Annotated in this window: 51 protein-coding genes (1 of these 51 cut by a window edge); 26 read left to right on the plus strand and 25 right to left on the minus strand. The window is 53.4% G+C overall.

Going from position 1 to position 57,671, the window contains the following annotated elements; translation table 11 throughout:
* Nucleotides 1-206: the end of an NADPH-dependent F420 reductase gene (locus JEM67_RS18005; RefSeq protein ID WP_199634707.1), read on the plus strand. Its footprint begins 415 nt before the window's first position; 206 of the gene's 621 nt are visible here — the last part of the coding sequence; the start codon falls outside the window, past its left edge; the stop codon is at nucleotides 204-206.
* 417 nt (nucleotides 207-623) lie between these two features.
* Here JEM67_RS18005 and JEM67_RS18010 read toward each other — a convergent pair whose 3' ends face one another.
* Both JEM67_RS18010 and JEM67_RS18015 read right to left on the minus strand, forming a co-directional pair.
* Entirely contained in the window at nucleotides 624-1,754 is a 1,131-nt protein-coding gene (locus tag JEM67_RS18010; RefSeq protein ID WP_199634706.1) for a trans-sulfuration enzyme family protein, read from the minus strand.
* Entirely contained in the window at nucleotides 1,747-2,967 is a 1,221-nt protein-coding gene (locus tag JEM67_RS18015) for an ATP-grasp domain-containing protein (protein WP_199634705.1), read from the minus strand. Before JEM67_RS18015 ends, JEM67_RS18010 begins: the two co-directional genes overlap by 8 nt.
* Before the next feature lie 357 nt (nucleotides 2,968-3,324).
* On the opposite strand from JEM67_RS18015, the gene JEM67_RS18020 reads away from it, so the two are divergent.
* The 7 genes from JEM67_RS18020 to JEM67_RS18050 all read left to right on the plus strand — a co-directional run bounded on the left by JEM67_RS18020 (nucleotide 3,325) and on the right by JEM67_RS18050 (nucleotide 10,514).
* Entirely contained in the window at nucleotides 3,325-4,563 is a 1,239-nt protein-coding gene (locus JEM67_RS18020; protein WP_199634704.1) for a radical SAM protein, read from the plus strand.
* 46 nt (nucleotides 4,564-4,609) lie between these two features.
* The gene (locus JEM67_RS18025; protein WP_199634703.1) at nucleotides 4,610-5,440 is read left to right on the plus strand and encodes a sulfurtransferase; all 831 of its coding nucleotides are present in this window, start codon (nucleotides 4,610-4,612) and stop codon (nucleotides 5,438-5,440) included.
* A gap of 8 nt (nucleotides 5,441-5,448) precedes the next feature.
* The gene (locus JEM67_RS18030) at nucleotides 5,449-6,663 is read left to right on the plus strand and encodes an MFS transporter (protein WP_233527533.1); all 1,215 of its coding nucleotides are present in this window, start codon (nucleotides 5,449-5,451) and stop codon (nucleotides 6,661-6,663) included.
* A 479-nt stretch (nucleotides 6,664-7,142) separates the two neighbouring features.
* A protein-coding gene (locus tag JEM67_RS18035; RefSeq protein WP_199639703.1) for an IS3 family transposase occupies nucleotides 7,143-8,242 on the plus strand; the annotation gives its coding sequence in 2 pieces (ribosomal slippage) (nucleotides 7,143-7,404 and nucleotides 7,404-8,242; 1,101 coding nt in all).
* 211 nt (nucleotides 8,243-8,453) lie between these two features.
* Nucleotides 8,454-8,897 (plus strand): Lrp/AsnC family transcriptional regulator, encoded by a 444-nt coding sequence (locus JEM67_RS18040; protein ID WP_013813658.1) that lies wholly within the window; start codon nucleotides 8,454-8,456, stop codon nucleotides 8,895-8,897.
* A 212-nt stretch (nucleotides 8,898-9,109) separates the two neighbouring features.
* On the plus strand, nucleotides 9,110-9,520 hold the full coding sequence (locus tag JEM67_RS18045) for a tautomerase family protein (protein WP_013813659.1): 411 nt from the start codon (nucleotides 9,110-9,112) through the stop codon (nucleotides 9,518-9,520).
* A gap of 361 nt (nucleotides 9,521-9,881) precedes the next feature.
* The gene (locus JEM67_RS18050) at nucleotides 9,882-10,514 is read left to right on the plus strand and encodes a LysE family translocator (protein WP_199636344.1); all 633 of its coding nucleotides are present in this window, start codon (nucleotides 9,882-9,884) and stop codon (nucleotides 10,512-10,514) included.
* A gap of 314 nt (nucleotides 10,515-10,828) precedes the next feature.
* Here the strand turns inward: JEM67_RS18050 and JEM67_RS18055 are convergent, their stop codons facing one another.
* Together JEM67_RS18055 and JEM67_RS18060 are read right to left on the minus strand one after the other, a co-directional pair.
* Complete coding sequence (locus JEM67_RS18055) at nucleotides 10,829-11,419, minus strand: hypothetical protein (RefSeq protein WP_199636343.1); 591 nt, start codon at nucleotides 11,417-11,419, stop codon at nucleotides 10,829-10,831.
* A gap of 302 nt (nucleotides 11,420-11,721) precedes the next feature.
* Nucleotides 11,722-12,612 carry an oxidoreductase gene (locus JEM67_RS18060; RefSeq protein WP_199636342.1) on the minus strand — a complete coding sequence of 297 codons (891 nt, stop codon included), beginning with the start codon at nucleotides 12,610-12,612 and terminating at the stop codon, nucleotides 11,722-11,724.
* 495 nt (nucleotides 12,613-13,107) lie between these two features.
* Here JEM67_RS18060 and JEM67_RS18065 point away from each other — a divergent pair, with 495 nt between their 5' ends.
* The 7 genes from JEM67_RS18065 to JEM67_RS18095 all read left to right on the plus strand — a co-directional run bounded on the left by JEM67_RS18065 (nucleotide 13,108) and on the right by JEM67_RS18095 (nucleotide 20,585).
* The gene (locus JEM67_RS18065) at nucleotides 13,108-14,085 is read left to right on the plus strand and encodes a DUF1852 domain-containing protein (protein ID WP_199636341.1); all 978 of its coding nucleotides are present in this window, start codon (nucleotides 13,108-13,110) and stop codon (nucleotides 14,083-14,085) included.
* A gap of 26 nt (nucleotides 14,086-14,111) precedes the next feature.
* Nucleotides 14,112-15,143 (plus strand): methionine synthase, encoded by a 1,032-nt coding sequence (locus JEM67_RS18070; RefSeq protein ID WP_004946619.1) that lies wholly within the window; start codon nucleotides 14,112-14,114, stop codon nucleotides 15,141-15,143.
* Between the two features lie 342 nt (nucleotides 15,144-15,485).
* Complete coding sequence (locus JEM67_RS18075) at nucleotides 15,486-16,139, plus strand: hypothetical protein (protein WP_013813664.1); 654 nt, start codon at nucleotides 15,486-15,488, stop codon at nucleotides 16,137-16,139.
* 285 nt (nucleotides 16,140-16,424) lie between these two features.
* Entirely contained in the window at nucleotides 16,425-17,057 is a 633-nt protein-coding gene (locus tag JEM67_RS18080; protein WP_199636340.1) for a YbhB/YbcL family Raf kinase inhibitor-like protein, read from the plus strand.
* 28 nt (nucleotides 17,058-17,085) lie between these two features.
* On the plus strand, nucleotides 17,086-17,970 hold the full coding sequence (locus tag JEM67_RS18085; RefSeq protein WP_013813666.1) for a helix-turn-helix transcriptional regulator: 885 nt from the start codon (nucleotides 17,086-17,088) through the stop codon (nucleotides 17,968-17,970).
* A 497-nt stretch (nucleotides 17,971-18,467) separates the two neighbouring features.
* On the plus strand, nucleotides 18,468-19,763 hold the full coding sequence (locus JEM67_RS18090) for an MFS transporter (RefSeq protein ID WP_199636339.1): 1,296 nt from the start codon (nucleotides 18,468-18,470) through the stop codon (nucleotides 19,761-19,763).
* A gap of 15 nt (nucleotides 19,764-19,778) precedes the next feature.
* Entirely contained in the window at nucleotides 19,779-20,585 is an 807-nt protein-coding gene (locus tag JEM67_RS18095) for a substrate-binding domain-containing protein (protein ID WP_199636338.1), read from the plus strand.
* Here JEM67_RS18095 and JEM67_RS18100 read toward each other — a convergent pair.
* From JEM67_RS18100 to JEM67_RS18110, 3 genes are all read right to left on the minus strand, one after another.
* Nucleotides 20,560-21,459 carry a LysR family transcriptional regulator gene (locus JEM67_RS18100; protein ID WP_199636337.1) on the minus strand — a complete coding sequence of 300 codons (900 nt, stop codon included), beginning with the start codon at nucleotides 21,457-21,459 and terminating at the stop codon, nucleotides 20,560-20,562. The two genes, JEM67_RS18095 and JEM67_RS18100, sit on opposite strands and share 26 nt — an antisense overlap.
* A gap of 263 nt (nucleotides 21,460-21,722) precedes the next feature.
* Nucleotides 21,723-22,829 carry an ABC transporter substrate-binding protein gene (locus JEM67_RS18105; protein WP_199636354.1) on the minus strand — a complete coding sequence of 369 codons (1,107 nt, stop codon included), beginning with the start codon at nucleotides 22,827-22,829 and terminating at the stop codon, nucleotides 21,723-21,725.
* Nucleotides 22,830-23,128: 299 nt separating this feature from the next.
* Nucleotides 23,129-23,620 carry a nuclear transport factor 2 family protein gene (locus JEM67_RS18110; RefSeq protein ID WP_233527709.1) on the minus strand — a complete coding sequence of 164 codons (492 nt, stop codon included), beginning with the start codon at nucleotides 23,618-23,620 and terminating at the stop codon, nucleotides 23,129-23,131.
* 329 nt (nucleotides 23,621-23,949) lie between these two features.
* Here JEM67_RS18110 and JEM67_RS18115 point away from each other — a divergent pair, with 329 nt between their 5' ends.
* From JEM67_RS18115 to JEM67_RS18125, 3 genes are all read left to right on the plus strand, one after another.
* On the plus strand, nucleotides 23,950-24,858 hold the full coding sequence (locus JEM67_RS18115) for a LysR family transcriptional regulator (RefSeq protein ID WP_199636336.1): 909 nt from the start codon (nucleotides 23,950-23,952) through the stop codon (nucleotides 24,856-24,858).
* Nucleotides 24,859-25,215: 357 nt separating this feature from the next.
* Nucleotides 25,216-25,878 carry a hypothetical protein gene (locus JEM67_RS18120; RefSeq protein ID WP_199636335.1) on the plus strand — a complete coding sequence of 221 codons (663 nt, stop codon included), beginning with the start codon at nucleotides 25,216-25,218 and terminating at the stop codon, nucleotides 25,876-25,878.
* Nucleotides 25,832-26,389, plus strand: coding sequence for a hypothetical protein (locus tag JEM67_RS18125; protein ID WP_199636334.1), 558 nt, complete (start codon nucleotides 25,832-25,834; stop codon nucleotides 26,387-26,389). The genes JEM67_RS18120 and JEM67_RS18125 overlap by 47 nt, the downstream gene beginning before the upstream one ends.
* A gap of 243 nt (nucleotides 26,390-26,632) precedes the next feature.
* On the opposite strand, the gene JEM67_RS18130 is transcribed toward JEM67_RS18125, so the two are convergent.
* Nucleotides 26,633-27,520: a MurR/RpiR family transcriptional regulator gene (locus tag JEM67_RS18130; RefSeq protein WP_199636333.1), complete on the minus strand. Its 888-nt coding sequence runs from the start codon at nucleotides 27,518-27,520 to the stop codon at nucleotides 26,633-26,635.
* 408 nt (nucleotides 27,521-27,928) lie between these two features.
* Here JEM67_RS18130 and JEM67_RS18135 point away from each other — a divergent pair, with 408 nt between their 5' ends.
* The gene (locus JEM67_RS18135) at nucleotides 27,929-30,058 is read left to right on the plus strand and encodes a TonB-dependent siderophore receptor (protein ID WP_199636332.1); all 2,130 of its coding nucleotides are present in this window, start codon (nucleotides 27,929-27,931) and stop codon (nucleotides 30,056-30,058) included.
* A gap of 109 nt (nucleotides 30,059-30,167) precedes the next feature.
* Here JEM67_RS18135 and JEM67_RS18140 read toward each other — a convergent pair whose 3' ends face one another.
* Entirely contained in the window at nucleotides 30,168-31,433 is a 1,266-nt protein-coding gene (locus JEM67_RS18140) for an MFS transporter (RefSeq protein WP_199636331.1), read from the minus strand.
* Nucleotides 31,434-31,609: 176 nt separating this feature from the next.
* Nucleotides 31,610-34,729, minus strand: a complete 3,120-nt coding sequence (locus JEM67_RS18145) for a beta-galactosidase (RefSeq protein WP_199636330.1) — start codon at nucleotides 34,727-34,729, stop codon at nucleotides 31,610-31,612.
* A gap of 391 nt (nucleotides 34,730-35,120) precedes the next feature.
* Here JEM67_RS18145 and JEM67_RS18150 point away from each other — a divergent pair, with 391 nt between their 5' ends.
* Nucleotides 35,121-36,185: a LacI family DNA-binding transcriptional regulator gene (locus tag JEM67_RS18150; RefSeq protein WP_199636329.1), complete on the plus strand. Its 1,065-nt coding sequence runs from the start codon at nucleotides 35,121-35,123 to the stop codon at nucleotides 36,183-36,185.
* A gap of 33 nt (nucleotides 36,186-36,218) precedes the next feature.
* Here JEM67_RS18150 and JEM67_RS18155 read toward each other — a convergent pair whose 3' ends face one another.
* A complete protein-coding gene (locus tag JEM67_RS18155) occupies nucleotides 36,219-37,151 on the minus strand; it encodes a LysR family transcriptional regulator (protein ID WP_199636328.1) in 933 nt (310 codons plus the stop codon).
* 141 nt (nucleotides 37,152-37,292) lie between these two features.
* Between JEM67_RS18155 and JEM67_RS18160 the strand changes: the two genes are divergently transcribed.
* Nucleotides 37,293-38,183, plus strand: a complete 891-nt coding sequence (locus tag JEM67_RS18160; protein ID WP_199636327.1) for an SDR family oxidoreductase — start codon at nucleotides 37,293-37,295, stop codon at nucleotides 38,181-38,183.
* 63 nt (nucleotides 38,184-38,246) lie between these two features.
* Here the strand turns inward: JEM67_RS18160 and JEM67_RS18165 are convergent, their stop codons facing one another.
* Both JEM67_RS18165 and JEM67_RS18170 read right to left on the minus strand, forming a co-directional pair.
* Nucleotides 38,247-38,690 (minus strand): DMT family transporter, encoded by a 444-nt coding sequence (locus JEM67_RS18165; RefSeq protein ID WP_199636326.1) that lies wholly within the window; start codon nucleotides 38,688-38,690, stop codon nucleotides 38,247-38,249.
* A 4-nt stretch (nucleotides 38,691-38,694) separates the two neighbouring features.
* Entirely contained in the window at nucleotides 38,695-39,213 is a 519-nt protein-coding gene (locus JEM67_RS18170) for a GNAT family N-acetyltransferase (RefSeq protein ID WP_013813685.1), read from the minus strand.
* Between the two features lie 39 nt (nucleotides 39,214-39,252).
* Here JEM67_RS18170 and JEM67_RS18175 point away from each other — a divergent pair, with 39 nt between their 5' ends.
* Nucleotides 39,253-39,822, plus strand: a complete 570-nt coding sequence (locus JEM67_RS18175; RefSeq protein WP_013813686.1) for a helix-turn-helix domain-containing protein — start codon at nucleotides 39,253-39,255, stop codon at nucleotides 39,820-39,822.
* A gap of 59 nt (nucleotides 39,823-39,881) precedes the next feature.
* On the opposite strand, the gene JEM67_RS18180 is transcribed toward JEM67_RS18175, so the two are convergent.
* Nucleotides 39,882-40,469 carry a nitroreductase family protein gene (locus JEM67_RS18180; protein WP_197930564.1) on the minus strand — a complete coding sequence of 196 codons (588 nt, stop codon included), beginning with the start codon at nucleotides 40,467-40,469 and terminating at the stop codon, nucleotides 39,882-39,884.
* Nucleotides 40,470-40,558: 89 nt separating this feature from the next.
* The gene (locus JEM67_RS18185; RefSeq protein WP_199636325.1) at nucleotides 40,559-41,437 is read right to left on the minus strand and encodes a LysR substrate-binding domain-containing protein; all 879 of its coding nucleotides are present in this window, start codon (nucleotides 41,435-41,437) and stop codon (nucleotides 40,559-40,561) included.
* Nucleotides 41,438-41,557: 120 nt separating this feature from the next.
* Between JEM67_RS18185 and JEM67_RS18190 the strand changes: the two genes are divergently transcribed.
* Nucleotides 41,558-42,193, plus strand: a complete 636-nt coding sequence (locus JEM67_RS18190) for a flavodoxin family protein (protein ID WP_013815091.1) — start codon at nucleotides 41,558-41,560, stop codon at nucleotides 42,191-42,193.
* Nucleotides 42,194-42,337: 144 nt separating this feature from the next.
* The gene (locus JEM67_RS18195; protein WP_199636324.1) at nucleotides 42,338-43,444 is read left to right on the plus strand and encodes a glycosyltransferase family 9 protein; all 1,107 of its coding nucleotides are present in this window, start codon (nucleotides 42,338-42,340) and stop codon (nucleotides 43,442-43,444) included.
* Here the strand turns inward: JEM67_RS18195 and JEM67_RS18200 are convergent, their stop codons facing one another.
* From JEM67_RS18200 to ssuD, 3 genes are all read right to left on the minus strand, one after another.
* On the minus strand, nucleotides 43,445-44,611 hold the full coding sequence (locus JEM67_RS18200) for an O-antigen ligase family protein (protein WP_199636323.1): 1,167 nt from the start codon (nucleotides 44,609-44,611) through the stop codon (nucleotides 43,445-43,447).
* Complete coding sequence (locus JEM67_RS18205) at nucleotides 44,589-45,497, minus strand: sugar glycosyltransferase (protein ID WP_199636322.1); 909 nt, start codon at nucleotides 45,495-45,497, stop codon at nucleotides 44,589-44,591. Before JEM67_RS18205 ends, JEM67_RS18200 begins: the two co-directional genes overlap by 23 nt.
* 310 nt (nucleotides 45,498-45,807) lie before the next feature.
* Nucleotides 45,808-46,962, minus strand: a complete 1,155-nt coding sequence (ssuD, locus tag JEM67_RS18210; RefSeq protein ID WP_199636321.1) for an FMNH2-dependent alkanesulfonate monooxygenase — start codon at nucleotides 46,960-46,962, stop codon at nucleotides 45,808-45,810.
* 283 nt (nucleotides 46,963-47,245) lie between these two features.
* Here ssuD and JEM67_RS18215 point away from each other — a divergent pair, with 283 nt between their 5' ends.
* Nucleotides 47,246-49,165: a sigma-54-dependent Fis family transcriptional regulator gene (locus tag JEM67_RS18215; protein ID WP_199636320.1), complete on the plus strand. Its 1,920-nt coding sequence runs from the start codon at nucleotides 47,246-47,248 to the stop codon at nucleotides 49,163-49,165.
* Between the two features lie 14 nt (nucleotides 49,166-49,179).
* Here the strand turns inward: JEM67_RS18215 and JEM67_RS18220 are convergent, their stop codons facing one another.
* Genes JEM67_RS18220 through JEM67_RS18245 form a run of 6 tightly spaced genes read right to left on the minus strand, consistent with a single transcriptional unit; the run spans nucleotide 49,180 to nucleotide 56,465 of the window.
* On the minus strand, nucleotides 49,180-50,292 hold the full coding sequence (locus JEM67_RS18220; RefSeq protein WP_199636319.1) for an alkylhydroperoxidase domain protein: 1,113 nt from the start codon (nucleotides 50,290-50,292) through the stop codon (nucleotides 49,180-49,182).
* On the minus strand, nucleotides 50,289-51,335 hold the full coding sequence (locus tag JEM67_RS18225) for a putative FMN-dependent luciferase-like monooxygenase (protein WP_199636318.1): 1,047 nt from the start codon (nucleotides 51,333-51,335) through the stop codon (nucleotides 50,289-50,291). The genes JEM67_RS18220 and JEM67_RS18225 overlap by 4 nt, the downstream gene beginning before the upstream one ends.
* Nucleotides 51,325-52,998 (minus strand): dipeptide ABC transporter ATP-binding protein, encoded by a 1,674-nt coding sequence (locus JEM67_RS18230; RefSeq protein ID WP_199636317.1) that lies wholly within the window; start codon nucleotides 52,996-52,998, stop codon nucleotides 51,325-51,327. The genes JEM67_RS18225 and JEM67_RS18230 overlap by 11 nt, the downstream gene beginning before the upstream one ends.
* Complete coding sequence (locus JEM67_RS18235) at nucleotides 52,998-53,888, minus strand: ABC transporter permease (RefSeq protein WP_199636316.1); 891 nt, start codon at nucleotides 53,886-53,888, stop codon at nucleotides 52,998-53,000. Before JEM67_RS18235 ends, JEM67_RS18230 begins: the two co-directional genes overlap by 1 nt.
* Entirely contained in the window at nucleotides 53,885-54,829 is a 945-nt protein-coding gene (locus tag JEM67_RS18240) for an ABC transporter permease (RefSeq protein ID WP_199636315.1), read from the minus strand. The genes JEM67_RS18235 and JEM67_RS18240 overlap by 4 nt, the downstream gene beginning before the upstream one ends.
* A 10-nt stretch (nucleotides 54,830-54,839) precedes the next feature.
* Complete coding sequence (locus JEM67_RS18245; protein ID WP_199636314.1) at nucleotides 54,840-56,465, minus strand: TIGR04028 family ABC transporter substrate-binding protein; 1,626 nt, start codon at nucleotides 56,463-56,465, stop codon at nucleotides 54,840-54,842.
* Nucleotides 56,466-56,765: 300 nt separating this feature from the next.
* Here JEM67_RS18245 and JEM67_RS18250 point away from each other — a divergent pair, with 300 nt between their 5' ends.
* Nucleotides 56,766-57,014, plus strand: coding sequence for a hypothetical protein (locus JEM67_RS18250; RefSeq protein WP_199636313.1), 249 nt, complete (start codon nucleotides 56,766-56,768; stop codon nucleotides 57,012-57,014).
* 17 nt (nucleotides 57,015-57,031) lie between these two features.
* Here JEM67_RS18250 and JEM67_RS18255 read toward each other — a convergent pair whose 3' ends face one another.
* A complete protein-coding gene (locus JEM67_RS18255) occupies nucleotides 57,032-57,661 on the minus strand; it encodes an alanyl-tRNA editing protein (protein WP_199636312.1) in 630 nt (209 codons plus the stop codon).
* Between the last annotated feature and the right edge of the window lie 10 nt (nucleotides 57,662-57,671).

The following is a 57,671-nucleotide window of genomic DNA, read 5'->3' on the forward strand; positions in this document are numbered from 1 at the left end:
GACGCCTTGACGCGTTCATCGCAGCCGACGATGCGCAGGCGAAGGCACGCGTCTCGACCTTCATCGAAAGTCTCGGGTTGCGTCCGTTCGATGTCGGCGGCCTACAAATGGCCCAGACGCTAGAGTCGCTCGGCCTGATGATGATCGGCCTGGCCAAGAATGGCGCCGGCAGCTGGGACATCGCCATGAAAGTCGATATCGGCTGAATCAGACACCACATGTTCACCGGCTGGACTGGCGCGGGCCTCACGATGACGCGAGGCCAATGGCGGCCATTTCGGTGATCTTGACAGGAGGGGTGTTTTTCTTAGTTATTAGCCACTTAATGGCAATGGCGTTCCCGGTCAGAGGAGCCCTATTAGATAAGCCCACTTAGGGAAACTTAAGTGGGCTTTTTGGTTTTTTGACCGGCGGTTATGAGCGAGAAGCGGAAGTTCGTAATTGCTCTCACCATTAATGGATGCCTCAATAATATTACAGAATGTTAATCACCGGAAAGCGGGTCAGAAAAACGAATTTCTAACGAAAGAGGTTTAATTCTTCTGAAGGACCAGGCTGTTATTATATTTAAGATGGTCGCCAGGACCTGAATGATACAACTGCATGTTTTTATAGAAAATAAATTAAAGTTTAGACAATGCTGATGATAGCTCTGCTGCTAACATGTCTGCGTCTTCAATGCCGACGCTTACCCTTAAAAACAACTGTTCTTCATCCTGTGTCATCCAGTCTGGAGACCTAAATGGAATCATGCAGCTATCGACTCCTCCCCAGCCATACGCTAACTTGAATGTTTTCAATTCTCTTAAAAAATCATCGCGCTTTTGATCTGTAGGCTTTTTAACTGAAAAACTAAAAAGACCATTACTTTGCCGATAATATTTACAAAAAATTTCATGACCAGAATGAGAGGGAAGATCTGGTGAAATCACTGTACTAATTGCAGGATGAGTTAGCAGCATCCTGATCAGTTTTTGAGCAGAGTCCTGTTGTATTTTAAGCCTGACAGCCAATGTTTTAAGTCCTTTATAAAGGCTGAAGGACTCTTCTCCGCCCGCACATACTCCTGACTTAATAAGGTAGCGACGAACCGGTTCATAATACTGCTCTGTAGTGGTTATGATGCCCATTACAGCATCGGAATGACCAGCTAGATATTTTGATGCTGAATGAATAACCACATCAAAACCATGATGAAGCGGATTAAGCAACAGGGGCGTAGACCACGTATTGTCTATGATGGTGGCAATTCCCCTTAGCCTGGCCAGCTTAGCGACAGCATCAATGTCTGTTACTTCAAATATGTTTGATGATGGAGACTCAACATATATCAGCTTTGTTTTATCAGTGACATAGTCCTCTAAGTGGCCGAACTCATCAGCACTCAAGAAGGTAGCGCTTATACCAAGCTCAAACAAATATGTCATGACAAAACATCTGACTGGTTCATAGACTGAACGAGTCATAAGTATATGATCGCCGGGGCGAAGGAAAGACATGAGAACGGAGGTGATCGCAGCAAGACCGGAACATGTGCTGAGCGAACGGTAGCCGCCCTCCAGGCGCGTAATCTCACACTCGACAGTATCCGTCATCGGCGTGCCAAATCGTGAATAACGCGGATACCGACTCTTTAGAGAATCCTGTGATGCATACACCAAAGATTCAAAATCCGGATATATTCCGGAAGTAAATCGATGGATTGGAGGATGGGGGAAATAGCTGTCCTCTTCGCTGTAAACTTTATCAACCATTATTGACCGTTTCCCAGCGTTCAGCCTCATGAATTTGTTGGTAGCATGAGCTAAATAGTCTTAACACGGATTTCGGATCGTCTGCTTCTACTACGTGCCCTATAAGATAAAGACCAGATTTTTCTCCACCGTCATAAATTTCATCAACTTTACCTGTTAGATGTGTTTTGCGCACCTCAACTGGAAACTCGGTAGGTAGGGACACAAGTCTCCCGTTTGAAGGGGGGATACAAACGCAGCCAAACCTTAGAAAACGTTCTTGATACTGAGGATAGGACTGTTGATGAATATGACATTCTGCCAATAACCATGCCTTATCGATATTAAACCCCGCCATCTCTTCAATCAGAAAACTTATCATTCCTCCGCCGGTTCTACTCGCTATCTCGCAGAAAATAATATCGCCCTCTCCGGTAACCCACATTTCACAATGAAAAGCAAAATGCGGAGTTTCTGGCATGATATGAAGTATATCCTTAACAGAACTTACCAAACGAGAATACAGTTTATCGTTTCGATCGAGTGGAATGTTACCAATGTATAAGTTATCTCGATAGGAAAGACAGTTATTTACATATCTGAAGGGTTGGATGAATGTAAGTTCACCTTCAACAACTAACCCATCAATGTGAAACATTTCACCGTCAACATAATCCTCTGCTAACATACTAACAATTTGATTGTTATATTTTTGAAGATATGAATGAAGTTCAACCTGTGACTTAATTATTACTACACCAGAAGAACCTGAAGCAAGGCGGGGTTTTATAACAAATGGCATTCCATTATCTGAAGCAAATGCCAAGAGTTCTTCCTGGGAATCTATTCTCCGGTAGTCTGCCATCATTACCTGAGAAAGAGATAATTGCTCTTTCATGAAGAATTTATCTCTATAACATAGAGCACTGGTTACATCTTGCCCAGGGATGCTGTAGCGTTTTCTTATATTAGCAGCACGAAGTATATCTACTTCTGCTCGGCAAAATATATAGTCAAATGGCGTCTTTTGATAAATTGACTCTGTTAAATCATAGAGGGATTCATCATCATGATCATAATTTTCCAAGCAGAAACAGTGTTTAATGTGTCTGGCATAATCTTGGTAAAATTTTGGAGAAGTAATCAAGACAGGTTCGACACCCGAGTCTTTAAGCCATAAGTCATAAGGGGTGCGTGTATATTCCGTTTTTGCCAAGATGAGAACTTTTTTCATTTTCTTATGTTAATCCCTGTTTTTTATATGACAATATCAACAGTAAAGAATTAGTAAACAATGAATTGTTGTCTAATTGTTACTTTTTATTTAATTTGTTTTAATTCAATTAGTTATAATTAAAACATTAAAATCCATAGTAGATAAATTATTTTAAAACTTAACTGTTACCAATGGTTATTATATTTTTACAATCGATAATCAGTTGGTTATGCTGACTTCATTAACTTTAATGGAATAAAAATCTACAAATTAAATTTAAAAAACATTTGTATATATTAAGTATTTATCTGGTTGACAAAACTAATTTAATTTACGTAAATCATTTCGCGATAAATATAAAATGAGGCAATGTCGATGCAAGGCAATATGGATATGTCATACGATTATCATGGGGACATTGATTTTCGAGTTCCTTTTACATCAATCAAAAATGAAGACATCCATTTTTATCTGGATGTTGATACATTTGTGGGCAAGGACACATGTGGTCAGAATTGTAATCATTGCTGGTTCGTGAACTATGAAAAGGTATTCTCTAAATCTTTTGGCATTAATGAAGGTCATGAAATTTATCGAAAGTTAACGGATCAGAATTTTAATATTTATCCTCGCTATGTGGATAGCTTTGCTCACAATGGTGAGTTTATGGATATCTATGGCCCGGCCCACAATCGCGAGTTTCGTTCCGGAGAGGACAAAAACGAGACGGACACCATGATAGCGGGTGATGCATGGACAAGTGGTAAGCCATTATTGCAGAAAAACTATAAGGAATTGTTGGATAAAGCAGTGAAAAATGGATACGGCACTATATCCATTACATTTCACGGACTGGTTAACGATGCGGAAGAGTGCTCTTTGCATTCCCATGCAGATTATCCCATTAAAGGGGTGTTTCCTGGAGCGAAATGTATCGACGTGATTTCCAGGATTAAAAGTTATAGCCGGGAAAGTGGCGACAATAACCTCATTCGGGTTAATATTGGTATTACAGTTGGAACGCACAATCATACCAAAAATGATCTTGTGAATTATTGTAAGCTTTTTAACAAGCTTGGCGTGCAGACAGTCAGGTTCAATTGCTTTACAGATCATGGTCGCAGACATCCTCACTTGCAGCTTACTCAAGAACAAGTGGCGCAATTTTATCAGGACATAAAGTGGATACATGAAAACATTCCTCTTAATTTCCAACTTGGTGTCAGCGAAGATTTTGGAACGTCAGGCATTGATATTCTAGGATTACCTTCGCATGTTGGATGGTGCCGGGCGGGCCGTCAGTTATTTGCCATCATTCCAGAGGCAGGTGAAAGTCTGGTTATCAACGGGATAGCTCATGAGCGTATCGGCCAGATCGTTGGTTGCGTCAACATTTTTGAACCGACATTCGGGTATCTGACGCGCTTTAAACATACCGACAGTGGTGAGACTGATTATCAGATTCATTTTAATGTAGATGCTATTGAAGCATTCACTCAGGAAAGACTTTCTGGCGTTTATAAAAATGGCTGTTTTGCAGGAGAGATACTTCAGATGCAAAATTATGACATTCCGCTGGTAAATCAGAATCGTATTGACATTATTGAAGTTTAAAATTTATCTTGGGCTCCTGCAGGAGCCTTATTTGAAAAGGACAAATATGGAAGCTCTGGTTTCTCCTCACTGGGTTGTAAACAACCCGGACTCAGATAGCATCATCATACTGGATGCTACGCTAAAAAAAACAGCGAATAAGACTAGTGAAATTAAGAGATTAGTCATTCAAGGTGCAATATATTTTGACCTTGACAGTACTTTTTCAGAGCCTGAGTCTGATCTGCCCCATACATTCCCTTCTGCATTAAGTATTCCATCCCTGCTTTCCGGAATCGGTATTAGGCCCGACTCAACCGTGGTAGTTTACGATCAGCAGGGTATATATTCGGCACCGAGGGTCTGGTGGATGCTAAAAGTTATGGGTATTGAGAAAACCTACATTCTTGACGGAGGATTACCGGCATGGCTTGACGCGGGACTGGGTATATCCGAAAGATATGCAAGGCCCAAGGTAAATAGGGTCTGCGATTTTGACATTAAGCCTGAGCAGATTGTTGATAAATCCACTGTCCTTAAAAACATCACTACGCCTCATTTTATGTTAATTGATGCAAGACCCTCAGAGAGATTTTCTGGACGACAAGCTGAACCCAGAGCCGGTTTAAGGTGCGGTCATATACCAGGATCCATAAGTATCCCTTTTAGTGAGGTTTTGAACAATGGGCACTACAAATCACCCGAGTCTCTGGCTGAAATTTTTAATCGTAACGGGCTGAATGATAACGATGAGCTTGTATTCAGTTGTGGATCTGGAGTTACAGCTTGTATAGTTCTTCTTGCTGCATATCTGGCCGGTTTTAAAAAACTTCGCATATATGATGGTTCCTGGGCTGAATGGGGAGCTGATGAAAGCTTACCACTGGATTTAGAATAAGCTGACTTATGACGAACTTAAACCTATCGCTAGCACAACCAAAACAGCTTGCGGTTATACATACTATGCTGGCCGGAACATTTCTGTCTCGGGCAGGATATTTCATGGTATGGCCTTATCTGTCTGTAGAGCTTTATCGTCAGTTTCAATTGAGCGCATTACAGATTGGTGCCATCTTTTTTATGACATTAGCTACTGGAACACTGATTGGTGTTTTCGTTAGTTATTATTCTGACAAGCTAGGGCGTGAACGATCGCTTATAGCGAGTCTATTTCTGAGCATTATCGGTTTCGCATCAATGACTTACTCTGATTGTGCTGCTGAATTTGTTGGCTCCATGTTACTGATTTCAACGGGACGCGCATGTACGGAGTCGTTTAGCAAGGCAATGATTGGTGATTATATTACTGATTTTAGGCAGAGGGAACAGTATCAATATATACGGTATTATGTCGTAAATATTGGCTCTGCTCTTGGGCCGCTTGCAGGGACGTATGCTCTTGCATCACCAGTCATAAATGTTTTTTTTGCTTCCAGTGTTATTTATCTGATCTACGCCTTAGCATTGATTTTTATTTTGAAAGGTTTGCAAAAGAGAGAGGTTAGCCATAAGAAAAAAATTCCAAGTTTTGCCAATTCCGTTTCAAAAATATTCTCGCAGACACAATTTTCAAAGCTAATTATTTGTTACTTCATTGTGATGTTTGTGTATACGTCCTTTGACTCCCCTCTCATTCAACTTCTAACTCGACTAAAATTTCCCGACTTGAATTATGCTATTAGTGTGATATTTTTGGTTAACGCAATAACGGTTATTGTTTTTCAGTATCCAGTTTTGTTCTTGTTAAAGAGATGGAGTATAAAAGGGAAAGTCATTCTGGGGATAACTCTTATCTCTTTATCCCAGTTACTGTTTTTGACAGTATACTCAGGATCGCTTGGATTGCTCGCTTTCTCAGTATTCGTCCTCAGCCTTGGGGAATTGATAACAATGCCGGCTTTCAGCGTCGAGGTAGACAGACTTGCTCCTGCTGAATTAAGGGGGACATCTTTTGGTTTAATTAATCTGACGTCACTCGGAACCGCATTGTGTCCGCTTTTCTGTGGATTCTTTATTGATGCCGGGTTAGGTTACTTGATGTTTGCAACACTTTTTATTCTGGGGGTTATTTCAATATCAATATACGCTTCTGTAGGCCAGCGTAAAAACGCCATAAAGTGAGTAATATTTGAGTGCCCTGCTCCCCAATAATTAATGCAGTGCGAATTCAGAAAAATCGGCTTCTGGCACTCTGCAGTCAGAAATGGGAGATAGGTCTGCTCTGAGCGAGGAGCATAACATTGTCCTTGTTACGCTCCCTGCCGTCATGGACAGTGAGTGAAGATATCATCTAAATATTACAGCACTCATCCTGTTCGTTCTTTTAGTAGATAATGGGCTTAAGGACATGTTTACGTGAAAGAATAAACCTGTTTTGAAATTAATTGTTATCAGTCGGTGAAATGTCGGGTCATTCAAAGTACCGATTAAACCGTTGATAAATAGGATAGGCGTGTTGGGTGAATTGTTCATTTAGCTTTCCGTAACAGGTGTGGCATGAATTTTGGGTGTTTAAGGGGCTTGATCTCTTCCCTTTGTTCAGTACCGGCGTAAAGTAGAGTTTTCGGCCTTTCTTCTCCTGCAAAAAGAGGTCATCTGACATGAAAAAGACACGTTATACCGAAGAACAGATCGCGTTTGCCCTGAAACAGGCTGAAACCGGCACTCGGGTGGAGGAAGTGTGCAGAAAGATGGGGATTTCCGAAGCTACTTTTTACAATTGGAAGAAGAAGTTTGGTGGCATGGGCGTGACAGAACTGCGTCGGCTGCGCCAGCTGGAGGAAGAGAATCACCGCCTGAAGCGGCTGGTCGCCGATCTCAGTCTGGACAAGGAAATGCTGCAGGACGTCATCCGAAAAAAGTTCTGAGGCCGGTGCAGAAACGCGAGGCGGTCGAATACCTGCTGGCGGCGTACCGCATCGGGGTTCGCAGGGGATGCCGGCTGATGATGCAGAGCCGAACGGTCTACCACTACCGCAGCTGCCGCGATGACCGGGCCCTCACGCAGCGGATACGGGAGATTGCAGAAACCCGCATTCGTTATGGTGTGCAGCGGATCCATATCCTGCTGCGGCGCGAGGGCTGGCTGGTTAACCACAAGAAAACCCATCGGATTTACTGTCTGGAAGGGCTGAACCTGCGGTCAAAACGCCCGCGGCGGCACGTGACGGCCAGGCACAGGCGTATCCGCCCGGCCGTGACCGCTGTGGATCAGTGCTGGAGCATGGATTTCGTTGCTGATAATCTGTTCAACGGACGCCGGATCCGAGCCCTGACTGTAGTCGATAATTTTAGTCGTGAATGCGTGGCGATCGAGGTAGGCCAGGGGCTTCGCGGTGACGATGTGGTCGCCGTGATGGAACGGATCAGGCAGACACAGCAGCGTGTACCACAGCGGCTACAGACGGACAACGGCAGCGAATTTATCTCGAAAACGCTGGATCGCTGGGCGTATGAAAACCGGGTAACGATGGACTTCTCACGCCCCGGGAAGCCCACAGATAACGCCCTGGTTGAGTCATTTAACGGCAGCCTGCGTGATGAATGTCTGAACGTGCACTGGTTCCTGTCACTGGAAGATGCTCAGGAGAAGATCGAGCACTGGCGGCTGGAATATAACCAGTACCGGCCACATTCCTCGTTAAATAACCAGACTCCGGCAGAATTTGTCCGAAGTCTGCAAAAAAGCCCGGATCTCTGATTTAGTCTGGCGCTGATTTGGGGAAGAGATCAAGAAACCGGAAATCTCAAAAAGTGCGTGGAACTAAAGCTGGGATACTTACATCATGTCTTGATTCCCAAATAGGTGTTCACATAATGTAGGCGAATGACACATCGTTCCTGAATGGCAAGTCATCGAAATAGAGCCCGATTAACCGATGATTCATCTACATTTCGAGCAAAGGATCAGCATGGAGCTTGACAGCAAAGATCGGCAAATTTTGGAAGCACTTCAAACGAATGCACGTCAGAGTCTGGCCTCTCTGGGCAAATGCATTGGACTTTCGCAACCAGCGATGAGCGAACGGGTCAAAAAACTCGAAAGCGCAGGCGTCATTGAAGGATACGGTGCACGCGTCAATTTGCGAGAGATAGGATTGGGATTACAGGCGATCCTGCGAGTACGCACAACCCACCAATACATCAAACAGTATCTGGCGTTATTTACAGATATCCCTGAAGTGATAGAAGCTGACAGGATCACCGGAGAGGACTGCTTCATCGTACGTTGTGTGTTTTCTCAACCGACTGATTTGGAAGCCATCGTCGATGCCCTGGCGGTTCATGGTTCAGTGACCACGTCGTTAGTTCTGTCTAATGCCGTGCGTAAACAGGTGCCTGTGCGTCCGAGGTAACCGGCTCACCTTTGATCGGCATGGCAGGATATTGTGGTGTCCGCCTCGGGCACGAAGCGGCAAAACCGAAGCGCCGTCAGGTCTGCTATGAGCGGAGGCGGGCCTTAACGCATTGTGCTCACGGCCTCGATTATGCCATTTTAAGGGTTTATAAAATAACCGCGGTTCCTGTAATCATTTAGCCGAAATGACAATCTAATTAAGGACATGGTATGCCTGGTATAACCCTGACGCTGTCTGGCTTAAAGAATCAAAAATTAACCCAAAAGTGTGTACTTTTAGCGACTCAAATCACATGCGATGTTTTAAGGAAAAATAGCTTCGAAACTATGGTCATAGTGAGACATGTCGATGATGAAGACTGGTTTATTGATGGCAAAAGCCTGGCCGAATGGGGCAAAAATTCGTTTAGACTCGAAGTGACTATCGTCGATGAAACCTGTAGCAAGGACCAGAAATCGGCATACCAAAAAGCAATTTACAACGCGATGGAACAAGCCATTGGTAACCTGCATCCTCAGTCGAATGTTCATATAATCGACTGTAAAGCTGCTTCATACGGATACACGGGGATCACTCAAGAGTATCGATATCAGCATAAAGACGAGTTTTACAAAGAATAAGTCCATTTATCATACCATCTCGACAGCATATCCTGCCGCAGTCCGCCAAACACGCGGAGTGCGGAGAAATCAAAAGTCTCACTTTACTCCAGAAAAAACGCCCAGAATCAGGCCGATGGCGCCTGCATCAAAGAATAGGCTTGCACTCGAACCTGCGGCAGGGATTTTTTGTACTCAGCAAGAGATGATACCGGCACAGACAATGACTGTTTAAGACACCCCTACGTGCGCTTTTGGCGCTTACCTGACCTTAGCGGGGTTCACTTCGCTTTCGCACCCTGGATACAACACAATTCCCCCTGTGAACACGGCATATTTCCTTTAGAATACCCGTTCAGATTACTACTTACCGAGGTATACGATGCTTATTTCAAGCCTTATGGCTATTGCCGCCGTTCTGATTATGGGTGTTATAAGCCCTGGTCCAAGCTTTATATATGTTGCCAGAAATGCGGTTGTGTACTCTCGTCTTCATGGACTAGTGACAGCCCTGGGTACAGGCGTTGGAGCTGCGATTTTTGCTTTGGTGGCTATGCTTGGGCTACAGAGGCTGCTACTTTTGGTGCCGGAATTATTTGTTGGTTTGAAGGTGGCGGGCGGTATTTACTTGTTATGGCTAGCTTTTAAAATTTTCAAAGGTGCATCTCAGCCTGTAACCTTAGTTTTGAATGGAGAAAAAGGGGGCAGCAAGACTTTGCTGAAGACGTTCAGAGATGGCCTGTTAACACAACTAAGCAATCCAAAAACGGCAATTATCTTTGCATCTATCTTTAGTGCCCTTTTACCAAAAAATATCCCAGTAATATTTTATTTCGTAATCCCTCTAATGAGTTTTTTGATAGATTTTGTCTGGTACTCCATTGTTTCTGTAGCTCTATCTGCAGAAAAACCGCGTCAGATATACTTACGCATAAAATCTTCGGTTGATCGGGTCTCCTCAGCGGTCTTGGGCATACTGGGCATCAAACTGATCTACTCTTCGTTCACAAAATAAGAAGCATAAATTCTTTACCGTGGGCGCTTTTAAGAGCGCCTTCTTGCTCCTGCAGGCTCTCCAGAAATGAAAATAGCAGGTGATAGCACATCATTGGTTGATTTGAGGTTAACGTCCGCTCCTGGCACTTACCTGCCGTTAGGCGGAGCCCGGTCGGCAATGAGCGAGAAGCGGACGTCATCCTCATAGAGTACTGAACAACTCTTCAAGGGCACCCTCTTTGGGCATTAGTTGAGTCGGCATAATGCCGGCATTTCGCCCCGCTACGGCTGTGCGGCCAACCTCAACTGAGGGGATGATTATCCGACGTAAGGCTATTGGCCCGCTTTCTCGAGCTCAAGCTTTACTGCCTTCAATGTCCTTTTCCGAATCCAGCCACTTCCCACTCGGATTGCCAGCCAGTATCCGGCCATTTTTAGCTGTGTCGCTCTGTCAGGGCAATGTATGAAGGTTTCTGTACAGAGTGCATATTCATCGGCGGCGAGTTGTTGCACCTGATATCGCAGCAGCAGCTTTGCGTTGCCCGGCCGTAGCGCGGCGCAATAGGCACTGATATCGGGCACATCCTCAAGGCCAAAATCGGTTCGCCAGAATTGTCCTCTCAAGCCATAGCAAAGTTCGGTTGGCGAGTTTTCCAACAAAGTGAAACTCTGTAGCCCAAACTGATCAATGGCACTTTCAGATTGATGGCGTCGTAATTTTTGCGGCAGTTTCCGCACCGCCATTAGCGTTTTAATCACGATATCCTGCTGGATATCATAACCCGCAATTGCCGGTAAGATTTTTTCGGGGTAAGCCGTGGTTATGACGGTGCGATGCTGCTCATGGAACTGAAAGTTCGGCAGATATAAAGGGACATTTTGCCAGTCAGCCAGAGCGTTCTTCGTAACAAATCCGAGTGCCATCCTGTTATTACTCCCTCAAGAACCCTAATCCTGCCCCGATTGCCGCAACGTATTCACGTTTTCAAAACATAAATACGCGCTGCCGCGATTGTGAAACAAGGGTAAGGTTTTAACAATTTTTTCCTCTGGGGCGCCATATGTTTTCTAAACACTTTTGGCAAAAAATGGCTCATACAGTCAGCGATGAACGAAAAGCAGGCATGCGGACACTCTTTAGCCATTTTAATGGGCTGGATATCTCGCTCAAACCTGCGGCGATTCAGGGTGTCGTTGTCTTGCAAATACTCTTGCAGTTAACGGCGTCAACCCGGTCCCTCACTCCCTGCCGCCAGCAGCGGCACCAGCACGTCGCTGATGGGCGTCGCAATACCCTGCAAGCGACCATAACGCTGTACCACGCCGTTGCGAATATCCCACTCCAGTGGGCGATTGGCCTGGCGGTCGGCGAGAATGGAGGTCCCTAAATCCGCAGGGGCATGACGAAAACCGTCGACGATCTCCTGCGGAACATTATCGTTCAGTACGGCGCCTTGCGCACGCGCCACCGTCAAACACTCGCGCAAATACGCCAGTGCAAGTTCAGTGATATCCCCGCGTAAGAACATCCCGGCACGACGATTGGCGAGAACCATCAGACCTGCGGCCGCATTCTGCAGCAGTTTGCGCCAGGCGATGGAGAGAAAGTCGGATGACAACTCAACCGCGCAGCCTGTGCCTTTGAGCACATCGGCGACCCGTTTCGCCTGCGGCACATCCGGCAGCGTAAGGCGCGGTTTGGCACGCAGCCAGACGGAGGCATCCGGCTCGCGCTGGGCCGGGAACCACACGACTGAAGGCAGCACCTTGGCGCCGTTGACGTAAGGTTCCAACTGGGTTTCCTGCTCAACGCCATTTTGCAGTGCACATACCAGGGTGTTTTCATCGCACAACGCGGCCAGCCAGTCGGCGCAGTCAGCGACCTGGGTGGTTTTCACCGCGACAAACACCAGATCCAACGGATGGCTGATAGCCGCCGGATTGATCAATACCGGCCCTGGCACCACAACTTCGCCGTCATCGCGCCGCAGAATTAACTGCGGATGCGCGGTACGCCCGCACAGGACTGGCGTGCGACCAACCTCATGCAGGACGGCGGCGATGGTGGTACCGATAGCACCCGGACCAAGAAGAGCAATTGTGGGATGGTCAGACATCTGGTGTTCTCCTGATTTGGTTAGTCCGTCATCAGTGTGCCGTGGCAATCACCGCACACACCAGCATTTTATCGCCGTTAAGGTTTCGCCGATAAAAAGATAACCCCGTGCTGATGCTAAACAGCACATGCCCGGATTGAAAGTGAAGCGTCGTCATCAATGCATGAGCAAATGCTCATACAATGAAAGCGGTCTTCCACCTCTTTTAGCCCTGCCATAAAGCTGTTCAGTTAGCCGCTTCTGGCCCCCTGGATCCCGCGGTAAATCATGTGTGCCAGGGTTTCAGACGATGCCGGGCATGACGGCCGCCACATCATGAAGATGACTCATGTGGTAATGAAATTAAGTCGCTTTCACTCATCCCATGGCTCTGGCATAAAAGATGCATTGTTAACTTATTGACAACATGAAGACTGATGAAGAGAAAGTCAGTGATTTCTGGGAAATCAAGAAATAAATTCAGTTTTCATGTCAGAACTCAGGATGCAGAACACGATGAATAAAAATTTTACATTTACTCTTAAGAGCAGTGTTTTCGATGAAAACTATAACCCTTCCGAAAATACGCGTATCACGACTAACTTTGCCAATTTGGCCAGAGGAAAGAACCGCCAGGAGAACTTGCGCAACACGTTAGTGATGATTGACAATCGTTTCAATACACTGGCGTATTGGGACAACCCCAAAGGCGATCGTTATTCTGTCAAACTTGAAATCATTTCTGTTGAGATGAATATTGAAAACAATGGCAATACCTTCCCGGTGATTGAAATATTAAAAACGAACATTATTGATAAAAAAACCAATGAACGTATTGACGGTATTGTAGGGAACAACTTTTCTTCTTACGTGCGGGATTATGACTTTAGCGTGTTGCTGTCAGCGCACAATAAGAACCAACCTCAATTCAGCATTCCAGCGAATTTTGGTGATTTACACGGCAACATATTTAAATATTTTATTGATTCAGATGCGTACAGAGATAACTTTAATAAAACGCCTGTTATATGCTTAAGTGTTTCAAGTAAAAACACCTATTATCGGACGGGTAATGAGCACCCTGTATTAGGCGTGGAATATCAGCAAGATGAACCTTCATTGACCGATGCATATTTCAATAAAATGGGGTTACAGGCTCGCTATTTTATGCCTAAACATAGTGTTGCGCCTTTGGCTTTTTATTTTAGTGGCGACTTGCTCAGCGATTACACTGATCTTGAACTTATCAGTACCATCAGCACGATGGAGACGTTCCAAAAAATTTACCGCCCGGAGATTTACAATGCTAATTCCGCGGCAGGGCAATACTATCAGCCAAGCTTGAATCAACAGGATTATTCTTTAACTCGAATTGTTTATGATCGAGAAGAACGTAGCCAGCTGGCGATTGAGCAGGGAAAGTTTACTGAAGAGAACTTTATTAAACCATACCAAACTATTCTTGAGCAATGGTCCGCTAACTACGCTGCTTGATTAACCAAAATACAGGGTCATCTATTATGAAAAAGTTATTACCGACTTCAACGGCCGGCAGTTTACCTAAGCCCTCTTGGCTGGCACAACCTGAGACACTTTGGTCACCCTGGAAATTGCAAGACCAGGAATTAATCGACGGCAAACAAGATGCCCTGCGTTTGTGCCTGGAAGATCAACAGCAGGCAGGTATTGATATTGTCAGTGACGGCGAGCAAACGCGCCAACATTTCGTCACTACCTTTATTGAGCACCTCAACGGCGTTGATTTTGAGAAACGCGAGATCGTTAAAATCCGTAATCGCTATGAGGCGAGTGTACCGACAGTCGTGGGTCCGGTGAGTCGCCAAAAATCTGTTTTTGTCGAAGATGCCAAGTTTTTACGCCAGCAAACCGACCAACCCATTAAATGGGCCCTGCCAGGCCCTATGACCATGATAGATACGCTGTACGATAACCACTATAAAAGCCGCGAAAAACTAGCCTGGGAATTCGCTAAAATTCTCAATGAAGAAGCCAAAGAATTAGAAGCTGCCGGTGTCGATATCATCCAGTTTGATGAGCCCGCCTTTAATGTTTTCTTTGATGAGGTGAACGATTGGGGCATTGCCACGTTAGAAAGAGCCATTGAAGGGCTTAAGTGTGAAACGGCTGTACACATTTGCTACGGTTATGGCATCAAAGCCAATACCGATTGGAAAAAGACGCTGGGAACAGAGTGGCGACAATACGAAGAGATTTTTCCAAAACTGCAAAAATCCAATATCGATATCATCTCACTGGAATGTCAAAACTCCCATGTTCCCATGGAGCTGATGGAGCTCATTCGCGGTAAAAAGGTGATGGTTGGGGCCATTGACGTGGCAAGCAATACCATTGAGACACCAGAGGAAGTCGCCGCTACGCTTCGAAAAGCGCTTCAGTTTGTAGATGCCGACAAGCTCTATCCTTGCACTAACTGTGGCATGATCCCTTTGCCTCGCGGAGTAGCAAGAGGCAAGCTGGATGCGTTAAGTGCAGGCGCAGAAATCGTCCGCAAAGAACTCTTGGCCAAATAACGTCGCCAAATAGTAGATGACCTGAAAGGAGCTCAGTCCGGGGGTTAGCGCTCTGATCAATCGCTAACCATTCCAAACCGCCAAGCGGACTGAGCTGTTCTTCATTGTTTAACACAACGCGTCAGTGACGTCCGCTTCCAGACCAGACTGAAGGGTCGTCAGGTCTGCTATGAGCTGTGAGTTCAGCGGATCGGATGTTTTAGAATCGAATGTGGAGACTTAGTCAATCCAGGCTGGGTGAAATTTTTATTTCAGTGATAATCAAAACGCAGACAACGTTGTCGCATAGGGGCAATACGGGCAGTATGGGATGCTACCTGAAATAATAAATAAGGGATTTTAATGTTCCGAAAATCGACTCTGATAACTTTACCTCTGCTGATGACGTCGGTATTCCTGCTGACAGGATGTCCCCCAGCACCGGATCTAACACAGTGGCAGCGTCCTGATACGGATATCGATGGCGTGCGCGTCGCGATGGCTAAATGCGGCGTGCAACTCCCCGGCTCCGATATCCCCAAAACGGATAATGAGTCCGTTCTGTATTACCAATGCATGGAGAAAATGGGGTTTACCCGTAAAGATGGATTCAAAATTTGCAGCGTTCGTGTTTACCATGATACATCAGCCTGCCTCGAGCAAGAACAGGGGTATCCCTTGAGTCAGAGTCAGCTAGAAGCGCTGCCTTTTGTCGCAGACAGAGGGTTTCATCCGATTAACCCGGATTCCGGCGTGAGCAAGTTTTCCTTGATTACCTGGCGTAAAGTAGGAGCTTCACTGCATTTTTCACATGAAATTGAAAACGACAAACAAGCGCTGGCGGTGATGTATCAATGCGGTTATCCGCAACCTTTGGGCTCGACGCCTTACGTGCCTACGCTGCGCAAAGCCGCTAATGTTCAGCGATGCATGCTGGATAAAGGTTTCGAGCCAAAAAACAAACTCAATCTAGTATGTCGCAATTACCCGCAGGTCACTGGCTGCCCAAAAATATAACTCGCCCCCAGAACTTCCCCTGAAGAGGCTGGCACGCTCTCCGGCAAGCCGACAGGGATATGCCCCCGCTCGATGGAATGGGGTGTCTTTGGCCAGCCAGATTGATGTCCCTTTTGGGTGGGAAGTCACCATATCCGAATTGCAACTAACAAGGCAGAACCCTCATACCGACCCAACACATCCAGTCAGAATGACAGTTTAAGGAAGTAATTTGACCGGATAAGTGAATCTCAGGATGTGCAATAGCCGTATAATCGTGTTTTCCGCCATTGATAAGGCAATAACATGAAATTATACAGCCACAGTTTTAAAGACGGTGAGGCCATCCCAGGCAAGAACAGTTTTGCCGTTTATGATCCAGAAAACCGCATTCGTTTATCTGACAACCTCAACCCACACCTTGCCTGGGAAGATGTGCCTGCAGGCACACAGGCGCTGGTGCTTCTTTGCCACGATCCTGATGTTCCAACCAGTGCAGAAGATGTTAATCAACCGGGGAAAACCGTTCCGGCGTCTCTGCCGCGTACAGATTTCTATCACTGGTCGCTGTTGAACATTCCGGCGGATCAAGGCGAAATTATTGAAGGCGCTCAATCCAGCGGCATTTCTGCCAGAGGTAAACAGGGGCCTTCCGCACCGGGCGGTCTGACTCATGGTATCAATGATTACACCGCGTGGTTTGCAGGCGATGAGTCAATGGCCGGAACATATTATGGCTATGATGGCCCCTGCCCGCCGTGGAATGATGAATTGGTTCATCATTACATATTCACGTTATATGCTATTCCGATGCCGACATTAAACGTAGAGGGAGAGCTGACTGGCGCTAACGTTCGTCGTGCGCTGGAAAACAGCAATGTCCTGGCAACGGCCACGCTGACCGGGATCTATACCCTGAATCCGGACGTCAGCGTTTAACTCACCACGAGCCATCAACAGGTACATCATGACCAGAGAAAGTCGATTAGTTCTCCCGGATGAACCAGACGCCATGAGCAATGAATCTCTTTCCTGGTCAGATTACTATGGCAGCAGTCTCAGCCGCGATAATCTGATTTCGGTGGCTTATCCGCAGCTCAGGGTGAGACAAAGCACACCCTCATTTTGCTTCTTCGAACCGACGGTGCTCATCGTACTGGCGGGGAGAATTGAATTTCTGACCTCAGGAGAAAGCCATACCCTGGCTGATACTGCCGCCGTGGGTTTTATAGATCAGGGCGTCATTGCTGATTATACCAAGTTTCCTCCGGATAACGGCTCCCCGTTCCGATCGCTGTTTCTGACTTTCAGCGCCGATGTGCTGGAATCTTTTTATCAGTTCTCGCAAAGCCATTTATCTCTCTCAGGTGACAGAAAGAAGCCGAAATTTACCGCGATGGCGCTTAACAGCGCGCTGCAAGAGTCGTTACACACGCTGCTGAAAAACCTGGCTCAGCCGAATCTCAGTGATGCGAGAATACGTTTGAGGATATTCGACTTGCTGCTGGTCCTGGCAGAACAAGACATTCATTTTGCTCTGCCCCGGCGACAGGGCGTTTTACCGCGCTTAAGCAATCTGCTGCGTGCTTCACCAGAAACCGACTGGACCGCGCGCTCTGCCGGCGAAGCGCTGGCGATGAGTGAATCTACCCTGCGCAGACGCTTACGCGAGGAAGGGGGCAGCTTTGAAAAGCTGCTCGTGGATATACGCATGCACCACGGCCTGATGCTGATACAGACTACCCGCTGGAACATGGCGCAGGTGGCCGATGCCTGCGGCTACAAATCGGTTTCGCGTTTTGCTGAACGATTCACCCAGCGCTTTGGCCTGTCTCCCTCACGGTTGCGCTAGCCTTTTCCTCAGGGCCCGGTTTGTGATCGGCGCAAGTTTTGTTGTGCCGGTTAAGGGTTTGCGGCAGATTCGTTGTGGTGTCAGATTAGGCGCCGGGATACTGCTGCTTACTGCTGCAGAGTCCTGAACTTCTTTGATGCAGCCCTCAAAAAGTTTGGTCCGCCGCATAAAGCGGAGGGAAGAAGCTCAATTCCGGGCGGATCTGCGAAAAACCCAAACGCCCCCATTTTGCCCCCCGCTCAGCATTTTTCTACCCCTTCGCCTTGTATGAAGCCTGTCACAAAACGCGCATGAAGTTTTTAGCCTGTAACGGACAAAGCAGCACGGGGCAATCTTGTTAATGGCCCGTTACAGCTTATCGCAGCCAATTGTTAACATGAATTCATGCGCCAAACGCATCAGTTCATGCGTTTATTGCGCTTATTTACTTTATTTTCATGGTCCAGTCTGCAGAAACAGATGCGGTTAAAAGCGTCAATGACAAACTGGAGATAACGATGCATTCACCTAACGCACCCATGACGACTCGGGCCAGAATCAGCGCGATACTGCGCGTGACCTCTGGCAACTTTCTGGAGCAATTTGATTTTTTCCTGTTCGGGTTTTATGCCACCTACATCGCCCATACCTTTTTCCCAGCCAGCAGTGAATTCGCCTCGCTGATGATGACTTTCGCGGTCTTTGGCGCGGGCTTCCTGATGCGCCCTATCGGCGCAATCGTGCTGGGCGCGTACATCGATAAAGTCGGCAGACGCAAGGGGCTAATCGTTACTCTGTCGATCATGGCCGCCGGGACCTTCCTGATTGTACTCATCCCGTCCTATCAGACGATCGGGCTCTGGGCGCCGCTGCTGGTGCTGGCCGGCCGTTTATTGCAAGGCTTCTCTGCGGGTGCTGAGCTGGGCGGCGTATCGGTTTATTTGGCTGAGATCGCCACGCCAGGCCGTAAAGGCTTTTACACCAGCTGGCAGTCCGGCAGCCAGCAAGTGGCCATTATGGTGGCCGCGGCGATGGGCTTCGCACTGAATGCCTTCATGGAAGAAAGCGCCATTCGCGAGTGGGGCTGGCGTCTGCCTTTCCTGTTCGGCTGCCTGATTGTGCCTTTCATCTTTTTCCTGCGCCGCAAACTGGAAGAAACCCAGGAGTTCACCGCCCGCCGCAACCACCTGGCGATGCGCGACGTGTTTAAAACCCTGTTGGCGAACTGGCAGGTGGTTATCGCCGGCATGCTGATGGTCGCCATGACCACCACCGCGTTTTATCTGATCACCGTCTATGCGCCGACCTTCGGTAAAAAAGTGCTGATGCTCAGCGCCTCCGACAGCCTGCTGGTGACCCTGCTGGTCGCGATCTCCAACTTCCTTTGGCTGCCGGTCGGCGGTGCCCTGTCAGACCGTTTTGGCCGCAAGCCAGTTTTGGTGACCATGGCACTGCTGGCGCTGATCACTGCCTATCCGGCACTTAGCCTGCTTGCCGAAGCCCCCAGCTTTTCGATGATGCTGACGGTATTGCTGTGGCTGTCCTTCCTCTACGGCCTTTACAACGGCGCCATGATCCCAGCCTTAACCGAGATCATGCCGACGGAAGTCCGGGTTGCCGGTTTCTCGCTGGCCTACAGCCTGGCGACTGCCGTCTTTGGCGGGTTTACGCCGGTTATTTCTACCGCACTGATTGAGTACACCGGCGATAAGGCCTCACCCGGCTACTGGATGAGTTTTGCTGCCATATGCGCATTACTGGCGACGCTTTATCTGTACCGTCGCAGCGCGTTAACACTCCAAACCGCACGTTAAATCAGGGATTACGTCATGCAAAAAATTTATCGTTCACTGCTCGCCACACTGGTGCTTTCCTCTGTCAGCACCGGAGTTCTGGCCAAAGACGTGACCGTCATGATCTCCGGCGGGTTTAAAGCCGCACTGGAAAAACTGGCCCCGCAATTTGAAGCCAAGAGCGGCGACAACATCATTTTGGTGTCCGGCCCTTCTATGGGTAAAACGCCACAGGCGATCCCCGCGCGCCTGGCTCGCGGAGAAAAGGCCGATGTGGTGATTATGGTGGGTGATGCGCTGAAAAATCTGGAAAAGGATAACTGGATCCAGCCGGGGTCGCGTGTGGAGCTGGCCGACTCGCCGATTGGCATGGTGGTCAAACAAGGCGACCCCAAACCCACTATCCAAAAGGATACCGATCTGCGCAATACCCTGCTGCAGGCCAAATCCATTGCCTATTCGGACAGTGCCAGCGGCCGCTATGTCAGCAACCAGCTGTTCAAAAAACTGGGTATCGAAGACCAGGTGAAAGAGAAGGCGCATATGATTGAGCGCATTCCGGTGGCATCCGAGGTGGCGAAAGGGAAATATGCGGTAGGTTTCCAGCAAGTGAGTGAACTGCTGCCTGTGCCGGGCGTCACCTTTATCGGCGAACTGCCTGAGGATGTGCAGTACATTACCCGCTTTGCCGGCGCGGTCACCGCCAACGCAGAACACCGCCAGGAAGGCAAAGCGCTACTGGATTTCTTGTCTTCCACGGAGGCGCAAAACACCATTCGCGCCACCGGGATGAGAGCCGTGAAAGCTGAACAGCCGGTTAAACAGCGTGATACTGTTCAGTGATCAACTTTTCCAACTCAGCGGCAACGTAGGACTGCATGCGTCCGCTGCGCCTTATCAGGCCAACCGTGCGCTTCACCACCGGGTCGGTCAGCGGCAGGTGAGTCAGCACCGAATGCTCTGACGCCGGCATCGACATCGCGGGTACGGCGGCAATGCCGACACCCGCTTCAACCATACCCAGCATGGTCGTCACATGGCGGGTTTCGCAGATGCTGGGGCGTTCAGGAATGATGTGCTCCAGCATCTGATCAAGCAGATTGCGGTTACCGGACGTCTTATCCAGCCCCACATAATCCTGCTGGTAAAACTCGCGCCAGGTCAGGCTTTTTTTACTGGCGATGGGGTGATCGCGCCTGCAGGCAGCCACGTAGACATCCCCCACCAGCGGCAAAAATTCGATATTGGGTTGCAGGCTTGTCGCGAAACAGATGCCGAAATCCGCCTGACCGCTGGCAACCGCTTCGATGACGTTGCCTGCACTGCTATCGATAAGCTTGACGCGTACCCGTGGGTAGCGGGCCTGGAAACGGCGGATCACGTCGGGCATGAAATAGTAGGCCGCCGAGGGCACCGTGGCGACGGTGACCAGCCCCACGCGATCCTGACTGACCTTATTGATATCCGCCAATACCGACTCGACATTCGCCAGTAGCTGGTCTGAACGCCCGGCAAAGGTCTGCCCATACAGCGTCAGCGTGACGCGCCGGGTGGTTCTGTCGAACAACTTGATACCCAGCGCGGATTCCAGCTTCTCTATCCTGCGGCTCAATGCTGACTGCGAAAGACAGATGGACTCTGCGGCAAGCCGAAAATTACCGTATTCAACCAGCGCTCGGAAGGCATAAAGATCGTTGAGATCAAAATTCACGGGCATAGCGGCAGACAATCCTTTCAAAGGCGGCAAGGGCGTAAAGGAGAGATGATAGCCGCTTATTGGACAACGGCAACCTTTTAGAAAGTGATCGACAGCCTCCTCAGACTTCATGCTCTGATTGCATTTGAAGGCTAAGACGCTGACAAATCCCCCATCGCATGCCATTCAAAATGCCGTTCGTCGGTAATAAAGCCCCCACGGCTTGAATGCACGCGTTTAACGGGGGCCAATAGTGAAATCCGCTATTTAAAGCGGATTAAAATTCACTTCCATGCAGAAATAGCGAATGTCCCTTCGGGTTTCACTGGCAGGTACTTCGCATAGTAATCCAGGTAGTTTTTTACCGGATCCACATCTTTAAATTGCTCTGGGTAAAGTGATTTGGCAATAAACTGAATCATGGCGAAATCGGAAAGCGTTCTGGATGCGCCTTGGTATACGCCGAAGAGCTGTTTGTTTTTTATCGCCGGCAGCGAGGCCCAGCCATTACGAGCAGAAAAACCGATAAGCTGCTGAGTGGCCATGTTTTTATCAACGCCAACCCCCATGGACAGTGCCGACGAAACCTTGTTGTTCTCTCTGCCCGAGATAAAAATCGCATCTGGCATCGCAACCAGAAGCTGCTCTGGATTAATGACACCCCACCACTCAAAAAGTGATGCGGCGATATTATCCGCGCCGGCGAGTTTCAGCATCGCACCCCACATGTTCTCGCCATAGGTAAATGAATATTCGCCAGGCCCCTTATTCCCAAACTCAATATAAACTTTGGGTTTTTTCAGGCCTGAACTATTCACTCTGCGTTGCACATCAGCAATGTTATTGGCGTAAAGGTCCGAGAGTTCCTGAGCCCGTTTTTCTTGCCCTGTCAGCATTCCAAATATTTTGGTCGAGCTAACATGCTTTTCTACCGTTTGAGCATTGTAGTCGATCACAACCACGGGGATTTTCAATGCTTCAAGGCGAGACACTTCATATTTTAAAGCGACATACTGCCACTGAGCCAAAATAACCACGTCAGGTTTTAACGATATGATATTTTCAAGCGAGATATTATGGAGATCGACTTCACCAATATCGGCGATACGGGCAAGGGACGGCATTTGTTTAACATACATATTCCAATTGGCGGGTACTTTCCCCCGCCATGCTTCACGCGAAATACCTATGACGTGATCGAATGCGGCTTCCCCGCCCACAGCCATGTAATCTTCGAAGTTAAATCCTAAAATAGCCCGCTTTACAGGCGTATCTACCCTAACCTGCCGCCCCATAACATCGGTGAAGGTGGTGGTGGCGGCATTAGCGATGCTGGACCCAGTCAAAAAAACAATGAACATCAAAAAGGTGATTAAATTGCGAACGCCCATAAAATGAAAATCCTCGGGATTTGGGTTCAATCTTAGAATAATTAATTCTATTTTCTTGAAATCAAGATGCAAATGATAATAATTTCTATTAAAATTAACAGCAACTCTAATCGTTGTACCCTTTGAATTTTGTATAAAAAAACCAGCCACTGCATAAAACCCAGCATCAACAACCATCTATAAAAACAAAGCCAGCATAGAAAACCACAGTAAAACAAAAAACCGAGATTCTCATTTGGTATCGGCAGGGATCTGCATTTACGCTGTTACATTGTTTTTAAATGGCCATGGCGAAAATATCACCATGGCCAGATACTGCCTCGCCTGGTTAACTGAACGCCTTTTTTCCAGCCATCCGCGCAATGGCAGAATACCCCTGATAACCTTTCAATCGACGCGGGCCTTAGGCCGGCATGGGGGTCGATAAACACGTAAAGCTTGGTGATCTTGCCGTCGAGGATCTCGACAACATCAAGCCCGGTTATCGCCGGTGGCCCTTCTTGCGGCCCGAAGTGCCAGCGCAGGCGGCCGATACCATGATGCCCGACCCCCGGCCCGAAGGTGCCGAAAACAAAGCCCGGAGGAGCCTGCGATAAAACCTCGTTGACGACTTGTTCGATGCCTTCATACCCGCTCGCTTCGACGCCCGGTTCGTAGACCTGGACGTTTTCGGCATAGATCTCTCGGATCGCCGCACGCCGCTTCTGCGTATCTGGCTCGGCGAACACGCGATGAATAGGCGCCTGCATCACGGCGTCGTAATCGATAAAGGTTTCCCTAGATAGGCTCATGATTTACCTTTTGGTTAAGTGAGTACTGCGCTTGAAAGTTCAGGATTGAACGCGGGTTAGATTCAGTTCGGCTTGATGCACGCCCCCGGCGGCATGCGCGTTGGGGCGGGTCTTCACGCTCATGCGGACCAGGGCTGGACGTGTTAAATGCTTTGGCTGCAATGACTGCCTCTTTGCGTTTAACGTTAAGGTTCTTCAAAACCGGCCCTGCATCTGCGCCGAATGGCCATGGGCCAGCCCTTCTGCCCCCCGGAGAGGTAACTATGCGTCATTCTATTTTTGTCATAAAGTATGCCAATCGAAACCCATAGTTATCGCGAAAAGACACAATGCAAGATCTCGAGTCTTTGGCCATTTTTGTACGTATCGCGGAAATGGCGAGCTTCACCCATGCGGCGGAAAGCCTCGGCATTCAAAAAGGCCGGGCATCTAACGTGGTGCGCCGCATCGAAGCGGCCATGGGCGTGCGGCTGCTGCACCGCTCGACGCGCACCGTGCAGTTGACCGAAGATGGGCGCGTTTTTTACAACCGCGCACGCGCGTTGCTGGCGGATGCCGAAGAATTAAATAGCCTATTCGCAGGCAGTGACACGCCGCTGCGCGGGCGGCTGCGCATCGATCTGCCCACCGAACTGGCCCGTACCCCCATAGTGCCCGCGCTCCCTTCGTTTATGGCCACCTATCCTGAAATTCAGTTAGAAATATCCAGTACCGACCGGCGTGTGGATCTGATTCAGGAAGGCATAGATTGCGCGCTGCGAATTGGAGAGATTGTCGATGAAACGCTGGTTGCGCAGAAGATGGGCGCTTTAAGCATGGTGAACGTGGCAAGCCCCGCGTACCTGAAAAACCACGGCGTGCCCCATACGCTTGAGGATTTATTGGCGCAGGAACACCGCATGATTCACTACGCGCCAATCTTGGGGAGCCGGCCGTTTGGATGGGAATACCCTAAGGGCGATGGCTACGCCACGTTGATGCTGGCAGGCTCTATCAGCGTCAATAGCGTGCAGACTTACCATGCCGCAGGTCTGGCCGGTTTGGGGCTGATCCAGGCGGGTCGCTCAAGCCTGATCGAATACATTGAGAACGGCGAACTCATAGAGATTCTGCCGGATTTGCGCCCCGAGCCGTTGACCGTTTCATTCGTCGTCGCGCACCGGCAAAACTTGTCGCGCCGCGTACGCAGTTTCATGGCGTGGTCGCAGCAGGTATTGGCGCCGTATTTGGATAAGTAGAGGGCCGAGGGGTACTCTATTGCTCTGCTGATACATCGCTCACGACTGTCCCTAGCAGCCAAAACATGCACTGAAGATTTTTTCCATTAGCTCCCTACATTTCAATAAACCGTAGCCAAGTAGTCATTCTTTGGAAAGTCAGCTAATTCTGTCCAACCGTACTGGCGAGGGTAAGATCAAGAAATTTCATTTATTCGTAACAGCAACAAGCATTTTCGTATAATTCTCGTGAGGCCGCACCAGCGGCTTTCCTCTATCCTTTGGACATTCAGGAAACTTTCTTTAAATGGTTTGACAAGAATCAAATGATAAACTAATAGTTATAAAATAACATCATACCATTCTAGGTGCCATATCATGGTTCCAAGTGTGCGTGGCTACTTGCTGGCCCTCATTATCGTATCCAACAGCACCCTTTCATTTGAAATGTCTTCAAGCGGTGTTTTGTCAATGCTTGGGCGTTCATATGACTCCGATATTATTTCACGCATAGGGTTTATTAGCACTACTTTCAATGATATGTATTCTGGCCTTGAAATATCAGACAAGCGAGTTGAATTTGTTACATTGAAATCCAAAAGAAAAATCCCCACTAATGAAATCAAAAGACATGTGGACAAGGAATTTAAAATCCTCCCAGAATTAGAGCGGTATAAAATAACAAAACAGTTAAATGACATGAATAAATCAGAATGTGATTTAAATAATAAAATGAACAACCAAAATATTTCTGACGATGAATTAATAACACTTTCGGATAAAAAAATAAAGCTCATGAGACTGAGGGCAGAATATCTATCAACAATAAGTGAAAAATACACTAAAATTACCAAACCAAAAGCGTATGAGGAATACATGAATTATGTAAACACATCAGATGAATCGTACGATGGAATTAAAAAACTGAGAGGCGCCCCAACAGAAGTAAAATCAATTACTGATGATGACATCACATCTTACAGGAGAAATACTGATGAAATTAACAACGAAATCAGAGAATACATTCAATCATTACATTAGCAGGAGCGCCTATACATTGAATCAACTCATTTTAGCAGGCATTATATTTACGGTATCAGCCTGTGATGGTTCGCAAGGAGATGCAAAATACAGGGAGGTAAAAATAGGTGGGAAAACAGTAACCTATAGAGCGGTTAATTGCAAACCCACTGTTCAGTGGAATGGTTCTGACATTTCACTTGAAGGCGTGCAAATTGATAAAATAGACAACCCTAAATTTTCTTTAGGAAAACTGAGTTACAGTGACAAAACTCTTCGAGATATTAAAGACACAGTATCTTTTTATGATTCATTACTTAATGCGACGTGCCAGACACTAGTTAGGTTGAAATCTGAAGAGGCTGTAGAAAGGTATTCGTTGCATCGAGATGAACTAATGTCAGGTCTGGCATCAACATTAACTAACCTCACATATGCATCGACGAATGTTCAAGCAGAGGATATCGCTAAAGATGGTAAAAACAAAGCTAAGGAAATACAGTCAAAAAAACCGCTGCCAAGCAAAGATTGAACCATACCCATTAATCCTCCCTGAAAAGGCCGCATGCGGCCTTTTTTCCGTTATCTAATTGTCTGCAACCTAGACGACCAGCTCATTCCACAACTCTCAACACCCGCCCCACGGTACATCCCACCAAGCGCCGAACTGATTGCCCAACCCAGCAACATTCCCCTGCGCCAACCATAAACCCATCACAAACTCCCTCCCAGATACCAGACGCCCATCCCCCTAACCACTAATTTTAAACTCCCCCTACTTCCGCCCCGCCCCTTTAAGCCCGCGATTTAAATCCTGAATGCGCTTCATGGTTTTCATCGTGCGTGCAGAGGTGGCCGAGGCGACGGAAAGAATCAGCATTTCCAGGCACACCAATACGGTGCCGTGCAGCGGTAAGCGGCCGTTCTCGCCGCCCCGGGGAACGTTGATCACGACATGCGCTTCCCCGGCAAAAAACGAGTCGCTGGCATTGGTCAGCAAAATAATCGGGATGCCGAGGCGCTTCGCTTCGCGAAGGGTTGTCCTCCCTTCTCTGTGCGCCGATTTCTGCGCCATCATAATCAACACGTCGCCGCGCTGGAGGCTGATCAACTGTTCGGCGAGGGCAATACCGGAGCGGTTAAGCGATACCGCAGGAATGCCGATGCGATTAAACAGCCGGGTGCTGTAGTCGGCCAAAATCCCGGAGGCATTAATGCCGAATAGCGCCACCTGGCGTGCCTCTATCAGCAAGCTCACCGCTTGCGAGATGGCCTGGCGGTTGTGCGGTTCAGATAACACGTCGCAGGCGCGCTTATGCCCGCCCAACACGAAATCGATGCCGGAATTGATGTCGCAGGCCAGATCGCTCACGGTTGCGTTCATCTTTTCTTCGGAGTTGACCGCGGTGCCGAACCAGGCTTCCAGCGTGCTTTTCATGTCGCGCAAACCGGCAAAGCCTAATGCCTGCACCGCCCGCACCACGGTGGCATCCGAGGTGCCCGTCGCTGCGGCAATCTCCATGGCGCTCGCTTCCATTACGGATTCGCGATGCTCATGGATGTAGCGCACCACCGCCTGTAATCGTGGTGAAAGGGCCGCTGCACGCGCGCGGTAACGTTCGCCAAAAACATCGACACGTTTTTTTATTTCATTTCCCGCCATAATCTTTGCTCAATCCGTTTGTTTTTCATCGGTTTATTGACCGGGGCCATCCTGCAAAGGCCGCCTCGTTCACGCTAAATGTAGTAGCCATCAGGCTGTGAAAATAGTCCTATCGCGGCCAGTCAACGGAAAACCGTCGCCAATCCGCAACCGACAACTCAACAAAATCACTTTAAATACATAGCACTATATAAAAATAATCACCCACATAAAACGAGGCATTTTTTTGCGCACCGTTGTAGTGGTGGGTTGAATTTTCATATTTACTACTACATTGCCCTATGGTTGAATGATTATCAATTACATTGATACACAGACTTCCCTTACCCTGGCGGTTTCACTTAAAAACAGCCGGGTTTTTATTGGCAAAAAGAAAATAACAACATCATTAACACCGGGTTTAATTAGATGAATAACAACACATTGTTTTATTTTAAACGCAGCTGCCATCCGGCCATTCTTGCCGCAATCTATGGCGCCGCGTTTTTCACCTCAGGCGCCAGCTATGCTGCATGGAACGACAACACCCTCACCGTTACCGGGCAAGCGGCAGACGAACAGGGTTACAGCGCCAGCAGCAGCTCCGTTGCCGGCAAAACGCCAACCTCCAGGCTGAATGAAGCGCAGTCCGTCAGCGTCGTCACCCAACAGCAGTTAGAAGACTATCAGGCCGAAAGCCTGGCCGATGCGATGCGTTTTGTCAGCGGCGTAGCCGAAGGCAACACGCTGGCGGGAACCGAAGATGGCTTTGTGCGCCGCGGTTTCGGTTCCAACTCGGACGGCTCCATTTACCGCGACGGCGTGCGTAGCAGCCAGGGGCTGAATTTCGATGCCACCACCGAGCGCGTTGAAGTGCTGAAAGGCTCGGCTTCGCTGCTGTACGGCATCCAAAATCCGGGTGGTGTGATCAACGTCGTCAGCAAAAAACCGCAATACGACTGGCACACCCGGGTCAGCGGCCGCTACGCCAGCGAAGGCGGCGGTGCAGGTACGGTAGACGTCACCGGCCCGCTCGGTAACGGTTTTGCATTCCGGCTGATTGCCGAGAAACAAAATCAGGACTATTGGCGCAATTTCGGCAGTGACGAACACACGCTGATCGCCCCGTCGCTGCAATGGTTCGGCGAAAAAGCGAACTTCCTCATCAGTTACTCCGAATATCGCTACGACATTCCTTACGATCGCGGCACCGCCTTTATTGACGGCAAACCGGTCGACATCGGCTATAAAAACCGGTTGGACGACAAAGCTAACCATGCCTGGGGCCACAACAAAACGCTGAATGCCCAGTATGGCTGGCAGTTCAACGAAGACTGGAGCACCCGCCTGACGCTGGGCTGGAACCAGCGCCGCTACGACAACAACGAAGTCCGGGTGACCGGTGTCAACACCACCACCGGCGCCGTCACGCGCCGTGCCGATGCCAACCGCGGCTTCAACCATAAAACCAAATACCTCTCCTGGGACCTGATCGGCTCGCAGAACATCTTCGGCATGACGCACGATATCGTTCTGGGTACCGATTATGAGATGAACCAGACCTATCGCGCGCATCAATACCAGGGCAAAGCCAACAACAACTTTAACCTCAACGATCCGCAATACGACATGCTGTCGCCCGTGACCAACAGCAGCACGGAAAACGTCGCCAACAGCAATAACCTGAACCGCATTCACAGCCGTTCGGTGTACGCCAAAGACAGCATTTCGCTGACGCCGGACTGGATCGCCGTGTTGGGCGGGCGCTATCAGCATTACGAGCAGCGCGCCTCCAAAGGCTTCAATCCGGTGGTGGAAACGCTGGATGACGAAGGCAACAAGTTCCTGCCGCAGGCTGGGCTGATTTATAAACTGACGCCGGATGTCTCGCTTTACGGCAGCGTCAGCAAATCCTTTACGCCGTCCACCAACGTCGACGATGACGGTGACGTCGGCAAGCCGGAACAGGGCACCACCTGGGAGATGGGCAGCAAGTGGCAAGTTTCGCCGCGCCTGTTCGCCAGCGTGGCATTGTTCAATATTGACGAACGCGACATGTCGCTCAGCATCAACGGTGCAACACGCGCTATCAATAAAGCGCGCTCTCGCGGTGCGGAATTCGAACTGAATGGCGAGATCTTGCCGGACTGGGAGCTGAGCGCCAATTACAGCTACACCAACGCCAAGATCATTGACGACGGCGTCAACACCGCGAATAACGGCAACCGTCTGCAAAATGCGCCACGCCATTCAGGCGCGCTCTACCTGAGCCATAATCTGGTGGTCAGCGGCATTCCGGGCGACTTCCGCGTCGGTGGCGGTGCGCGCTACATCGGCACGCGGGCGGGCGATCCGGAGAACAGCTTCACCTTGCCAAATTATGTGGTGGCCGACAGCTTCATCGCCTGGAACAACCGCCTGTTTGGCGAGAAAACGCAGTTGAAGCTGAACCTGAACAACCTGTTTAATGAGCACTACTACACCTCCAGCGGCGGCAATCTGCGCGTGCGCGAAGGGGAAACCCGTAATCTGATGGTACAGGCGAGCGTGGAGTTCTAAGCCGTTCAGCCCCCTTTAGCCAGACCGAAGAAAAAGCCCGCTCGGGGCAAACCTGAGCGGGCTTTTTGTCTGGGCCGTTCCCTGACTCCCCTGTATTGGCGGCAATGCGTTACGGCGTGGCGGTGTTAGCCTCCGCCGATGCACGCAGGCCGCGCCCCGTCAGCGTGAAATAGGAAATGACGGTAAAGGTTGTGGTGATCAGGCCGAGGATCAGATAGGCCTGATGGAACCCCACCGAGTCATACATTCTTCCCACCCAGGCGGAAAGCACCACGCCCGAAAGCTGTTTGGACAAATTAAAACCGATCAGGAACAAGGTTGCCGACACCCGGGGATCAAACACCGAAGAGATATATTTAAAGGTGCCCACCAGCAGGAAAGGCAGCTCAAACATATGCAGCGTTTTCAGTAAAATCACTTCAATGCCGCTGCTGGCGAAGGACGAGCCGATAATCCTCACCGACATGATGGCGCCGGCCACCAGCAGCGCATTTTTGGCGCCGATGCGGTTAATGATAAACGGGGCGCAGAACATAATGCAGGCATTCAATAACTCCCCGCCGGTGGTGACGAAACCGAAGATCTCGGTGCCCCTTTGGGGCGATGAAAAGAAGCCTTTGAAGAAGTTGGCGAATTGCTGGTCGAACACGTCGTAAATACTGGCGACGCCAATCACGTATAGCAAGAAGGCCCAGAAGCGCGGCATTTTTAACAGTTCCAGCGCCATGGCCAGCGAGAACTCGCGCTGATTCGCCCCCAGTTTGTCCATCACCTGCGCCGTCTGGTTCGGCTGCGGGCGGGAAACAATCAACAAGACGGCCAGCACCACCCCAAACCCTGAGGCAATCCAGAAGGTAATGTTGGGGTTAATGCTGAACAGCAGCCCGGTTATCGACGCGCAAATGGCCCAGCCCACGCAGCCGGAAACGCGAACCTTGCCGTATTCAAAACGGTTGGTGCGGCTGACGCGTTCAATATATGCCTCCACGGCGCCTGCGCCGCCGGAGAACACAAACCCCAGGTAAAGGCCCCCCGCCAGCGCGCCAGCATAAATATTGTATTGCAGCAAAGGCGCGAGCACGTAAATAAAGAACGGCGCGAATAAAATCAAAAGAATGACAATCGCCCAGAGCAGGTGTTTGCGCAGGCCCAGCTTGTCGGAGATTAAACCGAAAGCCACCTGGAAGATAATGGCAAACAAGGCAATAAATGAAAAAACCATCCCGGTTTCAGTTTTGGTGAGGTGATTGACATCCGAAAGCCATATCGGGAAAAAAGGGAAATACGCCGACATGATGAAATAGTAGAAAAAGAAGAAGAGCATAAAATAAATAAAGTTATGCCGTTCCTGTGCCGAGAGCTGAGTCAATTTCATAGTGTCACCTGGATTATTATTTTTAATTGGGGGAAATATACCCAAAATAATTGGAGTTGCGTCAAGGCGGCAAGAGAGCGCATCCCGATGAGCTTACTGTAGTAAGTGATTCGGGTAAGTTAGCGCAGCCAACACAGAGGCAGCTTCAAGTATGACGGGTATACCCCCCTCCACGCTTACTGATGCTTAATACTGACCTGATAACGCCACTGCGTTTCCTTTAACAACCACTCTTCGTGCACGCTCGGCGTCCAGGAGTCATCGCCCCCCACGCCCATGTGCTGCGCGTCCAGGGTGATCCAGATACCGGGTTCGGCGCGCAACAGGTGCCAATGGTCAACGTCCATCAACTGTTTGCTGCCGTAAGGCATGATGGAGAAATGGAATAACCCGTCGACACGCCAGCCTCCCCAATTGAGCTCATGGGTGTTGCAACGCAGTCCATTCTCCGTGGGGAAGACGTACGGGGTGACCATCTCGCTCAACGGCAAGCGCCAGCGTGAGAAACAGGCGCTTTTTTGGCGATCGGGGTAGTTCTCATGCGGCCCCAACCCTAACCACTCGACGTCTGCCGCTGCCGGCGCAGCCTGGAAAACCATGCCGATACGCGCCAGCGGCGGCAAATGGCCGGCACGCTCCCCCTCGACGTTGATCTTCAGCACGCCGTGGCCATCAATCATCATCTGCCAATGGCTGACGATCAGCACCTCATCGCCATAGCGGTAATGGAAGGTGCTGCGGATCTCCACCCGGTCTTCGTAAACCGCCGCCGTACACTGGGTGCAGGTTCTCTGCATTGCATAAAGCCCGGCTTTTTTCCAGCGTTCCACCCAGGCGTTAGGGTCGATTCGTTCGACTTCACTGACCCCAATGTCGTTATCCAGCGGCGCACGAACAAATTGGTCGGTGAACGGGCTCATCAGTTTGTTTTCACCCGTCACCGTCCACTGCGTCAACAAACCGCTCTTGCGGTCGATAAACCATTCCTGCTCGCCATGCCGCACCCGATAACCGTCTTCATCAAGCTGCAGTTCGGGGCGAACGCCGGGTTTTGGCGCATCCGGCAACGCCAGCGCCGTCGGCAAGCGGAATTGTTGCCATGCAACGCGGTGCCCGGCCGATGACCAGGCGGTGGCTTCCGGCTGGATAACTTCAAGGATCAGCGTGACATTGCGGGCATTCACCGGCAAATCGATGCGTTCCGCCAGGGTGACGACGGCATTGCCCTGTGGCGGGATGTCCAACGCCACCTCACCCGAGCGCCATTCGCGCCCATCCTGTTCAATCCGCCAGTACAGCCTTTCATTGTCGGTGCGGCGGAACAGGTATTCACTGCCGACAGCCACCTCGAGCGGCGCATGTCCCACCAACGAAAACTGGAAGAACTGCTGCGCATGTTTGCCTTCATGGAGCGAAGGGTGTGGCGTGCGGTCGGCAAACACCAGGCCGTTCAGGCAGAACTGCCGGTCATTGGGCGTGTCGTTGAAGTCGCCGCCATAGGCCGGTGCGGGCGAGCCATTCTCATCGTTTTTAAGCAACGATTGATCGGCCCAGTCCCAGACAAACCCGCCCTGCAGCCGCGGATACTGACGAAACGCCCGCCAATACTCGTCATAATTCCCCAGGCTGTTGCCCATCGCGTGGGCGTATTCGCACAGTATCAGGGGGCGGTTTTCGCCCGGCATCCCGACCCATTTTTTTATCGACCATTTCGGCACCCCAGGAATGAGTTGATCTTCATCCACTCTGGCATACATCGGGCAAAGGATATCCGTTGCCGCACTGTTGGCCCCGCCGCCTTCGTACTGGACCGGCCGAGTGGGATCGCTGCTTTTAATCCAGCGATAAAGCGCGTCATGCAAACTGCCGTGCCCGGACTCATTGCCCAACGACCAGATGATGATGGAGGGGTGATTGCGGTTACACTGCACCATGCGGGTCACGCGGGCGCTGTAAGCCGGGAACCAGCTCGGATCGTCACTCAGCCGCGCCATCGGCACCATGCCGTGCGTTTCGATATTGGCCTCATCCACCACGTAAAGGCCGTAGCGGTCACAGAGCTCGTACCAGCGGGGATTGTTGGGGTAATGCGAACAGCGCACGGCATTAAAGTTGTTCTGCTTCATCAGCAGAATATCCTGAAGCATGTCCTCTTCGTTGATCGCCTGGCCGCGTTCCGGGTGGTGCTCATGCCGGTTGACGCCACGGATCAGCAGCGGCTTGCCGTTCACTTTCAGCAACCCGTCCGTTATCTCTACGCGGCGAAAACCGGTGTCCGCCGCCTCGGCTTCAATCAGCTCCCCATCGGCGCCATAAAGCGCAATGACGGCGCGATAACAATGGGGTAACTCGGCACTCCATAAATCCGGCGCCTGCACCGGCAACGCAAAGGTCACCCGATCGGCATAAGCCCCCCGCTCGTCAATCGCCTCGGTGCCCAGCGGCTTGCGTTGGCCGGCGATTTTTTCGTCCCCTCGCCACAGGGATAAATCCACCTGCAGCCCCGCCGGCTGGGCTTTCCCCGCCGCAACATGCACCGAGGCCTGCAAGGTGCCATGCCGATATTCCGTATCCAGCCCAGCGGACAATTGAAAATCGGTGAGGTGGGTGTCCGGCTTGTGCAGCAATGACACCGAACGGTAAATGCCGCTCATGCGCCACATGTCCTGATCCTCAAGCCAGGTGCCCGAGTTCCAGCGCATCACCATCGCGCAGATACGGTTCCCACCGGCATGCAGCGCGTCGGTTAAATCGAACTCGGCCGGTAAACGGCTGTCCTGCGAATAGCCAATCCACACCCCATTGCAAAAAAGATGGAACGCCGAGTTCACCCCGTTGAAGATGATTCGGGTTTTGCCTGCCTTCAGCCAGGCTTCAGGGATGTCAATTTCGCGCGAATAGCACCCCGTCGGGTTCTCCTGCGGCACAAAAGGCGGCTCGGTCGAGATCGGGTAGCGGACGTTGGTGTAAATCGGCGCATCATAGCCGTCCATCTGCCAGTTGGAAGGCACTGTTACGGGCCGGCTGTCCGGGCCATCCGCCACCAACCAGCGCGGGTCCACCGCCTCGGGCTGCGCCAGATAAACAAACTGCCATTCGCCATCCAGCGAAACGCGCCGATCGGAGCGCCGATTATCCCTGGCCTCTTCAAGCGCGCGCCAACTGCGAAATTGCGGGTGGGCGGGCAATCTGTTGAGGTGGGTGACGGCCGGGTTCTGCCAGTCCTGCCGGGCCAGAACCTGAGGGAGAACGCTGTCCGGCGAGTTATCGTTTACCGAATAAAGAGGCTGCTTCATAACAATCCTTACCTGCTGTCATAGGGATGTATAGCGCTATACATTTTCAAACGAGTAAATACGAGATACGCCCTAGCGGGCAATAAATTTGGTGGGTATATTTGAGGTCAATCACGCTATTTGTTGATTGTTTCCTATAATGTATTGCGCATGACATAAAATGTTTTTTTAATACATTTTCAGACAGAAGGGTACATTGCAGGCTAAATAACTGCGTTTAATACCGCGACACCCAAACTTGAGACGGGTGGGAACATGCAGGTTAGCCGACCGTTGAGCGCATGGACGCGCGATACGAGCCTCCATGGACGGATTCACGGCGTGTCGGCGCTCTGCATGTTCCTCACCTGTAGCACTATTTAACGCCGCACGTTATTGCGAGATTGAATTGATGAATAAACGGCAGGCAACGTTGGAAGACGTGGCAAAAGAGGCGGGAGTTTCCCAGCAAACCGTGTCGCGGGTGTTGAACAACCCGGATATCGTCTCCGAGCGCACACGTAATAACGTGCTGGGTGCGATGAATACGCTCAATTATGTGCCTAACCGCTCCGCACAGATCCTGGCCGGCAAAACCTTGCCGACGTTTGGCTTGATCACCACCTCCCTTGCGCTGCACGCCCCTTCGCAAATCGCCTCCTCATTCAAGCACCATGCGGAATTGGTGGGGTATCAGGTGGCGATATCGATGTTGAAAACCGGGCAGCTGAACGTCCTGCAATCGGCGCTGAATGAATTTCGGGCGCAGAAGATCAACAGCGTGGTCATGAGCCTGCCGCTGGAAAAAGCGGATGCGGAAACCCTGGCGCGGGATAACCCGGATATACAGCAACTGTTTCTGGACGTGCCGCCCGCCGCAGAGGTCTGTCACCTTGGCTTTCTTCACAGCGACGGCACCGCCAGCAGCGTCAACCTGCTTCTGGAACTGGGGCACCGGAAATTCGGTTTGCTGGCCGGGCCGGAAAGCTCCATTTCGGCACGGCTGCGTCTGGCCTGTTGGCGCGACACCTTGTATCAGGCGGGCATTGCGGAGACGGATACCGAGTACGGCGACTGGAGCGCCAACAGCGGATGGGTAAAAACCATGGAATTATTCGGCAGGCACCCGGATATCACGGCGATGCTGGTCGCCAGCGATCAGATGGCGTTAGGGGTCATCAGCGCATTGCGGCAACTCAACAAGCGCATACCGCAGGACGTGTCCGTGATTGGCTATGACGATACCCCCGACAGCCAGTATTTCCACCCGGCCCTGACCACGGTGAGGCAGGACTTTGATCTGATAGGAAAACGCGCAGTCACCCATTTGTTGAGCATGGCGAATCAGCCGCAAGAGGCGTTTAACGATCTGTTGCCGACCACCCTGGTTATCCGGCAATCCACCGGTAAACCCGAGACCGCAGGCTCGGAGAATGCGCTTATCAGGCAACTGAAAGCGCTGGTGCAGCAGTTGTAATCACCTCAACCCGGCGTTGCGGGAACAAAGGCATTAAGGCATATTCAGCGCGCTGCCCGACGGCCCCAAATTGTCGGTCAGGATCTTGAGTATTGCGCGGACTTTAGGCTGCGCCTGACGGCTTTTAAGCCAGGCGAGATTGATCGGCAAACCGTCGGTAGCCAGATGGGGGAGCACTTCAACCAAAGTGCCGTCCTCAAGCTGGCGGTTGACCAACCAGGTCGGCAATTGAGCGATACCGTGCCCTGCCAGTACGGCGGTGAGTTGCCCTTGCGCATCACCGATCGCGACCCGTGCCGGCAATACTCTTTTTTCCGCGTTACTGCGTTGCGCCCTCGCAAAATGCCAAGGGGTAAACATGCCGTTCTCCTCGCCGTAAACCACGCAGCTATGATTTTCCAAATCATCTTCGCTATTCGGCTCTCCTCGTTTATTCAAATAGGCAGGCGAAGCGCAAAAAATATGTCGCTGGGTTCCCAGGTAACGGTGTCCCAACGCATTGGGCCAAATATCGGGGCCACCAATGCGCACGATGATGTCGATACCTTCTATCGCAGGATCGACAAAACGATCGGAAAAAGAAATATGCGGCATCAACAACGGATGATGCTCAATAAATTTGAGAATAACCGGTAAAACATGCAGGCGGCCATAAGAGGCAGGCAGGTCGATACGCACCTTTCCCCGTGGTTCTGAATCTTCTGCCTGCATCGATAACTCAGCCTCTTCCAACTCGGCCAAGACCCCGGTGCAAGTGCGATAGAACGTCACCCCGGCATCCGTCAGCGACAGACGACGCGTGGTTCGGTTAAACAGCCGCACCTGCAACCGGCTCTCCAGACGGGCGATCCCTTTGCTGATGGCGGAACTCGTCAGATTCATGCGTTCTGCGGCGGCGGTAAAACTGCCCATATCCGCCACGCAAACAAACAAATCGATGCCTTTAAGCCGCTCGGAAGAAAACATAGCCCACCAATTAATGAATTTGATTCCATAAACTTGATAATTTATAGCGTAAATAGGAATTTTTTTCTCCGTAAACTCCTTACTGACGAGCGCTATTAATTCAATGGCTCATTCAGCAACAGATAACAAAGGGGTTTATTCATGACCGCCATAAAGAAACCAACCATTCTGATTACCGGCGCTACCGGCCAGATCGGGGGGGCTGTACTGCGCAACCTTCAGGCGGACGATGCCATCACCTTGGTCGCTGCCGTGCGTTCGCCTCAAAAAGCAAAACCCTTCGCGGCGCTTGGTATTCGCACCGTCCTGCTTGATTTCGATAAAGAAGAAACCCTGGCGCCTGCGTTGCAGGGCATGGACCGCGTATTTCTGGCGACCGGCTACGGGGTAGATATGCTGCGGCAAAGTAAGGTGTTCCTGGATAAAGCCAGGCAAGCTGGCGTGCAGCATATTGTGCACCTGGGCGCCTGCGGCCGCGACGATACTACCGTGGCGCACTGGGCCTGGCACCAACTCGTCGAGCGCTACATTGAATGGTCAGGATTTTCCTTTACGCATTTGCGGCCGGAATGCTTTATGCAGAACCTGCTAGGCTACGGTGGCATGCCAGCGGTCGTTGAAGGCGTTATTCAGCAATACACCGGCGATGCCCCCTTCAGTTGGGTAGATGGCGATGACGTCGCGCTGGTCGCCGTGCAGGCCCTGCTGCAGCCTGAAAAACACGCAGGTAAAACCTATCGCTTGGGCTATGAAGCCAAATCCTATAATGACATCGCAGCGATAATGACCGAAACGCTTGGCCAGCCGTTTCGCTATGAAGCGCTAGATCCCAAGATCTTCCTTGAAAGCATGCGGAAAGCGGGGGCCGAAATGGCTTATATGAGTTGCGTTTATGACAACTTCCGCCGTATCGCCGCGCGCGATATTCCCGGGGTCGAGGATACTTTTGACAACTTCCCTGAGATTACCGGCCAGGAGCCGATGCGCTGGAAAGCGTTTATTCAGAAACACCGGGACGCTTTCGTTTATTGATCTCCCACCCGATCCAGTTTTAAACAAGCTCGCCTGGGGCACCCCGGCGGGCTTTTTACCGTTTCAAAAACTTCTTCTGGCCACCAAAAAAGCGCCCACCACCAACAGCAGCGCGCCGAGTAGCGCAGGCAGGTTGTCGCGCAGCGCAGCAGGCCCGGCCTTGTAAATATCCACCACCAACCCCGCCACCAGTTGGCTGGCGACCAGCACCGAAATGGTGGTCGCGGCCCCCAGCTTTTGGTAACCCAAAATGCCGGAAAAGACAAAAAACGATCCCAGCAAACCGGGCAACAGCATCCAGCCCCTGAAATTGCCGGTCACCTCAGCCAGGGCGCTGGCGCCGTTTTTGGCGAACAGCAGCGCCATCAACAGCAACAGGCCGACGCTGGAGTTGATCACCAGGGCGATCAGGATCGTCGATGCGCTTTCGCTGATGCGCACCATCAGCAGGTTCTGGACGACCAGGCTGACACCCGCCGCCACCAGCAGCAATAACATGATATTCATAGAATTAGCGGACCGGTGGCGATTTTTCGTGATCAAGCTGCAACTGCAAAAAGGTCAAATCCAGCCATTGGCCGAATTTGGCGCCCACTTCGCTCATCCGCCCCACGTTCTGGAACCCCAGATTAAGGTGCAGCTGTATCGACGCGGTATTGCCGGATTCGATGCCCGCCACCATCACATGTTTACCTATCGCTCTCGCCTGCTCAATCAGCGCAATCAGCAGGGTTTTCCCCACCCCGCCGCCGCGGCTGTCGCGCCGCACATACACCGAGTGCTCCACGGTGTGACGATAGCCGTCCCACGCCCGCCAGTCGCCGAACGAGGCATAGCCAATCACCTCACCCGCCTCATTGTTGGCCACCAGCACCGGATACCCCGCCGCCTGGCGTTCCGCCATCCATGCCACACGGTTCGCCGCATCGACGGTGAGTTCATTCCAGATCGCCGTGGTGTTAAGCACGGCGTCGTTATAGATAGCGGCAATGCCTTCGCTATCGGTTATAGTCGCGTTACGGATAAGCATGTTGACCCCCTGGTTGACTGTCCACTATCATACTACGATATGAATAATAAATTAGACAACCTAAATCAGCGCATCGGCGCACGCATCCGCATCGAACGCGAAGCCCGCCATTGGTCCTTGTCCGATCTGGCCGAGCGGGCCGGCGTTTCGCGGGCCATGGTGCATAAAATTGAACGCGGCGACAGCAGCCCCACCGCCATGCTGCTGGCCAGGCTCTCCGGCGCCTTCGGCCTGAGCATGTCCAAACTGATTGCCCGTGCGGAAACGCAGGAAGGCCGGCTGCTGCGTCGGGAGGATCAACCGGTCTGGGTCGATCCCGAAAGCGGTTACGTCCGCCGTCATGTGTCCCCGCGCTCAGACATTCCGCTCGATCTGGTGCGCGTTGAACTGCCCGCCGGGGCGGAGATCCCGATGCCGGCCTCCGTCTACGCGTTCAAACGCCAATTAATCTGGCTGCTGTCCGGCGAGCTGGTGTTCCTGGAAGGGGAAAATCGCCATGAAATGGCCGAAGGGGATTGCCTTGAACTTGGCCCACCGGCGGACTGCGTGTTCAAAAACGAGAGCGGCGAGCCCTGCATTTATCTGGTTGTGGTGATGAGCAAGGCCTGAAGAAAGCAAAAAGCCCGCAAAGTTATCCTCTGCGGGCTTTTTCACGTCAAACGGCACTATTACAGGGTGAAGTTCAGCCCTTCGACCACCGTCTGCTCCAGCGGCAGCCGCCCTGAAGGGATCTCCTTTTGCTGCAGGAACTCCGGCAGCAGGGATTTATCGCCCGCTTTGCCGATCGCCACCATGCCGTGCACCACATAGTTATCCGGCAGGTTCAGCGCCGCCTTGATTTTGTCGTGGTGGACGCCGCCCATGCAGTGGGTCAGCCAGCCTTTCAAGTGCGCCTGCAACGCCAGGTTCGCCCAGGCGGCACCGGCATCAAACGCATGGCTTGGGTTAGCGACTTCCTTATCGCCATTCAGGCTGGTGGTTTTGGAGATGACCACCACCAGCGCCGAGGCGTGCTGCGCCCAACCGCGGTTGAACTCAATCAGGAAATCCAGGTAGCTGTCCCAGCTGGCCGAGCCGTGCTTGCTGTAAGCAAAACGCCAGGGCTGGATGTTATACGCCGAAGGCGACCAGCGCGCCGCTTCAAAGAAGCTCAGCAGGGTTTCGTCGTCGATAGGATCATTGGCCAGCGCGCGCGGCGACCAACGTTCAATAAACTGCGCATCAATCGGGTAATCAGAAGTTCTTGGCTGGCTCATGGACATCTCTCTCATGGGAATGGAATACCGAATTTACCCAATATTCCCACGCCCCACATCAGAAAAATTTTTATTTTGTGCTTTGTTCACTAGCGCAATTCCTGCTGCAACCAGCCCAGAAACGCCCGCACCGGCGGGTGTCGTTCGCGCCCCGGCACACACAGCGCAGTATAAGCGGCACCCGGCACGCAGATATCCGGTCGGTAAGCCACCAGCAGGCCGTTACGCACCAGATCGGACACCATCACCGAACTGGCCAGCACCAACCCCTGCCCGGCCACCGCCGCCTGCAAGGCATAATGCTCCTCATCGTAGGCCCGCAGCGATGTGTGCCGCTGCCACCAGTCGACCCCGGCAGCCAGACACCAGTCACGCCAGCCGTTTTCATACAGCGTTGAATCGCGCCAGCGAACGGTGATCAGCGCAGGGGTTTGCAACTGTGTGGCAGACAGCCCCGGCGCGCCGTAAACGCCAAAACGCTCCTCCAGCCGTGCGGCCTGATGCAACTGGGGATAATTGGCGCTGCTGTAGCGTATGGCAATGTCCACGCTGGCGTCCTGCTGCAGATCAATCACCTCGGCGCAAGCTTCCAGGCGAACCAGATAGTGCGGATAGGCCTGATAAAAACGCCCCAGGCGCGGCACCAGCCACAGGGCGGCGAAAGAATGGGTCACGGAAACGCACAGCGCGCCGGCGCTGGGCACCGGCCGCAGAGCATCCAATGTATTTGCTACATCGAGTAGCGCGGTATGTACCCCAGCGAACAGACGCTCCCCTTTCTCCGTCAACCGCACACCTCGCGGTACCCTGTCGAACAGTGCAAAACCCAACTGCCGCTCCAGCGCCTTGATCTGGTGCGAAACTGCGGTCGGGGTGACCGCCAGCTCCAGCGCAGCCTGTTTAAAACTGCGCAGGCGGGCAGCGGATTCAAAGGTGCGCAGTGCGGTCACCGGAAGCGTGGCAAACATAGTGGACAATCCATAGGATGAGTTGAATTCATCCTGGCAGAGAAAGCGTCATTTGTCGTATTTACCTTGCTCCTCATAGAGTGGCGATGACAATTTCACGCTCGGAAAACGGAGAATGACATGAATTCAACTCATCAACCCAAACGCCTTATCGTGCTGGTCGGCAGCCCGCGCCGTGACGGTAACAGCGCCGCGTTGGCGCAAGCCGTCATGGCGGGCGCCGCCGAGGCGGGCACCGGGGCCAGCCTGCATTTTCTGGATGACTATATCAGCGGATTTCTGACGGATGAGCGCCACAGCCCGCCGCCGGCCGACCGCTATGGCGAACTGTTCCTGGAGCACTTTCTGCCGGCCGATGCGGCGGTGTTTTGCACCCCTATATACTGGTACGGCATGTCGGCGCAGACCAAAGCCTTTTTCGACCGCGCTTTCAGCTATTACGCCGACGCCTACCCGGATGCGAAGCAGGTGCATCAGCGCATGAGCGGCAAACGCATCGGGCTGGCGGTCGCCTCGGAAGAAACCTACCCCGGCGCGGCAATGGGCATCGCGCATCAGATCCAGGAATTCAGCCGCTATTCGCATTCCGAGTTTGTCGGGGTGGTGCACGGCGCGGGCAACAGCCGGGGCGAAATCAGCCGCGATCCGCGTAACCCGCTGTTGGCCGCCCGCGATCTGGGCCGCGAGATCTTCACGCGTCCCTATTCGGATTACCGGATGGACACGCCGCGCAGCTCGCAAGTTTGGCAAAATTGATGCCGTAAAGGGGCAGCCCGCTGCCCTTTATCAAGGTTGCGCAAGCATATGTAGCAATATATTGCCGCCCATTGGCCCGTTAAGGTAAACATCATATGATGCACCTGTCCGACCGGCGCGCCCATCAACTCAAAGTGAATCAAGATGTCGAAACAGTGGAAAATAACGGCGGCCAACGCTGGCCTACAGCTTTACACCCGGCTGGGGGGGCATTTCAAAGACAAGGCTACGTTTAAGCCGGACCTGACTTTCGACAGCATCGTTATTTTTTCCACCACCGCCCTGGGTGATCTGATGTTCAATACGCCGGCCATTCGCGCGCTGCGCGAACGTTATCCGGCGGCCAGCATCACTCTCATTTCCAGCCACAAAAACAAGCAACTGGTCGCGACCAGCCGTTACTTTGATCATGTCATCTATTGGGATCATAAAGCGAAAGACATGCTTGGCGTGATTTGCCAACTGCGAAAACGCCGGCCCCAGTTGGCCATCATCCTGCACTCAAAATCCCCTTATGACGTGATCACCGCGATTACCGCCGGCTGCCATTATGTGTTCAAAGACGCCTACGGCAATAAAGCCACCGGCATGGAACGCTGGCTGAGTGGCGTAAGCCGCAGCACCGGGGGGCATTTAATTCAGCGCAAGCTGGATCTGGTGGCCCAATTGGGTTGCCAGACTCAAAACACCGAGATGTTTATTCCCATCGCCTTCCCGCCCATAAACAAGGCCGTGGGGAAAACCGTTATCGGCTTCCAGATGGGCGCTTCTGAACCGCTGCGCTGCTGGCCCGTCGGCCAGTTTATCCGTCTGGCAAAGCTCTTGCTGGCGCAGTCGGCGCATAACCAAATTGAATTAATCGGCGCCCCTAAAGAGCAAGCTATCGAGCAGGCGTTTATGGCAGGATTGACGGCAGCCGAACGGCAACGCGTTGTCAGCCATATCGGCAAAACCACGCTGCCGCAGTTGCTGGCGGTCATGGAGAACATGCAGGTTCTGGTGACCGGCGACACCGGCCCGTTGCACTTGGCCATCGCCCTGAAAACGCCGACCGTCAGCCTGTTTGTTACGGCAAATCCGCAACACACCGGCCCCTATCAAAATAGCGCACTGCATCAGGTGATGTACGTGCCGGTCGATGCCGAAAAACTTAGCGTAGCGCAACGCCGTCAACCACTCAGCATCATCACCGAGAACCAGGTGTTTGAAAAAGTGGTGAATGCCTTGGCACTTGCCCCCCTTCACGGCTGATTAATTTTCGGCAAGCGGTGGCGATGTCAACACCATCGCCACCGGGAACCAGAACAGGTACCAAAACTCGGCCGGGTTAGCGATGACAAACATGCCCTGCGAACAATAGAAGATCAGCATAAACAGGTATAAGGCGGCCTCCAGGCGACGGCCGGCCCTGAGATGGCTCAGCGCAAGCCGTGCGCCATAAGCCAGCAACGCGGCGAATAAACAGAATCCGACCAGCCCCCCCTTGAGCAACGCGCCCAGATACAGGCTGTGGGTCGTGTGAATAAACTCACCGGTATAGTTGGTAAAGGCCAGTTCTTTATCAAAGCCATAGCCAAAAAACGGCGCCTGAGCTATCAGCGACAGGCTGTGTCGCCAAATGCTCATGCGCACAAAACTCTGTTGATACAGCTCGTCAAAGCGCGTAATCAGCATCTCGCCAATGTCAGAAAACAAAACGACGATGACGGCAACTATCATCGTGGCCGCAATGCCCACAGCCGTTTTTTTATTGAGCGTAACGAATGAGGTCGTCAACGCCAGTGCTGCCAATAACGCAATCAACGGGCCACGGCTTTGCGTCAGCACCATAAAGGCAAACAGCGGCGGGATCGCCAACAGCACTTTCTTTTGCCGGGTATCGCGCAATACCATCAGGCTTAAAATAATGCCCACGGCGGCATAGCCGGCAAGATCGATCACATTACGCGGGCCCGGATTGAGGGCCGAGGTCTCCCTGAGGGTATAAATAGCGTGATAATCGCTTATAGCCAGATACACGCACAGCAGCACAATGCCGACAATCACCGCGCAGAGTAAGAAATTACGCCTGGGCCCAGCCAGCAAGGTGACCAGCAGGGCAAGGTAAATCAGAATATAAGCGCTGTGGGTAAAGGCCGACCCCGTATCGTCCGGCGTTCCCCCCCAAAGGTTGCTGGCGGAGTAATAGGCCAAAAAGCCCGCCGCCAACGCCAGCCCCAATACCGCCTTGCGCTGCTTTAGCCATGCCGAACGGAGCTCCGGGTGGGTGATAAACGCGACAAGGTAAAAAAAAGCGGCAATATGGAATAAATTATTGACCCGGGTATGCCCGCAAAAAACGGCGCTGAAAAATGAAAAGGCCAGGAATGAGTAAACATAGAGCGCCGTAGTAAAATCAGCCTTTTTTGAAAAAAACATTATAATCAACCTTTTCAAAAATATTACTGTCAATGGCGCTGCTCAACGAAAAATTCTTGATGGCAATACTGTTGTTTTTCATTCTTTCACCGGCGTGGCTAAAGGCAGGCATGATGATATCATCAACTTTTTCAGGTAAAAAAGTGGGCAGTCTATTTTCCTTCGTTTCATAAAAACGCGGCAAATGAAAATTATTCATATCCAATCCGGCAATAAACAGCTGTTTGAACCCCAGAAATGAAATTATCTGGAAAGCCCAATAAACCACCGTGCCAGCATCGAAAATACCGTGCCGGATATCGTGAGTGAAGGCGATGGTTTTATTGGACGATGAAAAAGAGACGCTGCGGTCGTTTCGGTAATGCTCCCACAGCTCTGGGGGGGTTATTTTGGGGCTATAAATTTTAAAGGCCGCATCTTCTACTACCGCAAACCGGCACTTCACGCCCGCCAGCGTAAACCGGTCGATTATTTTGGCAATGCCGTGCACCGTGGTAAAAAGAATTAAATCCGGCTTCAGGATAATGTTTTCTATAATATCCGGTCGTTGATCAATAAACCCCATATCGACGATAACGTAAAAGTGAAAATCAACCTGCGGGTGCAAAGAATAGGCGCCATTAACCCCCATTGTCGGCATGGCGGGAATATGGTTAAAACACATATCCTTGACCGAAGGCCCGGTTGCGGTAAGCAGCAGCGGCCCCTGGCAACTGTCTTTCAACGCGGACAACGCGACCAGCGGAACAGGCTGTTTTTTATAATGCAATACGGCAATCTCACCGCTTTGGGCCCGCTCAATCCTCACATAGGGCCAGAGATTTTCATTGTGCCGATACGGGCGAGAATGAGAATACCGATATACCTGCTTAAAAAAACTGCCCATCTCGCCCACTTCCCCTGGTAAATGTATTGGCATCTGAGCTGATTGCTCTTATTTTAATTACGCCAACTCAGAACCCGAGTATCTGAGCATTTATTACAGTGGGCAATTTTCTCAATTTGAATTATTCGTCACGATAGCGATAAGAGATATGTGCATTTGTAACCCACGTTAAAAAAATGCAGGGAAACGTAATTATTCTCTTTTTGAAGGATAAAACTGCGGCAGAAGGCGCTGCCGCAGAATGAGATTGGGGGCTTAACCCTGAGGAAATTGGGGTATTGCGCACGCAGCCATCACGCCGCCTTTATTATCAGGCGGGCCGTTTGTCGCCGCCGATGGTTTCACCGAACGGGCCGGTATTCACCGTGCGCGCCGTCGAGTTCAACGGCTGCGCCAGCGGCAGCAGCGGCATCACCAGTTCGGCGAAGCGATGGGCCTCTTCGAGGTGCGGATAGCCGGAAAGGATAAAGTTGTCGATGCCAAGCTGCCGATATTCGAGGATGCGTTCCGCCACCTGCTGCGGGTTACCCACCAGCGCGGTGCCGGCGCCGCCGCGCACCAGGCCGACACCGGCCCACAGGTTAGGGCCAATGCGCAGATCATCGCGCGAGCCGCCGTGCAGTGCGCTCATGCGTTTTTGCCCGGTGGAATCCATGCGCGCAAAAATTTTCTGCGCGGCCGCAATGGTACCTTCATCCAGATGGCTTATCAGCCGATCGGCGGCGGCCCAGGCCTCCTCTTCCGTCTCGCGCACAATGACATGCAGGCGAATGCCGTAGTTGAGCTTGCGCCCCTGTTGTTCAGCGCGTTGGCGTACCACCGCCAGTTTCTCCGCCACCTGCTCCAGCGGCTCGCCCCAGGTGAGATAGGTGTCTATCTGGTTGGCGGCGATACCGATAGCCTCTTCGGAGGAACCGCCGAAATAGAGTGGCGGGCCGTTTTCCTGCACCGGCGGGAACAGCAGTTCCGCGCCTTCGACATGAATGTGCTTGCCCGCAAAATCAACCTTTTCACCCTTCATTAAGCGCTGGTAGACCTCGAGAAACTCCTGCGTCACCTCATAGCGCTCTGCATGGCTAAGAAAAATGCCGTCGCCCTTGTTCTCCACCGGATCGCCGCCGGTGACCACGTTGATCAACAGCCGCCCCTCGGACAGCCGGTCCAGCGTTGCCGCCATGCGCGCAGCCAGGCTCGGCGGCTGCAAACCTGGTCTTACCGCCACCAGATAGCGCAGACGGCGGGTGATCGGCGCCAATGCCGCCGCCACCAGCCAGGAATCTTCGCAGCTCTTGCCGGTGGGGATCAGCACGCCGTAATACCCCAGATTGTCGGCGGCCAGCGCCACTTGTTGCAGGTAGGGTAAATCCACCGGTCGCCCGCCCTCGGCGGTGCCAAGGTAACGGCCGTCGCCGTGGGTCGGCAGGAACCAGAAAACGTTAATCTTCTCTTTCACGGACTCAGTCATTATGCCTTTCCCATATAACCATTTCTGGTATTCATCGATAGAAAAATATCCTTTGGTTATAAATCTGTTAGCAGGATGCATGCCAGCGTCTTTTTATTTTTTAGTTGTTTAAAATCATAGCGTTGTAGGTTTTTAGCCGAAAAAAAACTGCTGCATTGGCAACAGCCGTTGCTGATGAACTGCTGCTTTTGCAGCAACCCGCGCTTTGGCTCCCCTCGCCGTTAGCGCCCTGCTGGGATAAGATTTTTTCTCTGTTAGCCTCGGCCAAGCCTGGAGCCACCCAATGCATAACCCGCAACCCTATGCGCCAGACAAACCGGTGCTGATCGACCCGGCGTCGATCGCCTTTCAAAGCGTGCTGGACCGGCTGGCGCCGACCGACGCCACAGTGCTGATCGTCGGTGAAACCGGCACCGGCAAGGAGGTGGTGGCGCGCTATCTGCACCACAACAGCCTGCGCCGTCATCAGCCGTTTTTGGCGGTGAACTGCGGCGCACTGACCGAAAGCCTCGCCGAGGCCGAGCTGTTCGGCCATGAGAAAGGCGCCTTTACCGGCGCCACCAGCACCCATCAGGGCTGGTTCGAGGCGGCGGAAGGCGGCACCCTGCTGCTGGATGAAATTGGCGAACTGAGCCTGCCATTACAGGTAAAGCTGTTGCGGGTATTGCAGGAACGGGAGATCACCCGCGTCGGTTCGCGCAAGGCGCTGAAGGTGAATGTCCGGGTGATTGCCGCCACCCATGTGGATTTGGCCAACGCGATCCGCGAACGCTTGTTTCGCGAAGACCTCTATTATCGGCTCAACGTGGCGGCGGTTACGCTGCCGCCGCTGCGCCAACGGCCGGACGATATTCCGGTGCTAGCCCAGCATTTTCTTACGCTGTACGGCCACCGATTGGGGCGGCCCCGGCTGCGGCTGGCACCGGAAACCCTGCAGGCGCTGCTGGATTACCACTGGCCGGGCAACGTGCGTGAACTGGAAAATACCCTGCACAACGCCGTGCTGCTGAGCAAAGATGCGCTGATCGCCCCCCACCAGCTGCGGCTGAATCACAACCTGCAAGATGCCGGCATCGCCGGTGATGACGCCATCGGGCACTTTATGCGCCGCCAGTTGCAAGGGGACACCACGCAGCTCTATCAGCGGGTACTGAACTCGCTGGTGCGCAGCGCCTTCGAGGCCAGCGACGGCAACCAGTTGCAAACCGCCATGCTGCTTGGCATCAGCCGCAACACGCTGCGCACCCACCTGGCGCATCTCGGGTTGATCAAACCGCGCCGCCGCGCCACCTCTACCGCCGTTTCGCCTCCCGCCGCCTGGCCGCAGCAGGAGCAGGAGCAGGAGCAACAATTGCGTATCGGCTATCAGAAATTCGGCAATCTCGGGGTGCTCAAAGCGCGGCAAAGTCTGGAGCAGCGCTTCGCCGACCGGCACATCAGCATCCTGTGGAGCGAGTTCCCCGCTGGGCCGCAGCTGTTGCATGCACTGAATAACGACGAGATCGATTTCGGCACCACCGGCGAGGTACCGCCGATTTTCGCCCAGGCTCAAGGGCATGGCATGGTCTATGTGGCCTATGAACCGCCGGCGCCGCAAAGCGTGGCGATGGTGGTACCGAACAACAGCCCGATCCGCAGCGCCGCCGATCTGCGCGGCAAGCGCATCGCGGTCAACAAAGGCTCCAACGTCCACTATTTACTGGTGCAGATGCTCGACGAGCAAGGGCTGGCGCTAAGCGACGTGCGCATAGTCTACGCGCCGCCGAAGTATCCGCTGTCGGCGAGCGACTATCAGGCGGTAGACGCCTGGATGATGTGGGATCCGTTGCTCAGCGACGCGCAGCGTTCGGGGGAATTGCGGGTGATAGCCGACGGCACGCAGCGGGTGCTGAATCAGCAGTTCTATCTGGCGAGACGTCGCTTTGCCGAGCAGTCGGGCGATCTGCTCCAGCAGGTGATGCTGGCGCTGCAAAATACCGGCCGCTACATTGCCAAGCAGCCGGTTGAAGCGGCGCGTTATCTCTCCAGCGAATTGGGGTTGCCACCGGCCTCGCTTGAGCTGGCGTTGTCGCGCCGCAGCCATGAAACCCGCGCCATGAATGTCCAGGTGATCCGCGAACAACAACGCATTGCCGATCGGTTTTACGCCCTGGGCCTGCTGCCCAGAGCGATCGCCGTGCGCGATGCGGTGTGGCCGATGTAAGGCGGGCGTCCGCTTTAGTCGTCGAAAGGTTCGCCCAGCGTCAGCATCAACCGATTGGCCCAGGCAAAGAACGCCGTTGATTGCACCAGATCCAACAGCGCCAGTTCGTCCAGCCCCTGCTCGCGCAGCGCTGCCAGATGCTGAGCGTTAGCCTGCGGCGGCGTGGCGGACAGCGCGGCGGCAAAATCAATCTGCGCCCGCCAACGATCCCCTTGCCCCTCACTCAGTACGCCGCCCGGCGCTACGTCCAGCAGACGCTGCACCTCTTCCGTTTGTTTCGACAGCTGCGCCGCCTTGCGCGCATGTACCGAGGCGCAATAGATGCAGCCGTTGACCTTGCTGGCCACCGTCGCCGCCAGTTCGCGATCTTTACGCTCCAACCCGCCGGGGGTATAGAAAATCGCCCTGTCCGCCAGCGTGCGCTGTTCCAGCACCGGGTGATTGCGCGCCAGCAGGCGGAAATAATCCGAATCGCTATGCCCGAATCGCGTCAACAACGCCTGGCCCGGCTCATCAAACTCCGCCAGCGGCTTGGCGGCGATCCAGGGTTCCCACCCCAGTTCCTGGCGGGTAAACACCGGCGGCGCATGGCGGCCGCTCAACGTGACGGGGTCGGTACGCCAAGCGCCGGCCCTAACCGGGGTGCCGGTCACCTCAACCGGTTTGTCGCCCAGCAGCCGGTAACCGGTCAGCAGGCGGCTTTGGAAGCTGACAAACGCGATCAGTTGCGACAGCGTGACGATATCGTCCAGCGACCAACCGGCCTGTTGCAACCCCTGCAAATGCTGCGCGTCGGCGCTGGCGGGCTTGAACGCCAGCCGTTCGGCATGAGCCAGCGCCGCCTGCCAACGCGGGCCAGCCGGTGCGCCGCCCTGCGGTTCCAGCAACGCCGCGTAGTGTGCGGACAATGGCTGGTCGGCCTGCCATTCGCTGATGCGCTGGGCGATCAGCAGCCGCTGCACCGGCGGAAAATCCCCGGCGTCGGCGGGAGCAAACAACGCCTGATAGCTGGCCTGAATGGCGTCTGTCGCCGCCTGCCGCGTCGCTCTGGCCTGCGCCAATGCCGAACCGGGCACGATCTCCGCCAGCGTCGCCAGCAGATCTTCAGTGTTCAATGCGGTTGTCATACCTTTTCCTCAGCGTGATGTTCGTGGGAGATGGAAGCGGGATTGCGGCGTTGCCAGCCCAGTTCCGGAGCAACATGGCGGGCGATCAGCTCGATCGAACGCAGCACATGGGCGTGCGGCGGGTCGATCGAATGCACCTGAAACGCCAGATCGGTCACCCGTGCCAGCGCGCTGTCTTGTTGCAGCGAGGCAATAACCTGATCCGGCGTGCCCAGGTGCACGTCAAAGGCGCGAATCAATCCGTCGAGCGATTCATCGGACGGTCGGTGGCCGCTGGCGCGCAAGCGTTCCAGCCCCCGGGCAAGCCCCTGCGCGGCGAAGTCCCGCGCCTGCTGGCTGTGGTCGGTGACAAACGCCGTGCGCGCCCCCATGATGCGCGGCGCTATGCCGGGCGGCAGCGCCGCCAGATAGGCGTCGATAATCGGGTTTTGCAACGCGTCCAGCGGCAAATCCGGCGCATCCGCCGGGCGCGGTTGAGTGCGCGACAGCATCAGGCCGTCACCGGCCCGGCCGGCGCGCTCGCCGCCCTCCACCGAGAAGGTGGCTTGCCAGACGCGCTGCGCCAACTGCGGCGCTGCCGGATACAAACGGTTATCCTCGCCGCCCAACGCCTCACCGCGCCAGGCCCGCAGCAGGGTGTTGACGTTGTCGGCAAACACCGCATTGCGCTGTTGGGCATCGAACCCGAAGGCGCTGAACGAGGACGGCGTGCCGCCGGCGGCAATGCCAACCTCCAGCCGGCCATCGGACAACAGATCCAGCACCGCGGTGTCTTCCGCCACGCGAATTGCCGATTCCATCGGCAGCGTGATAACCCCGGTACCCAATCGAATATGGCGGGTACGCGCCGCCACCTGCGCCAGAAACACCAGCGGCGAAGGCAGACCGCCCTCATCCTCATGGAAGTGGTGCTGCGCCACCCAGGCGGTATCAAATCCGGCCCGTTCGGCATGCACGATCTGTTCGGTCGCCAGCCGGTAACGCTGTTGCGCGCTGCCCTGATCCAACAACCGGGTGAAAAAACCAAGTCTCTTACTGCTCATGGAACGCGTCCTCACTCTTTGGCTGTGCGGCATACCTTTGGCGGCCGGGAATGGCCTCAATCAACTGACGGGTGTAATCGCTGCCCGGCATGGCGAACAGGTCGCGCGTCGCGCCACCGTCCACCTGCTGCCCACGGTGCAACACCGATACGCTGTGCGAAATCTGCCGCACCGTCGCCAGGTCATGCGAGATAAACAAATAGGTCAGCCCCAACGCTTGCTGCAAATCCTGAAGCAAGCGCAGGATCTGCGCCTGCACCGTCACGTCCAGCGCCGAAGTGGCTTCGTCCAGCACCAGGACCCTTGGCTGCAACACCAGTGCGCGGGCGATAGCCACCCGCTGGCGTTGGCCGCCGGACAGCTCGCGCGGCTTGCGGCCAAGCAGATCGTCCGGCAGCGCCACCCGTTCAAACAGCTCACGCACCCGACGATAGCGCTCGGCTTTGCCCAAGGGTGCGAAGTTCAGCAGCGGCTCTTCAATGACCTGATACAGCGTCTGCGAAGGATCAAGTGAACCGAAGGGGTTCTGATACACCAGTTGGATGCGGCGGCGGAACTGGCGCAGCGCTTCCCCCTTCAGCCGGGTGAAATCGGTGCCGTCGATAATGATTTTCCCGGCGTCCGGCCGCTGAAAACCGAGCAGGCAGCGCGCCAGCGTGGTCTTGCCGGAGCCGGATTCCCCCACCAGCGCATGGGTAGTGCCGCTCTGCACGCTGAAGGAAACCTGATCCAGCGCGCGGTAGCTTTTGCCGCCGGAGCCGGCCAGACGAAAATCTTTCACCAACCCGTTAACCTGGATCGCCGGCGCTTGCGTGCCAAGGTTTAGCTGCGGCGCAGCGGCACCGGCCAACGAAGGCACATCGGCAAACAGCCGGCGGGTATAGTCGCTGGCGGGGGCACGCAGCACCTCGGCGGTCACGCCCTGCTCCTGCACCCGGCCGTGACGGAACACCAGCAGCCTATCGGCGCGCTCCGCCGCTACCGCCAGATCGTGGGTCACCAGTAATACCGCCGTACCGAATTCCTGCCGCAGCTCGTCGATCAGATCAAGAATGCGTTTCTGCACCGTGACGTCCAACGCGCTGGTGGGCTCATCGGCGATAATCAGCGCCGGCTGCAACGCAATGGCGATAGCGATCAGCACCCGCTGTTTCATGCCGCCGGAAAGCTCGTGCGGGTATTGACGCACCCGCAGCTCCGGGTGCGTCAGGCCAACCCGTGTCAGCAGCTCCACCACCCGCTGCTGCACCTGCTTGCGCGGCAGACGGCGGTGAATGTTGACGATCTCCGCCACCTGCTCACCGATGGTTTTTACCGGGTTAAGCGAACTGGAAGGGTCTTGCGGGATCAGGCTGATTTGCGCGCCGCGTACCGCATCCAATCGGCGTGACGACCAGTGGGCAATGTCGGTGCCGTTGAGGCGGATGGCCCCCTGCTCCAGGCGGCCGTTTTCCGTCAGCAAGCCAATGATCGCCTGCGCGGTGGTGGTTTTGCCCGAACCGGACTCACCGACCAGCGCCACCACCTCACCCGGTTGGATCGAGAAAGAGACGTCGTGTACCACCCGGCGGCTGCCGGCCGCCTCCTGATAGGCGATGGAAACCTTGTCCAGCTCCAGCACCGGCGTAGCGGCGGCCCGTTGCAATGCGGTTTGAATGCTCATCAATGCGTCCTCGCCAGCGCGCGGCTGATGCGGTTAGCCGCCAGCACCACCGCCACCACCGCCAAACCGGGGAAAGTGGTCAGCCACCAGGCGGTGGAAATGTAGTTGCGCCCTTCGGCGATCAACAGCCCCCATTCCGGCGTTGGCGGCGGCGTGCCGTAACCGAGGAAGCTCAGGGTGGCGATCGCCAGAATGGCGCTGCCGAATTGCAGCGCCGAGAAAGCAATCACCGAGGTCAGCGAGTTCGGCAGAATGTGCCGCCACAGCACCGCCCAAAAGGTGCCGCCGCTGCCATAGGCCGCCTCGACGTAGTCGCTGTGCCGCACCCGCACCACTTCCGCGCGGGCCAGGCGGGCGAAGTTGGCGACCGAGGTGATCCCGACGGCGATGGCGGCGTTTACCGTACCAAACCCCAGCAGGATAATGATGCTTAGCGACAACAGCAGGCCGGGAATCGACAGCAGCACATCGACCAGGCGCATGACCGCATCGTCCGCCACGCCGCCCACCGCACCGGCAATCAGCCCTAGCGCAGTACCCAGCAACAAGCCCAACGCCACCGCCACCAGCGCGGCGGACAGCGTTTGCGAAGCGCCATAAACAATGCGTGCGTAAAGATCGCGCCCCAATTGATCGGTGCCCAGCCAGCGTGTCCCGCCCGGCGCCAGCCGCTGCGCGCCGGCAATGCCCTCGGTGCCGCTGTAGGCGGTAAACAGCTGCGGCGCCAGCGCCCACAACACCGCGATGGCGATCACCGCCCAGGCCAGCAACAGCGTCACCGGCACGCGCCTGCGGCGGCGCGGGCGGCTGGCCGGTAAAGTGCCTTCGCTTTCCAGCCCGGCCAGATCGCGTTCCGGCACGGTCGCTTTTTCAAAGGAGATACTGCTCATACGGCGGCTCCTGTCTGCGTTTTCAACCGGGGATCCAGCAGCGGGAACAGCAGATCCACCAGCAGGTTGATGGTGACGAAGGCGGCGGCGGAAATCACCACGATCGCCTGCAACACCGCCACGTCTTGATTAAGCACCGCCTGTAGGGTCAGTTGCCCCAGCCCGCTGCGGCCAAATACGGTTTCGGTGATCAGCGCCCCGGCGATCAGCTCGCCGAACAAAATGCCGGCGATGGTCAGCGCAGGCAGCATGGCGTTGCGTGTCACATGCCGCCACAACACCCCGCTGCGGCTGGCGCCTTTGGCGCGCGCCACGGCGACAAACGGCTGGGTCTGGACCTGATCGATGCTGCGGATCAGGATTTGCGCCAGCGGGGCGGAGATCGGTACCGCCAGCGTCACGATCGGCAAAATCAACCCTTCCCACTCGCCCGGGTTGATCACCGGGATCAACTTGAGCTGGAATGAAAACACCTGGATCAACACGATGCCCAACCAGAAGGTGGGCACCGAGACAAACAACGAGGGCAGCGATTGCAACGCCGATCTCAGCCTGCCGAAACCGCTCAAATTGGAGAGAAAGGCAATCGCCAGCGCCAGGATCAACGCCAGCGAGAAACCCAGTACCGCCAGTTGCAGCGTGGCGGGCAGGTTGGTGGCCAGCAGATCGGTGACCGGCACGCCGGCCTGAATCGAGTAACCCAGATCGCCACGCAGCACGTTGCCCAGCGTGTGCAAATACTGCTGCCACAGCGAGACGTTGGCCCCATAAGCGGCGCGCATATCGGCGATTTGCGCCGGGCTTAGCCCCATGTCCGGGTTCTGGAACTTAATCAAAATCGCATCGCCGGGCAGCACCTGCAGCAGGATAAACGACAGGGTGAAGGTCGCCCACAGCACCAGCACCGCCTGCCCAATGCGCCCTGCCAGATATCGGGTCATCGTGGCCTCCTTAATGTTTCTCTAACCAGGCGCCGTAGAAACTCGGGCGGCCGACCGCTTCAAAACTGACGCCCTTCAGATAAGGCGCGCCGGCAAACACCTGCGGCTCCTCAAAGAACGGGATCACATAGGCCTGATCGAGCAGGTAGTTTTGCGCCTCGCCGGCGATTTGCAGGCGTTTTTGCGCATCGACCTCGGAGGCGATGCCCAGCAGCAGCGCGTTCAGCTTGTCATCGCTGAATTGGCTGTTCTTGCCGCTGCCGCCCTTTTGCAACAACGCATCGCGGTTGGTCGGGTAGAACTGACTTTTAATCACATCGGGATCGGCGCGGCCCACTTCCACCACCGTCGCCGGGGTTTTCTGCGGTTCGAGGTTATCCGCCACCCGGCTGCCGGCATCACCAGCCAGGATATTCAGGCGCGCACCCACCTTGCCCCACTGCTGCGAAACCAACTGCAGCACCGCCTTGTTCTGGGGCTGCGGCAGGGATTCATACACATTCAGCAGCAGTTTTTTACCCTCTTTCTCGCGCAGGCCGTCGCTGCCCTTTTTCCAGCCGGCTTCATCCAGCAGGCGGTTGGCTAACTGCGGATCGAACTTCAGTTTGTCGGACAGATCGACAAAACCGGCGGCGGACGAGGCGATGACCGATTTGGCCTGCGGGTAATTGGCCGAGAACAGCGTCTCGACGATTTGCTTGCTGTCGGTGGCATGCAGCAGCGCCTGACGCACCCGCAGGTCGCTCACCAGCGGGTTGTCCGGCCGGAAGGCGACGCTGTCGTTAACGCCACGCGTCGGGGCGGCGTAAATCGTGAATCCCTGATCCTGCGTCTGCTTCTCGTCATAAGCCTGAATTTGGCGAATAAAGTCCGCCTGGCCGGCCTGCAACGCGCCAATGCGCACGCTGTCTTCGCCGGTGACGATCACCTTGATGCCGTCCAGATTGGCGCGCCCCTGCTGCGCCAGTTTGGCCGGCCCCCAGGTGTAATCCTTGCGTACGCTGAGGTCCACTTCGCGCCCCAGCGTTTCGCCGCTGACCACGAACGGGCCGGAGCCGATGATATGGCGCGCGTCGCCGAGTTCGTCGTAACTGCGGTTCAGCGTGCCGAGGGACACCAGCCCCGAACCGATGGTGGCGGTGCCCTGCAGGAAGCCCGGCGATGAATGCTTGAAGTAAAATTTGACGGTCAGCGGGTCGATCACTTCGCTGCGGTCATAGTTGTTGATCACCTCCGACACCGGCAGGCGTTTGTCTTTGTTGCCCAGGCCGTAGGTATCAAAATTCTTCGCCACCGCGTTGGCATCCAGCGGCGTGCCATCGGAGAAGGTCACGCCCGGGCGCAGCTTGAAGGTGTATTCGGTTTTATCGGCGTTGCTGCTCCAGGATTCGGCGATCCACGGCTCAATCTCCAGCGTTTTCGGATTCTGATAGGTCAGTTTGTCGGTGATCTGGTTGAGAATGCCGCCGTTGGGGTAGAAACCGCCGGAGGGCGGGTAAAGGTTGGTGTGCGCCTGCTGTTCCAGGTAGACCAGCGTGCCGCCCTGCACCGCCGCCAGCGCCGGATGAACGCTCGCCGCTAGCCCCAATGCCACGGCTATCCCGCTGGTTAATGTGTTGAAAGAGAACTTAAACATAGATTTGCCACGCCTTCTTTATTTCGGAACGTTATGGGTTTTACCCTATGAATTTCAAGCCGCAGCTAGGCGGCCAGCTCGCTCACATCAGGCGCTTACTCAGGTAAGTCACTGGGGGGAGCGGGTGCAGCCAACAGCGCTGCGGCTTGAAAGGCGACGGGTATAGATAACAAACCAAATCGGCGGGGAGTTGAACGAACTAATTTCGCTAACCAAGGGTGGAAAACGCACAAGGCGCTCTGGCTTGGCAGAATAGAAGTAATGTTATAATGTATCCAAAATAAAATCAGGAGAGCCAGGATGAAAATTCAACTCTCGCTGCTGTTCCTTGGCCTGTTGGCCGGACGGGCTGTCGCGTTTCAGTCGAAGGTGCCGGAACCGCAGCCAGAACAGGTACGTGCGGCGGAAAATACCCTCGAAAATAGGTTCTATGGTTTTCACGCGATGGATGCGCAGGCGGTCAACATCGGCACCTGCGCAGCATTGCCGCAGGCCGGATGCCAATGTGCTTTCTGCACCCAGCTGCGACAGGCCGGGCCGGCGAAATGACCGGTTCTGATCAATTTTCAGCCCATTTCATACTGCACAATCAACTGCCCTTTTTTCATCTTCACCGCCGTGATGGTCACCGCACCCAGCTCGCTCAGCGAGCCCACATGGGTGCCGCCGCAGCCGTAAACGGGCAGATCGCCGAAACCCACCTGACGCACGCCTTCAACGTCCAACTGCCTGCGCGGCAAATTGGCCGCGATCAGCCGTTGCAGTTCCGCCTGCAGGGCACCTTGCTCCAGCGTTTGCGGGTCTGCGCCCGGCGCAAAGGTGATGCGCCCTTCGCCCGGCCAGTGATGCGCCTTCACCGGTTGCCAGCCGTGGTTTTCCCCTACCCAGCCAATCAGGTGGCCGGCGGAATGCCAGCGGGCGTGCAACCGGCGCCGCTCGCCATCCACCTGCAGGTTCACCGGCCCGGCGCTCACGGGTTCGGTGGTGAAATGCAGCACCTTATCGCCCTGCTGCGCCACGCGCAGTACCGGGATGGCGCCGAGAGAGCCGGTATCGGCCTGTTGCCCGCCGCCCTGCGGGTGGAACAGCGTCGCGCTCAGCTCCACGGCATATCCGCCGTCTTCGACCGGGGTGCAGGCCAACACCTGCGCTTCGCCCTGTAGCGCGTCGCTGTAATAATAAAGTCGTTCGGTCATGGCTTTCTCC

Origin of the sequence: Serratia sp. PAMC26656, from assembly GCF_016469055.2 — a bacterium.
Taxonomy (GTDB): domain Bacteria; phylum Pseudomonadota; class Gammaproteobacteria; order Enterobacterales; family Enterobacteriaceae; genus Serratia; species Serratia plymuthica.

Coding starts and splice junctions, on each gene's coding strand:
- JEM67_RS18010 (WP_199634706.1), bottom strand. CDS start 1,754: ATGGTTGATAAAGTTTACAGCGAAGAGGACAGCTATTTCCCCCATCCT.
- JEM67_RS18015 (WP_199634705.1), bottom strand. CDS start 2,967: ATGAAAAAAGTTCTCATCTTGGCAAAAACGGAATATACACGCACCCCT.
- JEM67_RS18020 (WP_199634704.1), top strand. CDS start 3,325: ATGCAAGGCAATATGGATATGTCATACGATTATCATGGGGACATTGAT.
- JEM67_RS18025 (WP_199634703.1), top strand. CDS start 4,610: ATGGAAGCTCTGGTTTCTCCTCACTGGGTTGTAAACAACCCGGACTCA.
- JEM67_RS18030 (WP_233527533.1), top strand. CDS start 5,449: ATGACGAACTTAAACCTATCGCTAGCACAACCAAAACAGCTTGCGGTT.
- JEM67_RS18040 (WP_013813658.1), top strand. CDS start 8,454: ATGGAGCTTGACAGCAAAGATCGGCAAATTTTGGAAGCACTTCAAACG.
- JEM67_RS18045 (WP_013813659.1), top strand. CDS start 9,110: ATGCCTGGTATAACCCTGACGCTGTCTGGCTTAAAGAATCAAAAATTA.
- JEM67_RS18050 (WP_199636344.1), top strand. CDS start 9,882: ATGCTTATTTCAAGCCTTATGGCTATTGCCGCCGTTCTGATTATGGGT.
- JEM67_RS18055 (WP_199636343.1), bottom strand. CDS start 11,419: ATGGCACTCGGATTTGTTACGAAGAACGCTCTGGCTGACTGGCAAAAT.
- JEM67_RS18060 (WP_199636342.1), bottom strand. CDS start 12,612: ATGTCTGACCATCCCACAATTGCTCTTCTTGGTCCGGGTGCTATCGGT.
- JEM67_RS18065 (WP_199636341.1), top strand. CDS start 13,108: ATGAATAAAAATTTTACATTTACTCTTAAGAGCAGTGTTTTCGATGAA.
- JEM67_RS18070 (WP_004946619.1), top strand. CDS start 14,112: ATGAAAAAGTTATTACCGACTTCAACGGCCGGCAGTTTACCTAAGCCC.
- JEM67_RS18075 (WP_013813664.1), top strand. CDS start 15,486: ATGTTCCGAAAATCGACTCTGATAACTTTACCTCTGCTGATGACGTCG.
- JEM67_RS18080 (WP_199636340.1), top strand. CDS start 16,425: ATGAAATTATACAGCCACAGTTTTAAAGACGGTGAGGCCATCCCAGGC.
- JEM67_RS18085 (WP_013813666.1), top strand. CDS start 17,086: ATGACCAGAGAAAGTCGATTAGTTCTCCCGGATGAACCAGACGCCATG.
- JEM67_RS18090 (WP_199636339.1), top strand. CDS start 18,468: ATGCATTCACCTAACGCACCCATGACGACTCGGGCCAGAATCAGCGCG.
- JEM67_RS18095 (WP_199636338.1), top strand. CDS start 19,779: ATGCAAAAAATTTATCGTTCACTGCTCGCCACACTGGTGCTTTCCTCT.
- JEM67_RS18100 (WP_199636337.1), bottom strand. CDS start 21,459: ATGCCCGTGAATTTTGATCTCAACGATCTTTATGCCTTCCGAGCGCTG.
- JEM67_RS18105 (WP_199636354.1), bottom strand. CDS start 22,829: ATGGGCGTTCGCAATTTAATCACCTTTTTGATGTTCATTGTTTTTTTG.
- JEM67_RS18110 (WP_233527709.1), bottom strand. CDS start 23,620: ATGAGCCTATCTAGGGAAACCTTTATCGATTACGACGCCGTGATGCAG.
- JEM67_RS18115 (WP_199636336.1), top strand. CDS start 23,950: ATGCAAGATCTCGAGTCTTTGGCCATTTTTGTACGTATCGCGGAAATG.
- JEM67_RS18120 (WP_199636335.1), top strand. CDS start 25,216: ATGGTTCCAAGTGTGCGTGGCTACTTGCTGGCCCTCATTATCGTATCC.
- JEM67_RS18125 (WP_199636334.1), top strand. CDS start 25,832: ATGAAATTAACAACGAAATCAGAGAATACATTCAATCATTACATTAGC.
- JEM67_RS18130 (WP_199636333.1), bottom strand. CDS start 27,520: ATGGCGGGAAATGAAATAAAAAAACGTGTCGATGTTTTTGGCGAACGT.
- JEM67_RS18135 (WP_199636332.1), top strand. CDS start 27,929: ATGAATAACAACACATTGTTTTATTTTAAACGCAGCTGCCATCCGGCC.
- JEM67_RS18140 (WP_199636331.1), bottom strand. CDS start 31,433: ATGAAATTGACTCAGCTCTCGGCACAGGAACGGCATAACTTTATTTAT.
- JEM67_RS18145 (WP_199636330.1), bottom strand. CDS start 34,729: ATGAAGCAGCCTCTTTATTCGGTAAACGATAACTCGCCGGACAGCGTT.
- JEM67_RS18150 (WP_199636329.1), top strand. CDS start 35,121: ATGAATAAACGGCAGGCAACGTTGGAAGACGTGGCAAAAGAGGCGGGA.
- JEM67_RS18155 (WP_199636328.1), bottom strand. CDS start 37,151: ATGTTTTCTTCCGAGCGGCTTAAAGGCATCGATTTGTTTGTTTGCGTG.
- JEM67_RS18160 (WP_199636327.1), top strand. CDS start 37,293: ATGACCGCCATAAAGAAACCAACCATTCTGATTACCGGCGCTACCGGC.
- JEM67_RS18165 (WP_199636326.1), bottom strand. CDS start 38,690: ATGAATATCATGTTATTGCTGCTGGTGGCGGCGGGTGTCAGCCTGGTC.
- JEM67_RS18170 (WP_013813685.1), bottom strand. CDS start 39,213: ATGCTTATCCGTAACGCGACTATAACCGATAGCGAAGGCATTGCCGCT.
- JEM67_RS18175 (WP_013813686.1), top strand. CDS start 39,253: ATGAATAATAAATTAGACAACCTAAATCAGCGCATCGGCGCACGCATC.
- JEM67_RS18180 (WP_197930564.1), bottom strand. CDS start 40,469: ATGAGCCAGCCAAGAACTTCTGATTACCCGATTGATGCGCAGTTTATT.
- JEM67_RS18185 (WP_199636325.1), bottom strand. CDS start 41,437: ATGTTTGCCACGCTTCCGGTGACCGCACTGCGCACCTTTGAATCCGCT.
- JEM67_RS18190 (WP_013815091.1), top strand. CDS start 41,558: ATGAATTCAACTCATCAACCCAAACGCCTTATCGTGCTGGTCGGCAGC.
- JEM67_RS18195 (WP_199636324.1), top strand. CDS start 42,338: ATGTCGAAACAGTGGAAAATAACGGCGGCCAACGCTGGCCTACAGCTT.
- JEM67_RS18200 (WP_199636323.1), bottom strand. CDS start 44,611: ATGTTTTTTTCAAAAAAGGCTGATTTTACTACGGCGCTCTATGTTTAC.
- JEM67_RS18205 (WP_199636322.1), bottom strand. CDS start 45,497: ATGGGCAGTTTTTTTAAGCAGGTATATCGGTATTCTCATTCTCGCCCG.
- ssuD (WP_199636321.1), bottom strand. CDS start 46,962: ATGACTGAGTCCGTGAAAGAGAAGATTAACGTTTTCTGGTTCCTGCCG.
- JEM67_RS18215 (WP_199636320.1), top strand. CDS start 47,246: ATGCATAACCCGCAACCCTATGCGCCAGACAAACCGGTGCTGATCGAC.
- JEM67_RS18220 (WP_199636319.1), bottom strand. CDS start 50,292: ATGACAACCGCATTGAACACTGAAGATCTGCTGGCGACGCTGGCGGAG.
- JEM67_RS18225 (WP_199636318.1), bottom strand. CDS start 51,335: ATGAGCAGTAAGAGACTTGGTTTTTTCACCCGGTTGTTGGATCAGGGC.
- JEM67_RS18230 (WP_199636317.1), bottom strand. CDS start 52,998: ATGAGCATTCAAACCGCATTGCAACGGGCCGCCGCTACGCCGGTGCTG.
- JEM67_RS18235 (WP_199636316.1), bottom strand. CDS start 53,888: ATGAGCAGTATCTCCTTTGAAAAAGCGACCGTGCCGGAACGCGATCTG.
- JEM67_RS18240 (WP_199636315.1), bottom strand. CDS start 54,829: ATGACCCGATATCTGGCAGGGCGCATTGGGCAGGCGGTGCTGGTGCTG.
- JEM67_RS18245 (WP_199636314.1), bottom strand. CDS start 56,465: ATGTTTAAGTTCTCTTTCAACACATTAACCAGCGGGATAGCCGTGGCA.
- JEM67_RS18250 (WP_199636313.1), top strand. CDS start 56,766: ATGAAAATTCAACTCTCGCTGCTGTTCCTTGGCCTGTTGGCCGGACGG.
- JEM67_RS18255 (WP_199636312.1), bottom strand. CDS start 57,661: ATGACCGAACGACTTTATTATTACAGCGACGCGCTACAGGGCGAAGCG.